The organism is Cognatishimia activa (assembly GCF_001458335.1).
Taxonomy (GTDB): domain Bacteria; phylum Pseudomonadota; class Alphaproteobacteria; order Rhodobacterales; family Rhodobacteraceae; genus Cognatishimia; species Cognatishimia activa.
Genome location: NZ_CYTO01000009.1, coordinates 222,697 through 278,500, shown reverse-complemented (window position 1 = coordinate 278,500; position 55,804 = coordinate 222,697). Strand labels below are relative to the sequence as shown.

The 55,804-nt window shown below is 54.7% G+C and carries 54 protein-coding genes, 4 tRNA genes and 1 pseudogene (2 of these 59 running past the window's edge); 33 read left to right on the top strand and 26 right to left on the bottom strand.

All coding sequences use genetic code 11. The features are described 5' to 3' along the window. The 5 genes in view from TA5113_RS05835 to ruvC are tightly spaced (at most 47 nt apart) and all read right to left on the bottom strand, a layout consistent with a single transcriptional unit that may run on beyond the window. A protein-coding gene (locus TA5113_RS05835) for a hypothetical protein (protein ID WP_058315414.1) crosses the window boundary here: on the bottom strand, positions 1-176 show its beginning. The gene continues 463 nt to the left of window position 1, outside the view; 176 of the gene's 639 nt are visible here — the first part of the coding sequence; the start codon lies at positions 174-176; its stop codon lies beyond the left edge, outside the window. After that, on the bottom strand, positions 157-489 hold the full coding sequence (locus TA5113_RS05830; protein ID WP_058315800.1) for a pyrophosphohydrolase domain-containing protein: 333 nt from the start codon (positions 487-489) through the stop codon (positions 157-159). The genes TA5113_RS05835 and TA5113_RS05830 overlap by 20 nt, the downstream gene beginning before the upstream one ends. A gap of 47 nt (positions 490-536) precedes the next feature. Then, complete coding sequence (gene ruvB, locus TA5113_RS05825) at positions 537-1,565, bottom strand: Holliday junction branch migration DNA helicase RuvB (RefSeq protein ID WP_058315413.1); 1,029 nt, start codon at positions 1,563-1,565, stop codon at positions 537-539. Between the two features lie 3 nt (positions 1,566-1,568). Then, positions 1,569-2,255 carry a Holliday junction branch migration protein RuvA gene (gene ruvA, locus TA5113_RS05820; RefSeq protein ID WP_058315412.1) on the bottom strand — a complete coding sequence of 229 codons (687 nt, stop codon included), beginning with the start codon at positions 2,253-2,255 and terminating at the stop codon, positions 1,569-1,571. Continuing rightward, positions 2,252-2,758 carry a crossover junction endodeoxyribonuclease RuvC gene (gene ruvC / locus TA5113_RS05815; RefSeq protein ID WP_058315411.1) on the bottom strand — a complete coding sequence of 169 codons (507 nt, stop codon included), beginning with the start codon at positions 2,756-2,758 and terminating at the stop codon, positions 2,252-2,254. Before ruvC ends, ruvA begins: the two co-directional genes overlap by 4 nt. A 301-nt stretch (positions 2,759-3,059) precedes the next feature. On the opposite strand from ruvC, the gene TA5113_RS05810 reads away from it, so the two are divergent. Beyond that, positions 3,060-3,251, top strand: coding sequence for a DUF1127 domain-containing protein (locus tag TA5113_RS05810; RefSeq protein ID WP_058315410.1), 192 nt, complete (start codon positions 3,060-3,062; stop codon positions 3,249-3,251). Positions 3,252-3,332: 81 nt separating this feature from the next. Here TA5113_RS05810 and TA5113_RS05805 read toward each other — a convergent pair whose 3' ends face one another. The 4 genes and pseudogenes from TA5113_RS05805 to TA5113_RS05785 all read right to left on the bottom strand — a co-directional run bounded on the left by TA5113_RS05805 (position 3,333) and on the right by TA5113_RS05785 (position 8,370). Continuing rightward, positions 3,333-3,680: a hypothetical protein gene (locus tag TA5113_RS05805; protein WP_058315409.1), complete on the bottom strand. Its 348-nt coding sequence runs from the start codon at positions 3,678-3,680 to the stop codon at positions 3,333-3,335. Positions 3,681-3,884: 204 nt separating this feature from the next. Next, the gene (locus TA5113_RS05795) at positions 3,885-4,754 is read right to left on the bottom strand and encodes a 50S ribosomal protein L11 methyltransferase (RefSeq protein ID WP_058315407.1); all 870 of its coding nucleotides are present in this window, start codon (positions 4,752-4,754) and stop codon (positions 3,885-3,887) included. A gap of 77 nt (positions 4,755-4,831) precedes the next feature. Continuing rightward, positions 4,832-6,064, bottom strand: a complete 1,233-nt coding sequence (locus tag TA5113_RS05790; protein WP_058315406.1) for an MFS transporter — start codon at positions 6,062-6,064, stop codon at positions 4,832-4,834. 109 nt (positions 6,065-6,173) lie between these two features. Continuing rightward, positions 6,174-8,370 (bottom strand): annotated as a pseudogene (locus TA5113_RS05785) (primosomal protein N'). Between the two features lie 115 nt (positions 8,371-8,485). Between TA5113_RS05785 and fsa the strand changes: the two are divergent. The 6 genes from fsa (at position 8,486) to TA5113_RS05755 (ending at position 16,419) form a co-directional block, all read left to right on the top strand. Next, positions 8,486-9,139 (top strand): fructose-6-phosphate aldolase, encoded by a 654-nt coding sequence (gene fsa / locus TA5113_RS05780; RefSeq protein ID WP_058315404.1) that lies wholly within the window; start codon positions 8,486-8,488, stop codon positions 9,137-9,139. A gap of 166 nt (positions 9,140-9,305) precedes the next feature. Then, complete coding sequence (locus tag TA5113_RS05775) at positions 9,306-10,013, top strand: DUF484 family protein (protein WP_058315403.1); 708 nt, start codon at positions 9,306-9,308, stop codon at positions 10,011-10,013. Between the two features lie 7 nt (positions 10,014-10,020). After that, complete coding sequence (locus TA5113_RS05770) at positions 10,021-10,935, top strand: tyrosine recombinase XerC (protein ID WP_058315402.1); 915 nt, start codon at positions 10,021-10,023, stop codon at positions 10,933-10,935. 696 nt (positions 10,936-11,631) lie between these two features. Beyond that, positions 11,632-13,566: a PrkA family serine protein kinase gene (locus TA5113_RS05765; protein WP_058315401.1), complete on the top strand. Its 1,935-nt coding sequence runs from the start codon at positions 11,632-11,634 to the stop codon at positions 13,564-13,566. 10 nt (positions 13,567-13,576) lie between these two features. Continuing rightward, the gene (locus TA5113_RS05760) at positions 13,577-14,896 is read left to right on the top strand and encodes a YeaH/YhbH family protein (RefSeq protein ID WP_058315400.1); all 1,320 of its coding nucleotides are present in this window, start codon (positions 13,577-13,579) and stop codon (positions 14,894-14,896) included. Then, entirely contained in the window at positions 14,893-16,419 is a 1,527-nt protein-coding gene (locus tag TA5113_RS05755; RefSeq protein ID WP_058315399.1) for a SpoVR family protein, read from the top strand. The genes TA5113_RS05760 and TA5113_RS05755 overlap by 4 nt, the downstream gene beginning before the upstream one ends. Positions 16,420-16,589: 170 nt before the next feature. Here TA5113_RS05755 and TA5113_RS05750 read toward each other — a convergent pair whose 3' ends face one another. Continuing rightward, positions 16,590-19,244, bottom strand: a complete 2,655-nt coding sequence (locus TA5113_RS05750) for an ATP-dependent helicase (protein WP_058315398.1) — start codon at positions 19,242-19,244, stop codon at positions 16,590-16,592. A gap of 246 nt (positions 19,245-19,490) precedes the next feature. On the opposite strand from TA5113_RS05750, the gene TA5113_RS05745 reads away from it, so the two are divergent. The 3 genes from TA5113_RS05745 to TA5113_RS05735 all read left to right on the top strand — a co-directional run bounded on the left by TA5113_RS05745 (position 19,491) and on the right by TA5113_RS05735 (position 25,515). Continuing rightward, positions 19,491-21,284 carry a sensor domain-containing diguanylate cyclase gene (locus TA5113_RS05745; RefSeq protein ID WP_082625921.1) on the top strand — a complete coding sequence of 598 codons (1,794 nt, stop codon included), beginning with the start codon at positions 19,491-19,493 and terminating at the stop codon, positions 21,282-21,284. Between the two features lie 306 nt (positions 21,285-21,590). Then, positions 21,591-25,028, top strand: coding sequence for a pyruvate carboxylase (locus tag TA5113_RS05740; protein WP_058315397.1), 3,438 nt, complete (start codon positions 21,591-21,593; stop codon positions 25,026-25,028). A gap of 100 nt (positions 25,029-25,128) precedes the next feature. Further along, the gene (locus tag TA5113_RS05735) at positions 25,129-25,515 is read left to right on the top strand and encodes an MAPEG family protein (protein ID WP_058315396.1); all 387 of its coding nucleotides are present in this window, start codon (positions 25,129-25,131) and stop codon (positions 25,513-25,515) included. On the opposite strand, the gene TA5113_RS05730 is transcribed toward TA5113_RS05735, so the two are convergent. Beyond that, positions 25,512-25,787, bottom strand: coding sequence for a hypothetical protein (locus tag TA5113_RS05730; protein WP_058315395.1), 276 nt, complete (start codon positions 25,785-25,787; stop codon positions 25,512-25,514). The genes TA5113_RS05735 and TA5113_RS05730 overlap by 4 nt on opposite strands. Positions 25,788-25,918: 131 nt before the next feature. On the opposite strand from TA5113_RS05730, the gene TA5113_RS05725 reads away from it, so the two are divergent. From TA5113_RS05725 to hisH, 4 genes are all read left to right on the top strand, one after another. Beyond that, positions 25,919-25,993 (top strand) — tRNA-Gly (locus tag TA5113_RS05725). Between the two features lie 37 nt (positions 25,994-26,030). After that, positions 26,031-26,105 (top strand) — tRNA-Gly (locus TA5113_RS05720). A gap of 110 nt (positions 26,106-26,215) precedes the next feature. Continuing rightward, on the top strand, positions 26,216-26,803 hold the full coding sequence (hisB, locus tag TA5113_RS05715) for an imidazoleglycerol-phosphate dehydratase HisB (protein WP_058315394.1): 588 nt from the start codon (positions 26,216-26,218) through the stop codon (positions 26,801-26,803). Further along, the gene (hisH, locus tag TA5113_RS05710) at positions 26,803-27,441 is read left to right on the top strand and encodes an imidazole glycerol phosphate synthase subunit HisH (RefSeq protein ID WP_058315393.1); all 639 of its coding nucleotides are present in this window, start codon (positions 26,803-26,805) and stop codon (positions 27,439-27,441) included. Before hisB ends, hisH begins: the two co-directional genes overlap by 1 nt. Before the next feature lie 15 nt (positions 27,442-27,456). Here the strand turns inward: hisH and TA5113_RS05705 are convergent, their stop codons facing one another. Beyond that, entirely contained in the window at positions 27,457-28,191 is a 735-nt protein-coding gene (locus tag TA5113_RS05705) for an AraC family transcriptional regulator (RefSeq protein ID WP_058315392.1), read from the bottom strand. Positions 28,192-28,280: 89 nt separating this feature from the next. Here TA5113_RS05705 and TA5113_RS05700 point away from each other — a divergent pair, with 89 nt between their 5' ends. Further along, positions 28,281-28,817 carry a peroxiredoxin-like family protein gene (locus tag TA5113_RS05700; protein WP_058315391.1) on the top strand — a complete coding sequence of 179 codons (537 nt, stop codon included), beginning with the start codon at positions 28,281-28,283 and terminating at the stop codon, positions 28,815-28,817. A gap of 73 nt (positions 28,818-28,890) precedes the next feature. Continuing rightward, positions 28,891-29,142, top strand: coding sequence for a WGR domain-containing protein (locus TA5113_RS05695; protein WP_058315390.1), 252 nt, complete (start codon positions 28,891-28,893; stop codon positions 29,140-29,142). Positions 29,143-29,145: 3 nt separating this feature from the next. Here TA5113_RS05695 and TA5113_RS05690 read toward each other — a convergent pair whose 3' ends face one another. Then, positions 29,146-29,553 (bottom strand): DUF2147 domain-containing protein, encoded by a 408-nt coding sequence (locus TA5113_RS05690; protein ID WP_058315389.1) that lies wholly within the window; start codon positions 29,551-29,553, stop codon positions 29,146-29,148. A 135-nt stretch (positions 29,554-29,688) separates the two neighbouring features. Here TA5113_RS05690 and hisA point away from each other — a divergent pair, with 135 nt between their 5' ends. Next, positions 29,689-30,411 carry a 1-(5-phosphoribosyl)-5-[(5-phosphoribosylamino)methylideneamino]imidazole-4-carboxamide isomerase gene (hisA, locus tag TA5113_RS05685; protein ID WP_058315388.1) on the top strand — a complete coding sequence of 241 codons (723 nt, stop codon included), beginning with the start codon at positions 29,689-29,691 and terminating at the stop codon, positions 30,409-30,411. A 9-nt stretch (positions 30,412-30,420) separates the two neighbouring features. Here the strand turns inward: hisA and TA5113_RS05680 are convergent, their stop codons facing one another. Further along, positions 30,421-30,807, bottom strand: coding sequence for a hypothetical protein (locus TA5113_RS05680; RefSeq protein WP_058315387.1), 387 nt, complete (start codon positions 30,805-30,807; stop codon positions 30,421-30,423). Between the two features lie 170 nt (positions 30,808-30,977). Here TA5113_RS05680 and TA5113_RS05675 point away from each other — a divergent pair, with 170 nt between their 5' ends. From TA5113_RS05675 to TA5113_RS05665, 3 genes are all read left to right on the top strand, one after another. Then, positions 30,978-31,460, top strand: a complete 483-nt coding sequence (locus TA5113_RS05675) for a DUF2867 domain-containing protein (RefSeq protein ID WP_058315386.1) — start codon at positions 30,978-30,980, stop codon at positions 31,458-31,460. Between the two features lie 111 nt (positions 31,461-31,571). Beyond that, entirely contained in the window at positions 31,572-32,369 is a 798-nt protein-coding gene (gene hisF, locus TA5113_RS05670; RefSeq protein WP_058315385.1) for an imidazole glycerol phosphate synthase subunit HisF, read from the top strand. A 9-nt stretch (positions 32,370-32,378) separates the two neighbouring features. After that, entirely contained in the window at positions 32,379-32,696 is a 318-nt protein-coding gene (locus TA5113_RS05665; protein ID WP_058315384.1) for a phosphoribosyl-ATP diphosphatase, read from the top strand. On the opposite strand, the gene TA5113_RS05660 is transcribed toward TA5113_RS05665, so the two are convergent. The 4 genes from TA5113_RS05660 to rlmB all read right to left on the bottom strand — a co-directional run bounded on the left by TA5113_RS05660 (position 32,693) and on the right by rlmB (position 35,076). After that, positions 32,693-33,121, bottom strand: coding sequence for a CoA-binding protein (locus TA5113_RS05660; RefSeq protein WP_058315383.1), 429 nt, complete (start codon positions 33,119-33,121; stop codon positions 32,693-32,695). The genes TA5113_RS05665 and TA5113_RS05660 overlap by 4 nt on opposite strands. A 232-nt stretch (positions 33,122-33,353) precedes the next feature. Next, a complete protein-coding gene (locus tag TA5113_RS05655; RefSeq protein WP_058315382.1) occupies positions 33,354-33,812 on the bottom strand; it encodes a YHS domain-containing (seleno)protein in 459 nt (152 codons plus the stop codon). A gap of 95 nt (positions 33,813-33,907) precedes the next feature. After that, positions 33,908-34,204, bottom strand: coding sequence for a hypothetical protein (locus TA5113_RS05650; RefSeq protein ID WP_058315381.1), 297 nt, complete (start codon positions 34,202-34,204; stop codon positions 33,908-33,910). Between the two features lie 65 nt (positions 34,205-34,269). After that, complete coding sequence (gene rlmB, locus TA5113_RS05645; RefSeq protein ID WP_058315380.1) at positions 34,270-35,076, bottom strand: 23S rRNA (guanosine(2251)-2'-O)-methyltransferase RlmB; 807 nt, start codon at positions 35,074-35,076, stop codon at positions 34,270-34,272. Between the two features lie 133 nt (positions 35,077-35,209). Here rlmB and TA5113_RS16915 point away from each other — a divergent pair. Then, positions 35,210-35,293 (top strand) — tRNA-Tyr (locus TA5113_RS16915). A gap of 100 nt (positions 35,294-35,393) precedes the next feature. Here TA5113_RS16915 and TA5113_RS05640 read toward each other — a convergent pair. The 3 genes from TA5113_RS05640 to TA5113_RS05630 form a co-directional block, all read right to left on the bottom strand. Next, the gene (locus TA5113_RS05640) at positions 35,394-36,713 is read right to left on the bottom strand and encodes a capsular biosynthesis protein (RefSeq protein WP_058315379.1); all 1,320 of its coding nucleotides are present in this window, start codon (positions 36,711-36,713) and stop codon (positions 35,394-35,396) included. Further along, positions 36,706-38,163 carry a GumC family protein gene (locus TA5113_RS05635; RefSeq protein ID WP_131726428.1) on the bottom strand — a complete coding sequence of 486 codons (1,458 nt, stop codon included), beginning with the start codon at positions 38,161-38,163 and terminating at the stop codon, positions 36,706-36,708. The genes TA5113_RS05640 and TA5113_RS05635 overlap by 8 nt, the downstream gene beginning before the upstream one ends. A gap of 122 nt (positions 38,164-38,285) precedes the next feature. Beyond that, on the bottom strand, positions 38,286-38,900 hold the full coding sequence (locus tag TA5113_RS05630) for a response regulator transcription factor (RefSeq protein WP_058315377.1): 615 nt from the start codon (positions 38,898-38,900) through the stop codon (positions 38,286-38,288). A 249-nt stretch (positions 38,901-39,149) separates the two neighbouring features. On the opposite strand from TA5113_RS05630, the gene TA5113_RS05625 reads away from it, so the two are divergent. The 3 genes from TA5113_RS05625 (at position 39,150) to TA5113_RS05615 (ending at position 43,701) form a co-directional block, all read left to right on the top strand. Beyond that, positions 39,150-40,526: a WecB/TagA/CpsF family glycosyltransferase gene (locus TA5113_RS05625; protein WP_058315376.1), complete on the top strand. Its 1,377-nt coding sequence runs from the start codon at positions 39,150-39,152 to the stop codon at positions 40,524-40,526. Positions 40,527-40,639: 113 nt separating this feature from the next. Beyond that, positions 40,640-41,152: a putative pterin-binding protein gene (locus TA5113_RS05620; protein WP_058315375.1), complete on the top strand. Its 513-nt coding sequence runs from the start codon at positions 40,640-40,642 to the stop codon at positions 41,150-41,152. Positions 41,153-41,238: 86 nt separating this feature from the next. Next, positions 41,239-43,701: a hybrid sensor histidine kinase/response regulator gene (locus tag TA5113_RS05615; protein WP_058315374.1), complete on the top strand. Its 2,463-nt coding sequence runs from the start codon at positions 41,239-41,241 to the stop codon at positions 43,699-43,701. Here the strand turns inward: TA5113_RS05615 and TA5113_RS05610 are convergent. After that, complete coding sequence (locus TA5113_RS05610; RefSeq protein WP_082625920.1) at positions 43,698-44,918, bottom strand: polysaccharide biosynthesis/export family protein; 1,221 nt, start codon at positions 44,916-44,918, stop codon at positions 43,698-43,700. The two genes, TA5113_RS05615 and TA5113_RS05610, sit on opposite strands and share 4 nt — an antisense overlap. A 193-nt stretch (positions 44,919-45,111) precedes the next feature. On the opposite strand from TA5113_RS05610, the gene TA5113_RS05605 reads away from it, so the two are divergent. From TA5113_RS05605 to TA5113_RS05590, 4 genes are read left to right on the top strand one after another with little or no spacing between them, the layout of a single operon-like run. Further along, the gene (locus TA5113_RS05605; protein ID WP_058315373.1) at positions 45,112-46,347 is read left to right on the top strand and encodes an oligosaccharide flippase family protein; all 1,236 of its coding nucleotides are present in this window, start codon (positions 45,112-45,114) and stop codon (positions 46,345-46,347) included. Then, positions 46,348-47,262, top strand: coding sequence for a glycosyltransferase family 2 protein (locus TA5113_RS05600; protein WP_058315372.1), 915 nt, complete (start codon positions 46,348-46,350; stop codon positions 47,260-47,262). A 14-nt stretch (positions 47,263-47,276) separates the two neighbouring features. Continuing rightward, positions 47,277-48,248, top strand: coding sequence for a glycosyltransferase family 2 protein (locus TA5113_RS05595; RefSeq protein ID WP_058315371.1), 972 nt, complete (start codon positions 47,277-47,279; stop codon positions 48,246-48,248). A 17-nt stretch (positions 48,249-48,265) separates the two neighbouring features. Then, positions 48,266-49,267 (top strand): glycosyltransferase family 4 protein, encoded by a 1,002-nt coding sequence (locus TA5113_RS05590; protein ID WP_058315370.1) that lies wholly within the window; start codon positions 48,266-48,268, stop codon positions 49,265-49,267. 21 nt (positions 49,268-49,288) lie between these two features. Here the strand turns inward: TA5113_RS05590 and TA5113_RS05585 are convergent. Together TA5113_RS05585 and TA5113_RS05580 are read right to left on the bottom strand one after the other, a co-directional pair. After that, positions 49,289-49,365 (bottom strand) — tRNA-Arg (locus TA5113_RS05585). Positions 49,366-49,419: 54 nt separating this feature from the next. Further along, the gene (locus TA5113_RS05580; RefSeq protein ID WP_058315369.1) at positions 49,420-49,731 is read right to left on the bottom strand and encodes an ETC complex I subunit; all 312 of its coding nucleotides are present in this window, start codon (positions 49,729-49,731) and stop codon (positions 49,420-49,422) included. 198 nt (positions 49,732-49,929) lie between these two features. On the opposite strand from TA5113_RS05580, the gene uvrB reads away from it, so the two are divergent. Together uvrB and TA5113_RS05570 are read left to right on the top strand one after the other, a co-directional pair. Then, the gene (uvrB, locus tag TA5113_RS05575) at positions 49,930-52,122 is read left to right on the top strand and encodes an excinuclease ABC subunit UvrB (RefSeq protein WP_058315368.1); all 2,193 of its coding nucleotides are present in this window, start codon (positions 49,930-49,932) and stop codon (positions 52,120-52,122) included. A gap of 356 nt (positions 52,123-52,478) precedes the next feature. Then, positions 52,479-52,742: a hypothetical protein gene (locus tag TA5113_RS05570; protein WP_058315367.1), complete on the top strand. Its 264-nt coding sequence runs from the start codon at positions 52,479-52,481 to the stop codon at positions 52,740-52,742. Here TA5113_RS05570 and TA5113_RS05565 read toward each other — a convergent pair whose 3' ends face one another. Beyond that, positions 52,743-53,150, bottom strand: a complete 408-nt coding sequence (locus tag TA5113_RS05565; RefSeq protein WP_058315366.1) for a universal stress protein — start codon at positions 53,148-53,150, stop codon at positions 52,743-52,745. Positions 53,151-53,296: 146 nt separating this feature from the next. Between TA5113_RS05565 and TA5113_RS05560 the strand changes: the two genes are divergently transcribed. From TA5113_RS05560 to TA5113_RS05550, 3 genes are all read left to right on the top strand, one after another. Then, on the top strand, positions 53,297-53,959 hold the full coding sequence (locus TA5113_RS05560) for a hypothetical protein (RefSeq protein WP_131726427.1): 663 nt from the start codon (positions 53,297-53,299) through the stop codon (positions 53,957-53,959). Between the two features lie 150 nt (positions 53,960-54,109). Then, the gene (locus tag TA5113_RS05555) at positions 54,110-54,430 is read left to right on the top strand and encodes a hypothetical protein (protein WP_058315364.1); all 321 of its coding nucleotides are present in this window, start codon (positions 54,110-54,112) and stop codon (positions 54,428-54,430) included. Positions 54,431-54,509: 79 nt separating this feature from the next. Further along, positions 54,510-55,475 carry a LysR family transcriptional regulator gene (locus tag TA5113_RS05550; RefSeq protein ID WP_058315363.1) on the top strand — a complete coding sequence of 322 codons (966 nt, stop codon included), beginning with the start codon at positions 54,510-54,512 and terminating at the stop codon, positions 55,473-55,475. A gap of 49 nt (positions 55,476-55,524) precedes the next feature. Here TA5113_RS05550 and TA5113_RS05545 read toward each other — a convergent pair whose 3' ends face one another. Further along, positions 55,525-55,804, bottom strand: the 3' portion of a protein-coding gene (locus tag TA5113_RS05545) for a low molecular weight protein-tyrosine-phosphatase (protein ID WP_058315362.1). Its footprint extends 152 nt past the window's final position; only the last 280 of its 432 coding nucleotides appear in the window; its start codon lies beyond the right edge, outside the window; it ends in the stop codon at positions 55,525-55,527.

Here is a 55,804-nt window from a genome sequence, read left to right as displayed (position 1 = left end):
ATCTGATGCCCTGCCAAGGTCACCACCGCCTCGATCGCGCCCTTCACAGTGCTCAAAGTGACGTCATCCACCCCAAAGACAATCGGTGCAATGGGTCTGCCCCAACGGGCAAAAGCGTATTTCCCATCGCTGCGGGTGAAAAAGGCTTCAATGGCTTCAGGTGTCGTGACGCTCATGGCTTGCTTCCAGATATTGGCCCCATTTCCGGCGGAACGCCGTTTCAAGGTCAATGCCCTGCCAATCGGCAAACAGCAAGAGGAAGCCAAACAAATCAGCCATTTCATCTGCCAGCGCCTCATGACCCACTTCACCACGCCCGCGCCCACTGGTTTTCAAAAAGGCAGATGACACTTCACCCAGTTCTTCTGTGAGCTTACCCAAATACCAAGCCGCGTCGCGGTTCACGTCAAAGTTCTGGGCATAGATGTCAGAGACACGCCTCGCCATGATCTGAAGCTCGCGCAAATCCAACCGCTCGGTCTTTTCCATGACGCCCTCAGCTTCTTCTTTGCCCAAATACTCAAAATTCCAGCGCGTTACTCAAACAAGTCGGTCTGAGATTTGCCCGGCTCCGGTGCCACAAGCCCCAGATGTTTCCACGCCTTGCGCGCCAACATGCGTCCACGCGGGGTGCGCTGAATAAGCCCCTGCTGCAGCAAAAACGGCTCAATCACCTCTTCAATCGCATCTCGGCTCTCGCTTAGTGCCGCAGAGATCGTCTCCACCCCAACGGGGCCACCACCATAATTTTCCGCAATGAAGGTCAAATAGCGCCGGTCCGCCCCATCTAAACCAAGGTTGTCCACGCCAAGCCGGGTCAAAGACCCATCCGCGAGCGATTTGGTGATCACCCCATCCCCTTCCACAAGGGCAAAATCAACCACTCGGCGCAGCAAACGCCCGGCAATCCGCGGGGTGCCACGAGAGCGCCGCGCGATCTCGCGTGCGCCGCCTTCTTCCTGCTGCACCCCCAGCTTGCGCGCGTTGCGCGTCACAATCTCGTTGAGTTCATCCTCGGTGTAAAATTGCAGGCGGGTCGGAATACCGAAGCGATCCCGCAATGGCGTCGTCAGCAGTCCCAAGCGGGTCGTCGCCCCGACCAGCGTGAAGGGCTGCAACTCGATCCGCACTGTCCGCGCGGCGGGACCTTCGCCAATCACCAGATCCAATTCGAAATCCTCCATCGCTGGATAGAGCACTTCTTCCACCACAGGATTGAGGCGGTGGATCTCGTCAATGAACAGCACGTCACGCGCCTCAAGGTTTGTGAGGATTGCCGCCAAATCCCCCGCTTTGGCCAAAACCGGCCCAGAGGTCATTCGGAAATTGACGCCAAGCTCGCGCGCCATGATCTGTGCGAGGGTTGTTTTGCCCAAGCCTGGAGGACCATGAAACAAGGTATGGTCCATGGCCTCGCCACGCTGTTTAGCGCTTTCAATGAAAACCTTCAGGTTGGCGCGGGCTTCCGCCTGACCGATGAATTCCCCCAAACCTTGGGGGCGCAAGGCGCGATCAGCATCTTCCGGGCGAGGTTCCGGGCGCAATGTGGGATCGGGTGCTTCCATGCCTTATCCTTTGGGTGCGAGTAAACGCAGCGCTGCGCGGATTAATCCGGCGGTATCAAGTTCGGGATCAGCACCGGATGCTTCTGCAACGGCGGCAGCGGCATCGCCCGGCCCATAGCCTAGGTTTGATAAAGCAGACAGTGCTTCTGCCTGCGCCGCTGCTCCAGCGCCACCTGCAGCAGGCGCTTTGGGTGCGGGCGCCGGCGATGCAACAGGTTCCTCAAGCACATCAGCGGATGCCGGCGCTTCGCCATGGGCCTCTGCCAATGATCCACCCAGCGCCATGACGGCCGGGGCTTTGTCTTTTAGCTCATGCACCACGCGTTGCGCCGTTTTGGGACCAATGCCTTTGGCCGCTTTAATGGCGCTGATGTCACCCAGTGCAATCGCTCGACCAACCCCTTCTGGGCCTAATGTCCCAAGGATCGCCAAAGACGCCTTTGCACCAATGCCCTGCACGGAGATCAACAACCGATGCCACTCTTTCTCAAGCAAGGTGGTGAAGCCAAACAGCTGCAAGATATCTTCGCGCACCAGCATTTCCGTGAACAAAGCGGCCACTTCACCATTGCCCGGCAACTCCATCAAGGTGCGCTCAGAGCAGTAGACGATATAACCCACGCCTCGCACATCAATCAGCACGTGATCTGTGGTGCGATACTCAATTCGGCCAGTAATTTTGCCAATCATGCGCTTGCTTTCTTTAGGGCCGCTTCCCAGCTGCCGCTGGCCCGAGCGTAGTGGGCGTGACACATGGCAATGGCCAAGGCATCTGCCGCGTCCGCGCTGGCAATCTTAACGCCGGGCAATTGCAACTTCACCATATGTTCAACCTGATGTTTTTCCGCATGGCCGACGCCCACAATGGTTTTCTTGACTTTATTGGGAGCATATTCGCCAATCGTCAGCCCGGCTTGTGCTGGCACCAAAAGAGCGATGCCGCGCGCTTGTCCCAGTTTCAAAGTGGCGACACCATCTTTGTTCACAAAGGTCTGTTCAATCGCGGCATGATCGGGTTCGTGTCGATGGATGACGTCGGTCAGCTGTTCATGCAATGACAATAGCCGCGCGGCGAGGTCTTTGCCCTCTGAGTGACACGTGCCGTTGGCCACATGGCTCATCCGGCTGCCCGCAACATCGATGATCCCCCATCCCATGTTGCGCAAACCCGGGTCGATTCCCAATACGCGCATGACTGCTCCTGCCTTTTTGGCCTTTTCAGAAGACCTAGCACAAAACAAGAACGTCCGCCAAGCATCTTCGTGAGATAGTCGACTGCCTCAAAGCTTTTACCCCGCAAGGCGCTTTAGCTGCCGCTGCATTGATTTCGCCTCCAACGGGGCCAAAAGGCCGTTTTCTGAGCGCTGTGCACATTTATGAGGCATGCAAAAAACGCAGAGCGGGGATGATTTCTTGTCGATTGTCGCGACTCATCCATCAGTCTAAATGCGCCTTAAGCACAACGACCATAACTCAAACAGAAGGATTATCGATATGGCCGCTTTCGTAACCGCACGGACTGAAAACGTTTCTAATGGTCAGTTCGGTCTGATCCTAGCCCACACATGGGGCCGTGTTGCTGCATGGAATGCCGCACGTAAAACACGCAAAGTTCTGTCCGAACTGACAGACCGCGAGCTGGAAGACATCGGTCTGATCCGCCGCGACATCCACTCCATTACCTAAGTCCCTCCTTAGGAAGACGAAAAGGCCGCGGCAGTTACAAACTGCCGCGGCTTTTTCTTTTTAAGCAATACCGTTTGGGGCTCAAAGATAGTCCCGAAGATGCGTCGCCACGAGGTTTGACACCGGATCCGGCGTTAGCGTCCAAACGCCAACCTGCGCGACAGATGAATCGCTCGCGCGCAATTCGTCCACCTTGGCTGCGTAAGTTGCTTCCCCCATTTGAGCCATCATCGCGCCTTTCAGCCCGAAGAACCCAACAACCAGGATCATAATACCAGTGTAAGGAATACCGCGTTTTTCACGGTAACCGCGCACAATCACATACCCATCATTGTCGATGAAGGCAGAGCGGGAGCGCTTAAGATCTTTCTTACGCTGTGCGTTCAGACGACGCAGGCGCAGGGAAAATTCGTCACGTGGATCAGCCATAGCAGCACACTTCGTTTGGCCCCCACCAAACAAGGCTACATTCCCTCCAAATTGTGGCAAAACTTGGGCAAGCAAGGCCAATTTTCACAAAACGGCCCGATTCAAACCCCTTTGCAGGCCCAATTCAGCGCAAAGGGTGTGAAAAAGGCCACACATTGGTGGCCTGAATTCAGTGAAAAACTGTGGAACGCGGACGAATCGCGCCTATGAGCGTTGCAGTGTTAGCGTGGTCCACTCGCCGATTTCCTCACGTGTGTGCACCAAAAAGCCATTTTCTTGGTAAGCTGCCACCACTTCATCCGCTTGTTCGTTCAAGATGCCGGACAAGATCGCATATCCTTTAGTAGCGATGTTCTCGCCCATTTCAGGCGCAAGGCCCACCAAGGGGGCCTTTAGGATATTTGCAAAGACCAAATCATAAGGCGCTTTGGCCTTTAGATCTGCATGGCTAAAGCCTGCGGCTTCCAAACAGATCACGCGTCCCTCAAGGTCATTGGCTTTCACATTTGCAATGGCCACATCCACGGCGACTTCATCAATGTCGCTTGCCAACACGGGGTTCGGCCAAATACGCGCCGCCGCCATCCCCAGCACCGCAGTGCCGCATCCAATGTCAGCAACGTTTTGCCCGACAAAACCTTCACCGGCCAAACGGTCCAGCGCCTTGAGGCAACCCAAGGTGGTTCCGTGATGCCCTGTGCCGAAAGCCATCGCCGCCTCAATCAAAAGCGGTTCGCAATCCTCTGGCACCTGGTCGGCGTCATGGCTGCCATATACAAAGAAGCGCCCGGCTTCGACCGGAACCAGCTCACGCTTTACATGCGCAACCCAATCGGTTTCAGGCAGTTCCGACACCGCGAAGGGCTTAATGTCAAAAGCGGCTTCCAGCAGAGCGAGCGCAGCAGCGTCAGGCTCTTCCGTGAAATACGCCCCCACTTCCCACAGCCCAGAGTCATCTTCGATCTCAAAGACCCCTACACCGGTTGGTTCCGGATCAAGCATTTCCATCGCTTCACCAAGACGTTCGGCCTGGTCTTTGCCTTCCAGAGTGGTCAGGGCGGTAAATGTTGGCATGTCTCTTGATCCTTCTAAGGCTTGCAAGCGGCCTACGGGCGTGGCTCGCCAAGGTCAAGGGCAAGGTCAAGAGCCGCTTATTCAGCCGGCACCGGCCCAATGCCTTTCAGCCGCGTCTCAAACCCTTTTTGAGGGTGGCGTGGAATGAGTAAGGCCAGTCCAAAAGACGTGGCCGCCATACAGGCCGCAAGAGCGAACACTGCACCGGGCGAGTAGAGCCACAACAAACCAAGCAGCACAGGCAGGAACACCGCAGCAATATGATTGATGGTGAAGGACACGGCCGCTGTCGGCGCAATATCCTCAGGGTCAGCGATCTTTTGAATATAGGTCTTTAGAGCGAGCGCCATGGAGAACAGCAAGTGATCCACGACATAAAGCGCCATGGCCAGCATGACTCCCCAGCCAAAATAGTAGATGCCTCCATAGGCCAAGAAGACAATCACAAGGCCAAGATATTCCACAAGAAGTGTCCGCTGCTCACCGAAACGCGCGACCAAGCCACCAATGAAAGGCGCAAAGATCATGTTGGCGATGAGATTGACCAAGTAAAGTCCGGTCAGCTCGTGCACATCAAAGCCGAATTTTTCGACCATCATGAAGCCTGCAAACACAACAAAGATCTGCCGACGCGCACCGGCCATAAATTGCAGCGCGTAGTAGAGCCAATAGCGCTTTTTCAGCACCATCTTTTTGACTTGTGGAGTCGGGCTTTCAAATTGCGGGTAAGCAAAAAGGGCGACCAGAGCGATGACCGCTGTCAGGCCGCCGGATAGCATAAAGACTGTGTTATAGCTAAGCCCCAGCCGCTCCCAAGTGGTTATGATCGCCAGATAGATCACAAGCGTTGCCGCGGACCCCGTTGCCGTCAGCCAACCCAGCACTTTGGGCGCGCGTTTTTTATCCAACCATTGCAACTGCAGGCTTTGGTTCACTGTCTCATAGTAGTGAAAACCGATCGAACTGAGCAGCGTCACGACCAAAATGCCGCCTAGGGTCGGGAATTGCGCCGTGACAGCGGTCGCCACCCCAAGCAGAACCAGCGACAACACTCCGAGTACCTGTTCGCGAATGATGATGATCAGAAAGATCACCGCAAAGGCCATAAAGCCCGGAATCTCGCGCACCGTATGCAACAGACCAATATCGGCACCGTCAAAACGCGCGACCTCAATGACGAAGTTGTTCAGCAAAGCCAGCCATGTTGAAAAAGCCAGTGGCATGGCCGCGGCCATCACAAACAGCAATACAATCGGCTGTCGCCAACGGGGCAAATGCCCGGTTTCATCAAGACGGACTTTATCAAACATAGCTTTCCTCTACGCTTGATGGCCTCATGAGGCGAGCGAAATCATACATGCAGGCTTGCACATGGGGATGCGCAGAAATGCGTTTGGTCTGGCAGCGATCTTAATGGGATCAGTAAAAGGATTGCGGATCGATATCGACGGAGAGACGGATGTCGCCCTTTAGTTTGAATTGGCCAACCCACTTGGCAACTGCCGACTGTAGAGGCGCTGCCTTGTCTGCCTTCACCAAAAGGCGCACACGATGTCGACCTCGTATCCGTGCGATGGGAGCCGGAGCCGGACCAAAGACCTGTGCTCCAATCTGGCGAAGCGCTTGGTCGTTGCGCGCCAATGCATTGCCGAGATCAAACACCTCGGCGACGTCGGTCGATGACAGGATGATCCCCGCCATACGGCCATAGGGCGGCACCCCGGCATGGCGACGTTCAGAGGCCTCTGCCTGCCAAAAGGCTTCTTCGTCACCTGCAAGGATCGCCCGGATCACCGGATGCTCGGGCTGATGAGACTGCAGCATCGCAACGCCTTTGCGTTCCGAGCGCCCAGCGCGGCCAGCAACCTGACGGATCAATTGAAACGTGCGCTCCGCTGCACGGAGGTCGGAGCCTTGAAGGCCAAGATCCGCATCGATCACGCCAACAAGGGTCAACAGCGGGAAGTTGTGTCCCTTTGCCACCAACTGCGTGCCGATGATCACATCCGCCCCGCCCTCCGCAATGGTCTTAATGCCTTCTTTCAAGGCGCGCGCCGATCCGAACAGGTCAGAGGACAACACCGCAAGCCGTGCCTCTGGAAAGGCTTCTTTTGCTTCCTCAGCCAAACGCTCTACCCCCGGCCCCACCGCGGCGAGCTTACCTTCCACACCACAGCTTGGGCAGGCTTCAGGCATCGGGGCGCTTTCCCCGCACTGATGGCACAGCAAGCGCTTGAGAAAACGATGCTCGACCATGCGCGCATCGCATTGCTCACAGGCGATTTGATGACCACAAGCCCGGCAGATCGTCACCGGCGCATAGCCACGGCGGTTGATGAACAAAAGCGATTGCTCACCTTTCTCGATCCGCGCCGTGACTTCAGCCCGCAATGTCGGAGATATCCAAGTGCCCGAAGGCATATCTTCAACCCGCATATCAATCGCGCGCATGTCAGGCATCACCGCAGGGCCATAGCGCGACGTCAGCTCAATGCGCTTATATTTCCCTGCATCCGGCATTGGCCCAGCTTTCCAGACTAGGTGTCGCGGAAGCCAGAACCACACTCGCCCCCACACAACTCGCTCGCAGAACCGCCATGTCCCGCGCATTATAAAGGACACCATCATCCTGCTTATAGGATGTGTCATGTTCTTCATCGACGACGATTAGGCCGAGGTTCTGAAACGGCAGAAACAAAGCCGAACGCGCGCCAATCACGATCTGGGCGCCGCCTTGCCCCACCATTTTCCAGATCCGCCGCCGCTCGGTCATGGTGACGCCCGAGTGCCATTCGGCGGGTTTCGCGCCAAACCGCGCCTCGACACGGCCAAAAAACTCAGCGGTGAGGGCAATCTCGGGCAACAGCACCAAGGCTTGACGACCAATGCGCAGACACTCGGCAATGGCTTCAAGATAGACCTCTGTTTTACCAGAGCCAGTCACACCACGCAGCAAGGTGGTATTATAGTCTTGCGACCGAATATCGGCCGTCAGCTGCGCCGCCGCCGTAGCCTGATCCTCGGTTAAGTCTTTTGCGTCATAATCCGGATCCATCCGGTGAAACGGCACATCTCGCGGTGCGTTTTCTTCATTCACCGCCCCGAGCTTCACAAGCCCTTTGACCACAGAAGAGGTCACCCCCGCCATGTCTGAGAGTTCTTTGAGCGTGAAAGACAGCCCTCCATAGTCGCGAAGCGTCTCTAGCACTCGCTTGCGCGCATCGGTTTGCCGGTCGGGTTCACTGTCCCCCAACCGGTAGACTTTGCGCATAGAAGGTGGATCAGACAGTCCCGGCGCGCGGGTTGCCAATCGCAACATACTGGGCATTGAAGTCAAAGTGTATTGGGACGCCCGCTCCAAAAAACTGCGCATCTCTTCGCGCATTGGCGCCACGTCCAACACACGAATGACCGAACGCACCTTAGAGATATCCCAATCTCCACGGCCTTTGCCCCAGACAACACCAATCACTTTGCGCGGGCCAAGGGGCACTTCCACAAAGGCTCCAGCCCAACACCCACCTTCCGGTGCTTTATAATCAAGCACCCGATCCAGCGGTTGCGTGGTCAGCACTCCCACCAGAGTGCCTGCATCAAAGAAGTCGGGTTCGCCCAAATTTACCTCAATTACCGTTAGCGCTCACACTTTCTTCCCGTTAGGGGTTTCGGCGCGTACCCTAATGAGGTAAACGACCCCCGACTTTAGGCCAACCCATCAAAGGACTTGTTCCATGAAATTCTTCGTTGATACCGCTGAAATCGACGCCATTGCCGAGCTGAATGATCTGGGCATGGTGGACGGTGTGACCACTAACCCTTCCCTTATCAAAAAATCTGGCCGTGACATCATCGAAGTCACCAAAGAAATCTGTGACTTGGTTGATGGCCCTGTTTCTGCAGAAGTGACCGCGACAGATGCGGATACAATGATTGCAGAAGGCCGCAAGCTGCTTGAAATCGCCGACAATATCGCCGTGAAAGTGCCTCTGACTTGGGACGGCCTCAAAGCCTGTAAAACCCTCTCCGATGGCGGCGCGATGGTGAACGTGACGCTTTGCTTCTCTGCAAACCAGGCGCTGCTCGCTGCAAAAGCCGGTGCAACTTTCATCTCTCCGTTCATCGGCCGCTTGGACGACATCAACCTCGATGGCATGGATCTGATCGAAGACATCCGTACGATCTATGACAACTATGGTTTCAACACCCAGATCCTTGCAGCGTCTATTCGCTCTGTGAACCACATCCTGGACAGCGCACGTATCGGTGCAGATGTCATCACAGCGCCTCCGGGCGTAATCAAAAACATGATCAACCACCCGCTGACTGACAAAGGCCTAGATGCCTTCCTCAAAGACATCGCCGCAGCGGATATCAAAATCCTCTAATAGGCTTCTTCTTTGTTAAAATACTCTGGGGTGAAAGCGCGCCAGCGCTGAGGGGCAAAGCCCCTCCCCCAACCCAAATCGCGGTTAACCGCACATTTCCCAAAAAAATGCAGCACTCGCCAAAAGCTTCTGATATGGTCCTGCCAAAAGAAGTATTGGCACGAGCATGACCAAGACAGCACATATCGAAGACACGTTGCGCGAAAAGATCATTTCCGCGCCTGAAATGATTCTGGATGACAATGATCTCATGAACGCGCTGATTGCCGCGAATGAGAAATCCATGGGCGGCAATATTGTCGACCTGCGTGGTATCGCCATGGAACGTCTGGAAGCGCGCCTGGATCGTCTGGAAGACACCCACCGCAGCGTGATTGCTGCGGCTTACGAAAACCTCGCGGGCACCAATCAAGTCCACCGCGCGATCCTTCGCATGATGGACCCGCTGGAATTTGAAACCTTCCTGAAAGATCTCGACGGCGAGGTCGCTGAAATCCTGCGTGTTGATGCGGTGCGTCTGGTTCTGGAGACTGAGCAAAAAGACAATGACCCAAGTGTCCGCAAACTTGGCGATGTGCTGTCTGTCGCGGAACCCGGGTTTATAGAGACCTACCTCACCAATGGCCGCAATGTCCCATCGCGCCCTGTCACTTTGCGCCAGATTGATGGGACGACCCATGAAATCTTCGGCGACAAAGCAAGTTTCGTACGCTCCGAAGCCTGCCTGCGCTTGGACTTGGGCGCTGGTCGTCTGCCCGGCATGCTGTTGATGGGGGCCGAAGACCCACATCACTTCTCGCCTCAACAGGGCTCTGACCTGCTTGCATTCTTTGGTGGCGTGTTTGAGCGCGCCATGCGGCGTTGGTTGTCGTGATCGGGGGATGATCTCCCCTGCTTCCATCGAGGCCCGGGACAGCTGGCTTGAGGCACAAAAGGCTCTGAAAGGAGCCTCTGAAAACACGCTTAGCGCTTATTTTACAGACGTTTCCGAGTTCCTCGCCTTTATGACGGAATATAAAGGCGAGCAGCAGGGACTTGGCCCGCTCGCCCGACTGACCGTACGCGACATGCGGGCGTGGATGGCGCAAATGCGGTCCGGCGACTTATCGGCGCGCTCCTTGGCGCGCAAATTGTCCGCCGTGAAAAGCTTCTTTCGTTGGCTAGCAGAAAGAGAAGGCTTTGACCCCACTGCGGTCCTGTCGACTCGCGCGCCGAAATTCCAAAAGAAACTGCCGCGCCCACTTGCACCTGACGCTGCGCAAGCGGTGATCGAGACGGTCGAAATCCAATCCAAAGATGCCTGGGTCGGAGCGCGGGACACTGCGGTCATCACATTGCTTTATGGATGTGGCTTGCGGATTTCCGAAGCCTTGGGGCTGAACCGCAACGAAGCGCCGCTGCCTGAAGTGATGCGCATCATCGGTAAGGGCGGAAAGGAACGCATCGTTCCCGTGCTGCCGGCGGCGCGTGAGGCCGTGGATGAATACCTGCGCCAATGCCCCTACCCGCTGGAACAGGATGGCCCGCTATTTATCGGCGTGCGCGGCAAGCGTTTGAGCGCCCGGCAAATACAATCGGTTATGCAGAACGTGAGGCTTCAACTGGGGCTACCGCCGACCGCGACGCCTCACGCCATGCGCCATAGTTTTGCGACCCATCTTTTGGAAGCGAGTGGCGATCTACGATCTATTCAGGAGTTGCTTGGTCATGCTTCGCTGTCCACAACCCAAGCCTACACAGCCGTGGACACTGCCCGTTTGATGGATGTCTATAACCGAACTCATCCAAAGGCATAAAGCGAATCTCTTCGCGTTTCCTGAATCTTACCTAACGGCAACTGCCCTTCCGAGCGGTCGTTTTTTTGGCGATCCCAAGGCGCTTTTCCCACACGATCTGTTTCAATTCGCTACAGTGATCAAAATATCAGCACTGCATCATTGAGCACCAAAATGCTTTGAAATGTCTTCGAGGCAGCGGAGCACATTTGCTTTCGTTTTAGCATGGCATTTAGCGCTAAAGGGTTCCGAAGCACGTGGGCAAAAACGCAAATAAAAACAGGCCAAACGTGCCAAAACCAGCCAACTCAGATTTTCACAGTGTTACAAACTTTTGAACGCTCCGTTCGGCACCGTTAACCAAATCTTCCGTCTTTTGATTAACCGTGAATTGGAACACGATTTATTGATGCGCTCTGGCAAATCACAAGATCTAGCCCAGATTAATATGGAAAGTTCAGGATTTTTGGTGTACCCTGAAGGTATAAACAAAGACCGAAAACCCCTTTGGGTTCAATGGCTTCCGGGCGTTCCGGTGGCATAAATCGGTCAGGCCAAGTGGCAACATCGAGCGATTTCTGAACACTCTCGCAGTCTGCGGTTGCCACCATCGTTGCCTTTGACGTTCGGCAAATAAAGACCTGTGCGGACTGCGCTTTCACTTTGACCCGAGGAGGATACCGGGCTCGATTTTTGTCACCAAAGGGGACCATACACATGAAGGATATCGTCGAATTATTTGCGGAACAGTATTCGGGCGCGAGCGCCGAAGAAATGTCACTGCAGGACTACCTGCTAGGGTGTCGCGATGATCCGGGGATGTATGCCAATGTGGCAGAGCGGATGCTGACGGCCATCGGGGATGAGGAACTGGTGGACACCTCAAAAGATGCCCGCCTTGGACCGATCTTTCAAAACCGGACAATCAAGCAATATGCGGCCTTCAAAGACTTCTATGGGATGGAAGACACAATCGAGCGCATCGTGGGTTATTTCCGCTATGCGGCTCAGGGCTTGGAAGAACGCAAACAAATCCTTTACCTCCTCGGCCCAGTTGGCGGCGGCAAGTCATCTCTGGCTGAACGCCTGAAACGACTGGTCGAAGAGCAACCGGTATATGTGCTCAAGGCTGGCGACACGCTCTCCCCCATATTTGAAAGCCCACTGGGTTTGTTTGATCCGCTCAAAATGGGCGATGTGCTGCAAGACGAATACGGGATCGCCAAACACCGGCTGCCCGGGCTGATGTCCCCATGGGCTGTGCGCCGGCTGGATGAATTCGGCGGCGACATTTCTAAATTCTCGGTTCAGAAGGTGTACCCATCTCGCCTACGCCGTGTCTGCGTCGCGAAGGTTGAACCGGGTGATGAGAACAACCAAGACATCTCGACCCTAGTGGGTAAGGTCGACATTCGAATGCTGGAACATTTCAGCCAGGACAATCCTGACGCTTACAGCTTCTCTGGCGGTTTAAACCGCGCAAGCCAAGGCATTCTTGAATTTGTCGAGATGTTCAAAGCTCCCATCAAGATGCTTCACCCGCTGCTGACAGCGACGCAAGAGGGCAACTATATGGGCACTGAGAGCTTCGGGGCGATCCCGTTTAGTGGCCTGATCCTTGCTCATTCCAATGAAAGCGAATGGCAGCAGTTCAAAAATAACAAAAACAACGAGGCCTTCATTGACCGCGTCAGCATTGTGAAAGTGCCGTATTGCTTACGCGTTTCTGATGAGGCTCAGATCTATCACAAGCTGCTAGAGAACTCTGAACTCAAGGATGCGCCATGCGCGCCAGAGACGCTGAAGATCCTCTCTCGCTTTGCGGTTCTCAGCCGCTTGAAGCCGCATGAGAACTCAAACCTTTACAGTAAGATGCGGGTTTATGACGGGGAAAGCCTGAAAGACACCGATCCAAAGGCAAAAACGGTTCAGGAATATCAGGACACTGCTGGTGTGGACGAAGGGATGAATGGCATTTCCACACGGTTTGCCTTCAAAGTTTTGTCGAACGTTTTCAACTACGACACCCAAGAAGTCGCCGCCGACCCCGTGCATCTGATGTATATTCTGGAGCAGATGATTAAGCGGGAGCAGTTCCCACAGGAAACCGAGGCGCAATATCTGGAGTTCATCAAAACCGAACTCGCGCCGCGCTATGAGGAATTCATCGGCAATGAGATCCAGAAGGCTTACTTAGAAAGCTACACGGAATACGGCCAGAACGTCTTTGATCGCTATATCTCTTACGCGGACGCGTGGATTGAAGAGCAAGACTATAAAGATCCTGACACGGGTCAGCTTTATAACCGTGAAATTCTGGACGCGGAGCTGTCTAAGATCGAAAAACCAGTCGGCATTGCGAACCCAAAAGATTTCCGCAATGAGGTTGTGAAATTTGCGCTGCGCCACCGTGCGAACACGGGGCAGAACCCGCCATGGAATTCTTATGAGAAACTGCGCGATGTGATTGAAAAGCACATGTTCAGCCAGGTCGAAGAGCTTCTGCCGGTGATCAGCTTTGGCAGCAAGAAAGACAGCGACACGGAAAGCAAACACATGGAATTTGTCCAGCGGATGAAGACCCATGGCTATACCGAGCGGCAGGTCCGCCGCTTGGTGGAATGGTACATGCGCGTCAACAAAGCGGGGTGATCGCGAACAGATGCATCATTTCATCGACAGACGCGCCAACCCTAAAGGCAAGAGCCTCGGAAACCGGCAACGGTTTCTGAGACGGGCGCGCGAGAACATCAAAAAAATGGTCGATAAATCCGTTCGGGACAAATCCGTGACGGGGGCCGATCAGGGGTCCGAGGAAAAGGTGACGATCCCAGCAAAAGGCATCAAAGAACCGTTCTTTGCGAATTCGCCAAAAGGTGGGTTTCGCCAGCATGTCCTGCCCGGAAACAAAGACTTTGTCGTTGGGGACACCATCCCGCGCCCGAAAGGTGGCGCGGGAGAAGGCGGCAAAAAGGGTGCGGAAGATGGAGAAGGCGAGGATGGCTTTTCCTTCACCCTCACCAAAGACGAGTATCTTGAGATCCTGTTTGAAGGGTTGGAACTGCCTGATCTCGTCAAAAAGAACACCGTTGAGACAGAAACCGTTGGCACCCGACGCGCTGGCCTTACGACGGCTGGGACACCGAATAACCTGAACCTCGTGCGGACCATGCGGAACTCGCTTGGGCGAAGGATTGCGCTGCAGAGGCCTTCAACGGCGGCGTTTAAGGCTCTTGAAGAAGAGCTTAAGAACCTTGAAAGCATCGAAGATGAATCCGAGGATCACAGTGCCCGGATCGTCGAGTTGCGGGAAAAGCTGGCGATCTTGGACCGGCGCCGCAAACTCGTGGGTTACATCGACCCGATTGATCTGCGTTATGACACGACCGTACCGGAAAAGATCAGAAACTCCCGCGCTGTGGTGTTTTGTTTGATGGATGTTTCAGGCTCCATGCAGGAACGAGAAAAAGACCTCGCGAAACGGTTCTTCATGTTGCTGCATCTGTTCCTCGAACGCGCTTATGAACACACCGAAATCGTGTTCATTAGACATACCCACCAAGCACAAGAGGTGGATGAAGAGACGTTCTTCTACGCCAAAGAAACCGGCGGCACCATTGTCAGCACGGCGCTTACCGAAATGCAGAAGATCATTGAAGACAGGTATCCGACGGACGAGTGGAATATCTATGGCGCACAGGCCTCAGATGGCGAGAACTTCGGCAATGACAGCGTGAAATGCAAAGACTTGCTGTTTGATGCTCTGATGCCCGTTTGTCAGTACTACGCCTATGTGGAGATCGTCGGCGAAGGGGACGACAAGCTGCTCAACAATAGCGAAGAAGGGGCTGATCTTTGGCAAAACCTGCGCGAAGTGGATCACGCCTTCCCGCAATTCCAAATGCGCCGGGTGGCCGAGCCGGGTCACATCTATCCAATCTTCCGCGATCTCTTTGCCGCAAATAAGGAGAATGCCGCATGAGCAACCTCTTGTTTGATGGTCCGGAATGGACGTTTGAGTTGCTCGGCAAGGCCCATGACGCGATTGAGGAAATTGCGATAGAGGAATTGGGGTTAGACGTTTACCCAAATCAGATCGAGATCATCAGTTCGGAACAGATGCTCGACGCTTATAGCGCCGTGGGCATGCCGCTGATGTATCAGCATTGGTCCTACGGCAAACGGTTCGCTCGCGATGAGGCACTTTACCGGACTGGTCGTCAGGGTTTGGCCTATGAGATCGTGATCAACTCCAACCCCTGCATCAGCTACAATATGGAAGAAAACACCATGGCGATGCAGACCCTGGTGATGGCGCATGCCGCGTTCGGGCATAACCATTTCTTCAAAAACAACTATCTCTTCCAACAATGGACCGACGCAGCGGGCATTCATGACTATCTGGCCTTTGCCAAGAATTTCGTCGCCAACTGCGAAGAGCGCTATGGCATCGATGCGGTCGAGGAAATCCTAGACGCGGCCCATGCCCTGCAAAGCCAAGGTGTGTTTCGCTACGGGCGCCCTCCCCGTCCTAGCAAAGAAGAGTTGCAGGCGATGCAGCGGCAGAGGGATGGCTATGAGAGCCAGCAGAGTGTTTTGGAGCTTTGGGCGGACAATACGCTTGGGAAAGATCGCCTAGAAGGCTCTGAGGAAGATGGTGCGTTGTCAGAGCGGCGCGGAAAGATGAACTTGCCGCAAGAGAACCTGCTTTATTTCTTGGAGAAGCACAGTCCGGTTTTAACAAGCTGGCAGCGAGAGCTTTTGCGTATCGTGCGCTACATCGCCCAATACATGTATCCACAAAAGCAAACCAAAGTGATGAACGAGGGCTGCGCGACCTTCACGCATTATTACATTATCAATCGGTTGCTGGAAAAAGACCTGATCTCTGAAGGCGCTTACATGGAGATGATGCACAGCCATACAAATGTGGTGTTGCAGCCCGAATATGATGATCCGAGATATGGCGGGCTGAACCCATACGCGCTGGGATTTGCCATGATGCAGGACATCCGGCGCATCTGTGAGGAGCCGACGGACGAGGACCGAGAATGGTTCCCTGACATCGCTGGCAACCCTGATTGGAAAGGCGTGATGAAAGACGCTTGGGCCAATTATCGCGATGAGAGTTTTATCCTGCAGTTCCTGTCGCCAAACTTGATCCGCAAGTTCAAACTATTCATGCTGTCTGATGACGCCAAACAGGCCAACCTGGTGGTGAGCAATATTCACAATCGCCAAGGCTATCGGAACATCCGTTCTGCATTGGCGCGGTCTTACGACTTGGCGTATTTGGAACCAGACATCCAAGTAGATGACGCGGATCTGTCAGGGGATCGCGAACTTAAACTGACCCATGCGGTGCGCGATGGGATCACTTTGGACCCAGCCAATCGCGATGAGGTGCTAAAGCATCTGCGCAGGCTTTGGGGCTATGATGTGAGCCTGACCGCGCGAAACACCGAAACCGGGGCTCGGATATCGCATGTTTCGACCGCGGCTTGAGAAGGGTGAGGGCTTTGCCGCTTTGGTTAAATTTGGGGGCTTTGCCCCCGGTCGAACAGAGTTCGCCCTCCCCCAGAGTATTTTTGCAAAGGTGAATGAGAGGACGTGCCGCTTGGGGACAGGCGGCACGCGAGAAAGGATACCCTAAACCTAAGGAGGCGCGATGGCGGCTAGAACGGGATATCAGTTGAAGCAGTTACGAATTTGGCCACGACCTTTTTTTCACCGGCCTTGTCAAATTCAATCACAAGCTTATCGCCTTCGATCTCCATGATCTCACCATAACCAAATTTCTGGTGGAAGACGCGATCGCCCACGGAATGGCTTGAGACCGCTTCAAGATCGATAATCGTATGTTTGCTTTCCTTCGGTTGGCTTAGGCCCCGTTGCCCTGCGCGATCTTGCATGCGTTTCCAGCCGGGCGAGTTATAGGTATTGGCCGATTGCACACGGTCTTGGATGCCGCTGCCGAAATCTCCGGTAGCGCCTGAATGACCACCGCCATAGATGCCCGGTGCGGTTAGCACCTCCACGTCTTCCTCAGACAGTTCATCAATGAAGCGACTTGGCATTTGCGATTGCCATTGGCCAAAAACGCGGCGGTTGCCTGCAAAGCTGATGGTGCAGACTTCCTCGGCGCGGGTGATGCCCACATAGGCCAAGCGCCGCTCTTCCTCGAGGCCTTTTAGACCGCTTTCATCCATCGACCGTTGTGACGGGAACAGCCCGTCTTCCCATCCCGGCAAGAAAACCACCGGGAACTCTAGGCCTTTAGCGGCGTGCAGTGTCATGATGGAGATTTTGGCGTCCGCATCATCGTTGTCGTTGTCCATGACAAGGCTGACATGTTCCAAGAAGCCCTGAAGGTTGTCGAAATTCGCGAGCTGCCCGACGAGCTCTTTGAGGTTTTCCAGTCGCCCCGGCGCTTCGGGGGTTTTGTCATTCTGCCACATGGAGGTGTAGCCGGATTCATCCAGGATGATCTCGGCCAGTTCCGTGTGGGGCATATTATCGCCAGCAGGCGCAAAGCGCATCGCCGATTGGGTGGTGCCATCATCAATGACCTCATCGTCATTGAGTGGGATTTCCACCTCGCGCTGCACCCCAAGGCCGCGCCAGCGGTCAATATTGTCCACCAGAATGCGCAGTTCTTTTGCGCCTTTGCCGCCGATGCCTTTGTTGTCCAAGAGAATGCGCGCGCCTTCCACGAGCGAGACGCCATTTTCCCGCGCTGCCGCTTGGATCTTTTGCACCGCCACGTTGCCGAGGCCGCGTTTGGGGGTGTTGACGATTCGCTCAAACGCCAGGTCATCCTCGGGGCTGGTCACCACGCGGAAATAGGCCATGGCATCGCGGATCTCCATGCGCTCATAAAAGCGCGGGCCGCCGATGACGCGGTACGGCAGGCCAATGGTGAGGAACCGATCCTCAAAAGCGCGCATTTGGTGGGAGGCGCGCACGAGGATGGCCATGTCTTCTAGATCGAACTTCTGGAAACAAACCTCAACTGAACGACCTTCTTCCTTACGGGTTGCGAGTTCCCAAAGAAGATCTTCGTTCTCGACATTCTCTTTAAAAACTTCACTTTCTTTTAACGCATCAACCAATTGAGCCCGGCTATTGTATCCTCTTTGTAGATTTAAATCGTGAAGACGATCTACCTCCTCAACCATTTGTTCCGAGCGAGCGTTTTCTCGCCGCTTGGCTTCCGGCGCGCTTCCACTCAGAAGACCATCGACTTTCTCGCCGATCCAACGCGCTTCCTCGTCGCCGTCCCAATGTCCAATTAGCTTAACTTGCTCGCCTCGTTGAGCAGCTGTCCAAAGGGTTTTCCCAAGCCGGTTTTCATTGCCGGAGATGACCGCAGAGGCCGCCGCCAGAATGTGTGGCGTGGAGCGGTAGTTTTGTTCGAGCCGCACCACGTGTGCCCCCGGGAAGTCTTTTTCAAACTTCAGGATGTTGCCGACTTCTGCACCGCGCCAGCCATAGATGGATTGGTCATCATCGCCCACACAGCAGATGTTTTGGTGTTCTTTGGCGAGCAGCCGCAGCCACAGATATTGGGCGACGTTGGTATCTTGGTATTCGTCCACCAGCACGTAGCGGAACCAGCGCTGGTATTGCTCAAGCACATCCGGATTGTTTTGGAAAATCACCACCACATGTAAAAGCAGGTCGCCAAAATCGACGGCATTCAGCTCTCGCAAACGGGTTTGGTATTGCGCGTAAAGCTCGCCGCCTTTGTTGTTGAACGCGCCCGCATCCGCAGATGGCAAACGATCTGGCGTGAGTGCCTTGTTCTTCCAACCATCAATTAGGGATGCGAGTTGGCGTGGTGGCCAGCGTTTTTCATCAATATTCGCCGCTTGGATGAGCTGTTTAAGCAACCGGATCTGATCATCGGTGTCCAAGATCGTAAAGTTGGACTTCAGCCCGACGAGCTCCGCATGGCGGCGCAAAAGTTTCACACAGACCGAGTGGAACGTACCAAGCCATGGCATGCCTTCAATGGTCTGACCCAGCGTGCGCCCGACCCGATCCTTCATTTCGCGGGCCGCTTTGTTGGTAAAGGTCACTGCCAAAATTTCATTTGGTCGTGCCCGGCCGGTGTTGAGCAAATGCACAATACGCGAAGTCAGAGCCTTGGTTTTCCCGGTCCCGGCTCCTGCCAGCATCAAAACGGGGCCATCCAACTTCTCGACCGCTTCCCGCTGCGCTGGGTTCAGTTCGTCCAGATACGGCGTCGGCCGCGCGGCCATGGCGCGGGAGGCAAGGGACTGTTGGGACGCGCCTTCAAAGGCGTCAGATTCATCAAAGCTGCTCATGGGCGAACTCTACAAGGTACCGCGCTATAGGAAAAGCCATGTTCTGGTCTTGTTCGCAACTGTTCGCCGGTGTTTCTGCGTTACAGCGGAGGCAGTTTCTAGAGGATTTGAAACGAATTCACCGCAGAGTGTTCGAGATTATTAACGATTCATCAACCCAATCCCTGCGATACCGCAGTCCGGGGTACGGATGAGGTAATTGCGATGGGCGAGGTGATTGAACCAAGCGTAAACAAAAAAGTAAGCATGCTTTGGCCTGTTCTGGCGGTCTTGACGATCGCAGCAGCCATTTCTGGAGCAGCTTACTTGCCAACCCCTGTCGTCGATTATTTCTTGAAGCAAGACATCTTAGACCGGTCAGAGCTTTGGCAAAGGCGCATCACGCTTCACCTCAGAGACACGGAAGCAACGTTTCGAAATGGTACCACAAGCCCCGAAGAGAACGACTTTCTGAGCCTTCTGCCCGAGGCCTCAGACGTCTATCGCTTCAAGCTGTTTACAGCTGATGGGCGCGTGTTTTGGTCTACCCGCTCGTCAGATTTGGGCACCATCAACGAAAAAGACTATTTCACTTCCATCGTTTCCGACGGCGAAATCTATTACAAACATGAACCCAAGCCAGCGTCTGAAATTGACGGGCTGCTGCTTCACTCGCACAACACGGCGCCTGACGCGATTCATGAAATCGCAGAAGTTTACGTGCCGATGATGCAAAATGGTGAATTTATTGGGGCGATCGAGTTTTATACCGATATCACAAAGGTCAGAACTCTTTTCATACAACGCGTCCACACCGCTTTGATCGCGCTAAGCGCGTTGGCGATTATTGTGGTGTTGCTTATTGGCGGTTTGATTGTCCGATCCAATCGCGCGCGGCTTAATGCGCTCAATTCGAAATCAAAAAGCGAACGGGCGCTGATGGACCAGCAGTTGCACCTCGCGCAGGAAGTCAAATTGCTCGGAGAGTTGAATGAATGGCTCCAGTCCAGCCGCTCGTTGGACGAGCTTTTTGAGATGTTCACAAAATTCATGGCCTATATGCTGCCGGATTGCGCAGGCTCAATCTATGTCTATTCCAACTCGCGCGATGTTCTGGATGGGGTCAGCGCGTGGAATGGTGGCGAGTTAAAGCGCCACATTCACCCAGATGGGTGCTGGGGGCTTCGCCGTGGCCGCACATATACATATGGCGTGCACGAGGTGGATTTTGTTTGTGAACATGTCGATGAGGAAGACGGCGAACCTTATTTTTGTTTCCCGATTTTGGCCCATGGAGAAACCGTTGGGCTCATGCACCTGAAAAAGGTGGCGCATGCTGATAAGGAAGAGTTCCTGGAGTCTCGTAAACTTGCGCAAATGTGTGCCGAACAGATCTCCATGGCGATTGCCAACGTTCGGATGCGTGATCAACTGCAAGAACAATCCATTCGAGACCCCTTAACCGGACTGTTCAATCGCCGACACATGATCGACCGCCTGCGTCATTTCCTCATGACATCTAGCGACAAACAACAAAATACACATCTGGTCTACCTCGACCTTGATCATTTCAAACGCTTCAATGACACCCATGGCCACGATGCAGGTGACTACGTTTTGCGTGCGGTCGGTGAAATCTTAGATGAAAGTTGTACCGACGATGAGATCGCCTGCCGTATGGGCGGGGAAGAGTTCGTTGTGTTATGGCCTCGTTTGACAAATGAAGAGCTTCAAGAACGCATTACGGTGCTCTGCTCAAAAATTTCAGGTCTTGCCTTGACCTATCAAAGCCAGCCTTTGCCAAAAATCACTGCGTCGATTGGGGTCGCGACGGCCCCGCAACACGGTGAACTGCCGCAGGAGCTTTTACGTGCAGCGGATGAAGCGATGTATCAGGCCAAGCACAACGGTCGCGATCAGGTGATCTATTACAGAACCGATCAAAACCCGCCGCTCGCCGAGCAATCTCAACCCATTGTCACCTCTTCCACGAGCGACCATGAGGAACGCAATCTGAAATCAGCTTCGAAACGTGGCACAACCGAGATCGCTGCAGAATAAAAAGATTGGGCAGCTCTCCCGACCCAACATTCGAAATTGGCTCAATTAGCCGACCAATTAGTCGGTCGGATTTTCTGTAATGCGGCATTTAGGTCACTATACCTGACCTACATTCATGTTTGCGCAAACATTTTAGCGCTAAACGCAGCAGAAATTCCCGTTTTTGCCGGATTAAGGGTAGCAAACCGGCCAAATTTCCCGACCAATCCCTGCTATATACGCAGTCCTTGGTATTGATTCAGCGAGAAGCGACGGTCTAGCCAAGGCAGAATTAACGCGCTCAGAAAGACGAAAGGCCCTCCGCTGATGGCAGACTTCAAGAAGATTTTGATAGCAAACCGTGGCGAAATCGCGATCCGTGTGATGCGCGCCGCCAACGAGATGGGCAAGCAAACCGTGGCTGTGTACGCGGAAGAGGACAAGCTCAGCCTGCACCGCTTTAAGGCGGATGAGGCCTATCGGATCGGCGAAGGCATGGGCCCGGTTGCGGCTTACCTAAGCATAGATGAGATCATCCGCGTCGCACGCGAAAGTGGCGCAGACGCGATCCACCCGGGCTATGGTTTGCTGTCTGAGAACCCAGAGTTCGTGGATGCATGTGCAGCAAACGGCATCACTTTTATCGGTCCTAAAGCAGAAACCATGCGCGCGCTGGGTGACAAAGCCTCTGCCCGTCGCGTGGCGATTGAGGCTGGCGTGCCGGTCATCCCGGCAACCGACGTTCTCGGCGACGACATGGACGCCATTAAGAAAGAAGCCGCAGAGGTTGGCTACCCACTGATGCTGAAAGCATCTTGGGGCGGCGGCGGCCGCGGCATGCGCCCAATCATGGGTGAAGAAGAAGTCGAAGAAAAAGTATTGGAAGGCCGCCGCGAAGCAGAAGCTGCCTTTGGCAACGGCGAAGGGTATCTGGAAAAGATGATTACCCGCGCACGCCACGTGGAAGTGCAAATCCTGGGCGATAAACATGGCGGCATGTACCACCTGTTTGAGCGTGACTGCTCTGTTCAGCGTCGCAACCAGAAAGTGGTTGAGCGGGCCCCTGCCCCTTACTTGTCTGAAGAACAGCGCGCGGAAATCTGTGAGCTGGGCTACAAGATTTGTAAGCACGTGAACTATGAATGCGCCGGTACTGTTGAATTCCTGATGGATATGAACACCGGCAAGTTCTACTTCATCGAAGTGAACCCTCGGGTGCAAGTTGAGCACACCGTGACTGAAGAAGTCACTGGCATCGACATCGTTCAGTCCCAAATCCTGATCGCAGAAGGCAAAACCATTGCCGAGGCGACCGGTAAAGCAGACCAGAAAGACATTCGCCTGAACGGCCATGCGCTGCAGACCCGTGTGACGACTGAGGACCCGCTGAACAACTTCATCCCGGACTATGGCCGTTTGACCGCGTACCGCTCTGCAACCGGTATGGGCATTCGTTTGGATGGCGGCACCGCATATGCAGGCGGCGTGATCACGCGTTACTATGACTCGCTTTTGACCAAGGTAACCGCATGGGCACCAACGCCAGAAAAAGCGATCCACCGGATGGACCGTGCGCTGCGCGAGTTCCGTATTCGCGGCGTGTCCACCAATATCGCCTTTGTGGAAAACCTGCTGAAGCACCCAACCTTCTTGGACTACTCCTACACCACGAAGTTCATTGACGAGACACCAGAGCTTTTCAACTTCGAGAAGCGGCGCGACCGCGGCACCAAGGTTCTGACGTATATTGCTGACATCACCGTGAACGGCCACCCAGAGACCGAAGGCCGCGCAACACCGGCAGAAGATCTAAAATTGCCAGTGCCGCCGGCGAAGAAAGCGGATCCTGCATACGGAACCCGTAACCTATTGGAACAAAAGGGTCCTAAGGCGGTTGCGGATTGGATGAAGCAGCAGAAACAACTGCTTTTGACAGACACAACCATGCGTGATGCGCACCAGTCACTGCTGGCGACTCGCATGCGGTCCATAGACATGGTGCGCGTTGCGCCGACCTATGCCGCAAACATGCCACAGCTCTTCTCTATGGAGTGCTGGGGCGGCGCGACATTTGATGTGGCCTATCGCTTCTTGCAGGAATGCCCATGGCAGCGCCTGCGTGACCTGCGTGCTGCCATGCCAAACCTGATGACGCAGATGTTGCTGCGCGCTTCTAACGGTGTGGGTTACACCAACTACCCTGACAATGTGGTTCAGGCCTTTGTGGCTGAAGCCGCCAAAGGCATCGACGTGTTCCGCGTGTTTGACAGCTTGAACTGGGTTGAAAACATGCGCGTCGCGATGGATGCGGTACAGGAAGCAGGCAAAGTCTGTGAAGGCACTGTTTGTTACACCGGTGACATTCTGGATCCAAACCGCGCCAAATATGACGTGAAATACTACGTCGATATGGCAAAAGAGCTGGAAGCCGCTGGTGCCCATGTTCTGGGTCTGAAAGACATGGCGGGTCTGCTGAAACCAGCCTCCGCGAAATTGCTGATCCGTGCCTTGAAAGAAGAGGTTGGCTTGCCGATCCACTTCCACACACACGACACTTCAGGCATTTCCGGCGCGACTGTACTGGCCGCAGCTGAAGCAGGTGTGGATGCGGTTGACGCGGCCATGGACGCCTTCTCTGGCAGCACATCGCAGCCATGCATGGGGTCTATCGTAGAAGCTCTGCGCAACACTGATCGCGATACCGGCATCGACATCGAGTCCGTCCGCGAAATCAGCGAATACTGGGAAGGTGTCCGGGCGCAATATGTGGCGTTTGAAAGCGGCACACCTGCACCGGCGTCCGAGGTCTACTTGCACGAAATGCCAGGTGGTCAGTTCACCAACCTGAAAGCGCAAGCGCGGTCCTTGGGTCTGGAAGAGCGTTGGCACGAGGTCGCGCAGACCTATGCGGATGTGAACCAGATGTTTGGCGACATCGTAAAAGTGACACCATCTTCCAAAGTTGTGGGCGACATGGCGCTGATGATGGTGAGCCAAGGCCTGAGCCGCGATGACGTGGAAAACCCAGACAAAGACGTGGCCTTCCCTGACTCTGTTGTCGACATGATGAGCGGCAACTTGGGTCAACCTGCGGGCGGCTTCCCAGACGGCATCGTGGACAAGGTGTTGAAAGGTGAAAAGCCAAACACAGATCGTCCCGGCGCGCATTTGGAACCGATTGATCTTGAAGCAACCCGTGCGGATCTATCAGGCCAGCTCGAAGGCTATAAGGTCGATGACGAAGATCTGAACGGTTACCTGATGTATCCAAAAGTCTTCTTGGATTACATGGGTCGCCACCGGCAGTATGGTCCGGTCCGTGCTCTGCCAACAAAGACCTTCTTCTACGGTATGGAAGCCGGTGAAGAGGTCTCTGCCGAGATTGATCCGGGTAAAACACTGGAGATTTTGCTGCAAGCGATCGGTGAAACCGATGAGAACGGCGAAGTGAAAGTGTTCTTTGAACTCAACGGTCAGCCACGTGTGATCCGCGTGCCTAACCGTCTGGTCAAAGCGTCAACCGCTTCGCGACCAAAAGCCGAAGTGGGCAACGCAAACCACATTGGCGCACCAATGCCTGGTGTTGTGGCGTCTGTTGGCGCGGTTGTGGGCCAAGAGGTCAAAGAAGGCGACCTGCTGCTGACGATTGAGGCGATGAAGATGGAAACAGGCATCCACGCGGAACGTGATGCGGTTGTCAAAGCCGTGCACGTTACCCCAGGTGGTCAGATCGACGCCAAGGACCTGTTGGTCGAGCTGGAGTAACAGCCTCACGATAACGTTAAGGAAGCCCCGCAAAATGCGGGGCTTTTTTGTTGGATAATTAATTCCCAAGCCCTAGCTTTCATCGAAAGCGGAGGGTTTTATGGGCACCATCACAGCAATCTACGCAAGCGTTCTGGCTTTGCTTTACATCTGGCTATCAACCCGCGTGATCGGGTATCGCCGCGGCAACCGCATCTCGCTAGGCGACAATAACGATCCGGAACTGCGCCAGCGCATCCGCGCCCATTCCAACTGCGCGGAATATGTTCCCATCGGCGTGATCCTTTTGCTTCTGTTAGAACTGCAGGGCCTACCAGCCCTCGCCGTACATGCCTCAGGATTGTGCTTATTGATCGGGCGCGCGGCCCATGCCATTGGGCTGCAACCGCACCCGATGAATTTCGGCCTGCGCACTATTGGGATGGTTCTGACACTGACCCAAGTTGTGGGCACCGCGTTTGTCCTGCTGGCCGTTGCGCTGTTTTAACGGCGACGCTTGTTAACGCTGCTATCCGCGTTCTGAGTTGAGATCGCCTGCAAAGTCACGGGCTCATTCGAGAAGTTTGAAACCGTCAGTTCCAAAGCCAACTGAGCGCCGATCGTAGACACGTCGGTCACGTCAGACACAATGCGCGCCAAATGGGTGCCATCATGGGCCATCGCCGCTATTGGGGCCACGGTCATCGCCATCGGGAATGCAAGAGGTTTGAAGCCTTTCTTGCGCGATCCACGGGGATAATGGTCGTTTGCTGTCTTCATGGGAGCTAAAACGCACCGCCCGAAATTTTCCTTCGCGCTTTCTTTGCTTGGGCAGCATTTTTTTGACAAACAAGCACTTTTCCTCTTGCGGCGAACAGAGAGAGTTTATATTTCACGCCTCACTCAACGGTGCGGGCGTAGCTCAGGGGTAGAGCATAACCTTGCCAAGGTTAGGGTCGGGCGTTCGAATCGCCTCGCCCGCTCCATCGGTTCCGATAGACAGATCAGAGACATTTTGAGAGTGCGGGCGTAGCTCAGGGGTAGAGCATAACCTTGCCAAGGTTAGGGTCGGGCGTTCGAATCGCCTCGCCCGCTCCAAAATGTTTCCGGCGCGAATTCAACACAGTTGTAACGATTTAAGTTTCTTCGCCTTTTCCTCGCCTATTTGCCCCCCTATAAGAGCCGCGAAAGATCAAAAGGATAGACCCATGCGCACAGGCAGCGTCAGCCGCAAGACTGCGGAAACTGAGATCAGCGTCGAGATTAACCTCGATGGCACAGGGAGCTACGACAACCAGACCGGTGTCGGGTTCTTTGACCATATGCTGGATCAACTGTCGCGCCACTCGCTGATCGATTTCAAGATCCGCGCCAAGGGTGACTATCACATTGATGACCACCACACGGTCGAGGACACAGGTATCGCTCTGGGTCAGGCGCTGGTTCAGGCGCTTGGGGATAAGCGCGGGATCAATCGCTATGGCGAGTGCCACCTGCCAATGGATGATGCCCAAGTGCGGGCGGCGCTGGATCTGTCGGCACGCCCCTTTTTGGTGTGGAATGTGGACATTCCGACCCAGAAGATCGGTGCGTTTGACACCGAGTTGGTGCGTGAATTCTTCACAGCGTTCAGCACGCATGGCGGCATCACGTTGCACATCGATCAGCTGCACGGCGTTAACAGCCACCACATTGTGGAGGCGGCGTTCAAAGCCGTGGCGCGCGCGTTGCGCACCGCCGTGGAGACCGATCCACGCAAGGCGACCGACATCCCGTCCACCAAAGGCGCGCTTTAATGCTGACTGCCATTATTGACTATGAAAGCGGCAATCTGCACTCCGCAGAGAAGGCCTTTCAACGCATGGCCGCCGAAGTCGATGCGGGCGACGTGGTTGTGACCTCTGACGCAGACGTGGTGGCCAAAGCGGATCGTTTGGTTCTGCCCGGTGACGGTGCTTTCCCGGCCTGTGCGGCAGAGCTGCGCGGGCATAAAGGCATCTATGACGCCATGGTTGAGGCGGTCGAAGAAAAGGGCCGCCCTTTCCTTGGCATCTGTGTTGGCATGCAGCTGATGGCGACCATGGGTCGTGAATATGAAGACACCAAGGGCCTCGATTGGGTTGGCGGTGAGGTCGTGAAGATCGAACCGCGTGATGCATCCCTAAAGGTTCCGCATATGGGTTGGAACGATCTGGTGATCGATCAGCCTCACGCCATTCTGGATGGGGTCGAAAACGGCCAGCACGTTTATTTTGTGCACAGCTACCATTTTCAGGTGGCTAACCCAGCGGAGCGTATCGCCCATGTGGATTACGCTGGCGATATCACCGCGATTATTGGGCGCGACACGATGATTGGCATGCAATTCCACCCGGAAAAGAGCCAGCATGTAGGTCTGCGTATGATAGGCAACTTCTTGAAATGGGCGCCTTAAAGCCCATTTCCTAGCCTAAACCACAGCGAGCGACTTCCGCGCAGAAATGGGCGTTTCACCATAAGCCTTGCGATAGGCCCGCGTGAACGCTTCCGGCGATCCATAGGCATAGCGCCGCGACACCGCGTCCACGCGATCGCCCTTCTCAAGATCCTGCCGCGCGAGTGTCAGCCGCCAACGACGCAGGTAACCCATCGGGGTTTCCCCCACTTGCGCCGCAAAGAGCTCGTTAAAGCGCGACAAAGACAGCCCCGCTTCTTCCGCCAAATCCTGATTGGACCACCCCTGTCCTGGATGATCATGCATGGCCACAATAGCGCGACTCAATCGATCATCGGCCAAACCCGCAATTAGGCCGGGTTTGGTGGAGCCATTGTCAATTTGATCCCGCAATATTCGCACCAAGAGCACATCACCCAAACGGTTGAGAACCCAATCCCCAGCGCAGCGCGGCTGGCTGTGTTCCTGCATGATCACTTGCACCAGCGCCTGCGTTTCTGAATTGGCGGTCAGATCAAAACGCACTTCTTCAGGCAAAGCCTGCTGAAATGGATTGCGATTGCCGGTCCAATCGACTTGTGCATACCAGAGCTCGCGTCCCGTCGGCTTATGCGTGCCGCGCTGCTTGGAATAGAAGAACACCTCTTCGGGCGCAGCCTGAGTCCCGAGGATCACCAAATCAGCGTTTGCGGGACTTGCCGCACGGACGTTGCGGTGAAATCTGTTCATAAGCGTGGTGATGCGATCCATTTTTCGGCCTATTGGTCAGGTAAACTGGAATTACCTGACATATTTTTCTGAAATAGTGCAAGAGAAAGCAACACTACCGGAGAAAAACCATGCTATTGCCCCGCCAAAAAACCCCTAACCTGACGCTGCCACTTGTGGGTGGCGGTACATTTGACCTCAGCGCAGAAGGGTCCGAGCGCGGTACTGTCGTCTGCTTTTATCGTGGTCTTCATTGCCCAATCTGCGCGACATACCTGACAGAGCTGCAAAAGTTGAAGGATGACTTTGCAGAACGCGGTGTTGGTGTTGTGGCCGTGAGTTCCGACGGCGAAGAACGCGCTGCGGCGATGGCGGAAAAGATCGGCGAAAATGGCCTGCGGTTTGCTTACGACCTTCCGCTGCAGGAAGCGCGCGATTGGGGGCTTTATATCTCGACATCCCGCGGCAAGACCTCAATCGGTATCGAAGAACCTGCCCTTTTCAGCGAGCCGGGCCTCTTCATGGTGACCCCGGAACAGACACTGTTCTATGCATCTGTTCAAACCATGCCGTTTGTACGCCCGCATTTCCGAGAACTGCTCGGTGCGCTCGATTTTGCGATCGCCAATAACTACCCGGCGCGTGGCGAGTATACCGGCCCGGTCTAAGCGCGCTGGACAGCGCAGAGCACGCGGGGCATATGGGGCCAGCTAAAAGTTAACGCCTCTGAAAGTCACCCGCGTGCACGTCCGCCTTGAAAAATTCAACCACACACGCAAGCAAAAGCGCTATTACGCCCTGCGTCTGAACAAGACGCTATTTGGTGAATGGTGCTTGGTGCGCGAATGGGGTGTGATTGGCGGCGCCGCGCAGGAAAAACGGGATTACTTGCCTGAAGGCGCTGCGGCAAAAGAAGAGCTTGAACGCCTTAAGGCGGCCAAGCTCAAAGGGGGATACGCTGTGATCCCCGTGCAGTTGGGTATGTTTGGCTAAGCCCTAGTTCACCCGAGACCAAGTCTGCCCACGGCAGATTGCGCCACCGGCAACACAGCCTTTCACGGTCAGCTTATTGCCGGACAATGACATCTTGGACTTATAGGTTTTGTCCTTGTCTGCCGCCCAGATTTTACCACCAGAATAGGAGCCATCGCCTGCTGCTTTCATGTCCCAGATCATCTTTTTGCCGAGATGCTCATAGTCGCCCAACGCTGCACCGGACGCCTCAAACGCTTTGGCAATCGTGCCGCAAATGGATGCGCCACAGGGCGCGACATTCACATGCAGGTAGCCGCCGGTGTCACCCGGTTCGGTCTTCCATGTGCCGCTGGCTGCATCCGCTATTGCAAAGGTCGCCGCAACGCTCATGGCGCCAGCCATTACTGTGCTCAGAATTGCTCGTTTCATCGATTTTCCTCCCTATTGGCCGATAGCCTGACGCAGCAAATGGTCTTCAATCAAGAATGACTTGGGGTAAGCTTGCCATTTGCCTCCACGCATGCATAAGAGCCTGCAACAGCCTTCATACCTAAGGAACAGCCCATGATCCTCTACCCAGCCATTGACCTAAAAGACGGCCAGGCCGTGCGTTTGCTGCATGGGGATATGGACAAGACCACAGTGTTTAATGACAACCCGGCGGCGCAGGCGCTGGAGTTCGTTAAGGCGGGCTGTGATTGGCTGCATCTGGTTGATCTGAATGGCGCTTTTGCTGGTGAGCCGGTGAATGCGGCACCGGTGGAAGAAATCCTGAAACAGACCAAAGTGCCAGCGCAACTGGGCGGCGGTATCCGCGATATGGCCACCATTGAACGTTGGATCGACAAAGGCCTCGCACGGGTGATTTTGGGTACAGTAGCGGTGGAAAATCCGGATTTGGTGCGCGAAGCGGCCAAAGAATTCCCAGGCAAAGTGGCGGTCGGTATCGATGCGCGCAACGGTAAGGTTGCCACCAAAGGCTGGGCAGAGGAAACCGATGTGATGGTCACCGACCTCGCGAAATCCTTTGAAGACGCGGGCGTTGCTGCGATCATCTACACCGACATCATGCGCGACGGAGCCATGAAAGGCCCGAACGTTCAAGCCACTGCAGATCTGGCAAATGCCGTATCTATCCCTGTGATCGCGTCCGGTGGTGTCTCTTCCATCGCCGATCTGGAAGCGCTGAAAACCTGCGGTGCGCCTTTGAATGGCGCCATTTCTGGCCGTGCGCTTTATGATGGCGCCATTGATCTGGCTGAGGCGTTGGCGGTGCTTAAGTCCTAAAGTCCAAATTCAGCGGCCGTAACTCGCGACCGCTTTGTCAAAGGCACGCGTCTCAACGAGCGCTTTGGCCACATCCAAAGGCACCCCTCTGGCAATCATACGCTGGAAAATCACTCTTGCAGGCGCACCGCCCGCCTGCACTTTCGCAGGCAGCGCGGCATCTTTGGCCGTGAGATAGGCATTGCTGTTCTCACGGGTCGACATCTCGAACTCCCAGCTTTCATAGCCGGGGCAGTCCACCAAAATGTCGGAAAAGGCCGCGTCCTTTTGAACCTGTGTGACCTTATAGGCGAGCTCAAAAAGACGGCACTCCATCGCGTCGCTTTTGGAATTTGCCGAAGCGTTTGACGTGGCCGCAACAATGGCAACGCTGCCGAAAAGCAGAGAACGAAACATAACAAAACCCCCAGTAAAATATGGAGTTTTGATACCTCATCGACGGTTTCGATCAACCGCCAGAATGTGACCATTTTGGGGCATTTCGCCTGTGACAAACCCGCACGGTTGCTTGTATGAAAAAACACTATCCCCATAGTTTAGGGGAACGTCACAACAAGGATTTGCGCATGTCTCCTAAGGTCTCGAAAATCCCCCTCCCCGAAATCAGTACACTGCATGATCGTATACAGCCCGGCGACTTTGTGGACTGTTACGCCACCCCAGCCAATACCTCGCCCCGCAAGGCGGCAGAAATCATTGTCGATTTCCCGAGCTGGGCGCAGGCACTGGTCAAGCTTCGCGGGATTGTCACTGCGCCATTTGGCTTGGACCAAGACGGCCCTAACGCGAAAGACAAATTGGGGTCCTTCCCAGTGGAGAGCGAAACAGACACCGAGCTCATCGCTGGATTTGATGACAAACATCTGGAATTCCGAGTTTCGGTGATCTGCCAAGACCAGCAGCTCTCGTTGGCGACATGGGTTCATCCGCACAATATCGGTGGCCGCCTTTACCTAGCGACGATTATGCCGTTTCATATTCTGATCGCACGCAATGCGGTAGCGCGCGCAGCTAAAGCGGCAGCCGGTTCAGCTTTATCGCCTGCCTAAGCCTAAGACCCATTCATTCACCTTTGCAAAAATACTCTGGGGTGAATTGGCGCATCGCCAAGAGGGGCAAAGCCCCTTTCCCCCTCTGCCAAATCACGCCATAAGGGCCGCATGTTAAAAACGCGCCTTATTCCCTGTCTCGATGTTGCCGATGGCCGTGTGGTCAAAGGCGTGAATTTTGTTGGTCTGCGCGACGCAGGTGATCCGGTCGAAGCCGCTCGGGCTTATGATGCGGCAGGAGCGGACGAGATTTGTTTCTTGGACATTCACGCAACCCATGAAAACCGAGGCACCATGTTTGATATGGTGCGCCGCACGGCAGAGCAGTGTTTTGTCCCTCTGACCGTTGGCGGCGGTGTGCGTAGCAAAGACGATGTGCGTGCGCTACTTTTGTCGGGTGCTGACAAGGTCAGCTTCAACTCCGCTGCCGTGGCCCGGCCAGACGTGATTGCAGAATCGGCGGATCAATTTGGCAGCCAGTGCATCGTTTGCGCGATTGATGCAAAAACCGTGGGCCATGACGAGAATGGCGAACCAAACAAATGGGGCATCTTTACACATGGCGGCCGTAAAGAAGCGCTTGATGCGGGCGGCAACCCAATTGATGCGGTGGAATTCGCAAAACTCGTTGCTTCCAAAGGCGCTGGCGAAATTCTTCTCACCAGCATGGACCGCGACGGCACGAAGTCGGGATTCAACCTCCCGCTGACCAAGGCGATTTCTGATGCGGTGGATATTCCCGTGATCGCCTCGGGCGGTGTCGGCAATTTGGATCACCTTGTCGAAGGTGTCACCAAGGGTGGCGCATCTGCTGTATTAGCTGCGTCGATCTTTCACTTTGGTGAATACACCGTGCAGGAAGCCAAAGAACACATGATTGCCAATGGCATTCCCATGCGGTTGCAGTAAGGTCACGTCATGAACACGCTTAACGATCTTGCCCAAACCATATCGGAACGCGCCAAAGCTGACCCGGATAGCAGCTGGACCGCCAAACTCCTTGCCAAAGGCCCGGAGAAATGCGCCGAGAAATTTGGCGAAGAAGCGGTTGAGGCCATTATTGAAGCCATCAAGGATGACCGCGACGGGCTAATCAGCGAAAGCGCAGACGTGCTGTTTCACCTGCTTGTCATGCTACAATCGCGCGGTGTGACGCTGGATGAAGTGCTGGCCGAGCTTGACCGCCGCCAAGGCACCAGTGGGATTGCTGAAAAGGCCAGCCGGCCTAAATCCTAACTCAAACGTCCCAGTCGCGGGATTTCGATTTTCGGGCAGCGATTCATGATCACGGTCAGACCCGCCGCTTCGGCCATTTGACGCGCCTCCTCGTTGAAAACACCCAGCTGTGTCCAAAAGGTCTGCAGGCCATCCAGATTGGCAAGCGCATCTTCTAGGACCTCCATCACCGCATCAGAACGGCGGAAGACATCCACCATGTCCACTGGTTCATCGATATCTGCCAGTGACGCGCGGATGGTCGTGCCAAACATTTCTTTACCCGCATGACCGGGATTCACCGGGATCACGCGGTAGCCTTGTTCAAAGAGAAACGCGGCCACGTAGTGGCTGGGCCTTGCCGGGTTCATGGAAAACCCCACAACAGCGATGGTTTTGGTTCGCTCAAACACCTCGTTGACGGTGGCATCATCTGGTTCTGTCATATGCACACTCTTTCGTTTCATTGGGCAAATGACCAGCCCCAAGAACCTCATTAACACAAACAAAAAAGCGCCCGGACTAGACCGGGCGCAGTGCGGAACGAGGGACAGTGAAGAGAGGGCAAGAGTTCCGATCTTGCCCTTCCTTATTACAGATATGACGTATTCATCGTCATTCCAGAGCTTGTAAGATAATTGTGAACGTTTCTTTAAAACTTCTTCGAACGCTCTGAGTTTATGCGTTCAAAACGCTTGGCCAGTTGGCGTCACCCTTGGCGATATTGCCAGGCACGTCCTTCAGCCAACGACGACGCACGGATTTATTAAAGTTCAAATAAAGCTTTCCGTCATGGACGGTCCATGCATCTGGATCGGTCTTAGCGGTGTAGCCGCTTGCCACAGCATAGGCGCAATAGCCACCATACTGAGGCGCATAAGCCTCTGGATTCGCGTTGAAATCAGCAAGGTTCTCGGCATTCGCAAAGCGCCACTCCGCGCCTTTCCACATGGTTTTGAAGGTTTCTGACCCTCTAACATGTGTCTCTTCTTTGAAATAAGCGACCGGATCATAACCATTGATCGCGACGCCATCGGTGGCAAAGACTTCAGGTGTTTTGGCAAGCGCAGGTGATGCAAGAGCGACAACTGCAGGGCTCGCGGCGGCGGTCAGCAAAAAAGTGCGGCGGTTCAGCATAGGGGTCTCCATTCAAAATCTGACCCGATACTATGCGATAATGTTGAGCACCCTAGGGGCACTGACAGCTTTGTGAGCGCCCGTCAGCAAATGTTTCAATCGAAAATATCGAGAATATCGTCGAAATCATCGAAGAGCTCTGACAGAAAGCCCTTCTTCTTTTTCTTGTATTTCTCCTTTTTTTTCGGGGACTTCTTATAGGATCGAGGCTGCTCGTAATGTTGCTTTTTCTCGACTTTTTGGGTCTGAGCGGGGCTTCTGAGCGGCATCTGTTTGATTTCATGCAGAGGCGCTCCACAAGAGGAACAAGCCAATTCATGTTGCACATCGCCGCTTAGTTTAAAAACCGCGCGGGTTCCGCAATAACAGCATGTCGCGATTTTTGGTCCCATGTGTGCCCTGCCCTTTTGCCCTTAGTTGCAAAAGATATCGCGCCCAACAGGGCCGGTTTCAAGTCTTAGGTTTTCGGCTTGGCCGCATAAAGCGCGACGGCTGCGGCGTTTGAGACATTCAAAGAGCCAAACCCACCTACGAAATCGATTTTCACCAGTTGATCCACGGTCTCTTTGGTCTTTTGGCGCAGGCCCGGCCCTTCTGCGCCCAAGACGAGCGCAACGGGACGGTCATATCGGCCTTCAAGGGCCTGTTCGATGCTTTCATCTGCCTCACCATCAAGGCCAAGCACAATATATCCCATGCCCTGAAGCTCGACGATTGTGTCCGCAAGGTTGCGCATGCGCAGATATGGCTGACGCTCTAAAGCACCAGAAGCCGTTTTGGCCAAGGCGCCGGTTTCAGGGGCTGAGTGATGGCGCGTGCCAATCACCGCTTGGGCCCCGAATACCTCTGCAGAGCGTAGAATCGCGCCGACATTGTGGGGATCCGTCACCCGGTCCAGCAACACAAGACGCGGTGGGCGGTCATCAGAGCCGATCGCGCGGTCTGTCAAACTGCCCCAGTTTAATGGCTTCACTTCAAGCGCAGCCCCTTGGTGCACGGATTGTGGATCAATCGGCGCTTTGAATTTGCGCGGATCTACCATTTCAGGTGTCATTCCAGATTCGGCAATCGCTTCTGCCAACTTATCAGAAGCGTTTTTTGTCACCATGAGCCGCAGTTTTTCCCGCGCCGGGTTCATCAAGGCGTCCCGCACGGCGTGAAGGCCAAACAACCAGACTGTTTCGGCGGCAGCAGCCTTTTTCGCCTGCTCTTTTTCAACAACCCACTTGGGCTTCTTGCCAGGCTTATTTGTGGGCTTCGTCATGGTTTTTTGCCTTCCAAAATCAGGAGCGGTACCAATGCAGTGAACTTGCTTCATCTGCAAGAGATTTTCTTGTTGACGCCCCCTGATACGGCCTGTAATCAGCCCCTCACGTTCAGCAGCGATGCTGGCAAGTGGGCGACAGGCCGCAAGGTGTGGCAGGGGACTGTAACTCCCTCGAGGCGACTCACGCCTGGTTCGATTCCAGGGTCGCCCACCATTTTACACAATCCCTTCAAAGGGTTGATGTAACGAAAAACGGCTCCTTCGGGAGCCGTTTTTGTTTTCAGAGGTTTGTTGATTGAATGCCTGCCACCGGCTTAAGCAGGTTTGGCTTTAATCCGTTTTGGCTCAACAAAACTCTTGGGGTCAGCTGCAATTTCTCGGGCGTGAACACCAAGGATCATAAGGCCCGGCCAAAGCAAATAGGCCTCGATTTCAATGTTTTCCCCAAATGACAACATGACGATCACCAACAGAATTCCCAACGGCAACCGTCCCCTTGGACGCAGTGCTGCGTCTGAAAGTGCGAGCAGCAGTTGATAAAGCAGCGGAATCAGTAGGGCCAGAAACCCGGTCACACCTTTTACAAACAACAGCCCATACCATGTGTGGTGGGTTCCAATGGGCATATATTCCACAATATGACTGCCCGGTTCAGGGCGACCATGGCCAAACCACACCGCTTCTTCGCGCCAACGTTCGCCCGCGATGCGCTGCAGTGTTGAACGCACCCGTGTGCTATCGGCGCGGGCGTTTTTGAAGGCAGAGATCCCTGCCCCCACGGAGTCAAACAACCTTTCCGCAGTGACGGCGAGGCTCGCCGTGAGCAAAGCGAGTGTCATCACAGCCCATTGTTTTCCAAGCAACGGCAAAAGCCTTGGAGGCATGGTGCAAAAGATCAATCCCACCAGCCCCATACGAGATTTGGACGCCAGAACCATAAGGACGCCCGCCGCAAGACCAGCCCAGCGCCAACGGCGGTCTTTTTCTTCAAGCGCAAAGAGCACCATGCACACGCCCAAAAGCGCCGCGAATGGGGACCACGGGGCGTAGAACTGCCAGCGGGGGGTCATGCTCGCTGGATCATAGGTGAAGAGGTAGAGCCCAAAATATTCTGGACCCGGCCCGCCGACTGCTTTGAGCGGCGACACAAAAATGCGTTCAGGCAGACCGATATAAGGGGCGACCAACAAAAGCGGCGCCAGGCACAGCGTCCACAATCCAATCACACACTGCCCGCGCACAAGGATTTCGCGGCGTATCGGCAGCACCGCCCCTGCCAAAGGAAACAAGGCCATCAATGCCCAGCCCTTGGCCCAGCCTATCGTCGACTTAATGGTTGCCGTAAGCCCGTATCCCCAATTTGCATGACCGACCCACAGGATGGGCAACATGGCCCCCATGCCGATCAACCAGATCCAGACCGCTGGCGGGATCGGATTGGGCTGTAGGTCTCGCCGCATGGCTGGACCTAGGTAAAGCGCCAGCACCGCCAACCCTCCTAAGAGCCAAGCAATGACGGGACCAACAACGTACAGCGCGCCCACTGCGTAGAAAGGCCAGGTCCGCGCCATTGTCTTATAAACAAAAGCCTCCGCTGGGTTTTGAGGCTTGAGGCCGACGGTGCCATCAAACATGAGTTGGGCCTTCGCGCAGGCCAATCGCCCAACGGATAATGCTCTTGCGAACCCAACCTAACGACAGCGCCATCAGCACGAGGAACGTTGCCCCAAAGCCCGCCAGCAGCGCCATCTTTTTGCGCGATGCAGTGCCTTCTTCGGGCAGTGATGGGTTCTCTAGCACCTGTACCAGTGGGTACGAGGCAAACACGTCTGTCTTGGAGGATTGAGCGCGCGCTATTGCGGAGGCAAAAACCGCTTCGGCTACTTGGAAGTCGCGTTGCAAGTCCTCTAGTTTTGAGGCGGCCAAGGCGGCGCGTTCAAGCCGGTTTTTCTCCTGCATGTAGCGGCGGTTCAGTTCAAGGTATTGCGCTTCAAGTCCTGCGCGTTCGGCTTCATTGCGCAACAACTCTGCAAGCAATGATGTGCGGTCCCCAAACTGAGACACATTCAATTTTTCGGCGACATCGCGCGGCAAGCCGGTCACAGCCATTGCCGCATCGACCGTGGCCTCAAATGCACGGGCATAATCGGTCTCTGCTTTCTGGCGCTCTGGGTGGCGTGCCCCATAAAGCGCGCCAACCTCGTTGCGCAGCGTGGCTTTGTCGGCCAAATCAGCCACCAGCGCGAGGTACCGCTGATCGGAATAAAGATCGAGCGCACGCGCAGCTTGCAGCGGAGTGAGACCGAGGGCTGCCTGCATTTGAGCCACGAACGCAACTTTTTCTTCGAGTTCAGCGCGCAGGCCAACCACTTCGGTTTGTCGATTGTCATTATCGGTGACCTGACGATCGAACTGATCTTTAGAGATAAAGCCCGTTTGAGTTTGCAGATTGTTCACCGCTTGACGGGTCGCCAGCACTGAATCGCGATATTCCTCAATGGCTTTGACAGCCCCCTCTTCTCGTTCTTCAAGATCGTCCGCGCGCAGAGCCTCAACCTCTGTGAAAAACGCGGTGAGGATCGCTTGGTTTCGATCCCGCGCCTCTTCCGGGGACACCCCAGTCATTTCGACATGGATAAGGCCCGTCTGGTCCACCAAGGTCACTTTGGGTCGCGGGAGGTATTGGCGTTCTGTCATCAAGGATGTTGCTGCCGCGTCCAAAATGCGGTCAGCGCGCAAGAGGCGTTTATAGGTTTGTGTCGGGCTTAGGGAATTGCTGGCAAAGGCCGAAGAGGCGAAACTGCTGGCTTGACCGATCCCTTCCATATTTACACTGGCGGATACGCCCGACCCGGGTAGGATGAGGGACATTGTCGATGTGTATTTGGGCGGCGCGGAACCGAGATAGCCCAGGATGGGCACCCAGATTAGGGCAATCCAGATTAAGCACACCCCTGTGTAACGCGTAATCCGTTTCAGCAAGTAACCCGGTTGTCCGGGTTTTCCCTTGGACAGCACTTTGTCCAGTCGGCTCAGGTATTCTGCATTCGATGAATAGGCCGGAAGATCGCTTTGCATTACCATTGGGGGCACTCGCACTGATTGTTGTTTCAGAGCCAGCCTAGGGCGTGTTGGTTTTCAATGGTCTGGGGGATTTGAGAGTATCGGGGGCAAATGAATGCCCCCTTGATCCGAATGGATAGGTCTTAGAAGACGCCTTGATCGCGTGCAATCAGCGCCGCTTGGGTGCGGTTTGCCACGCCGAGTTTTTTATAAAGCGTTTTCACGTGCAGCTTCACGGTTGGTTCGGACAAGTCCAGATCGCGCGCGATCTCTTTGTTGGACTTGCCTTCTGTCAGACCTTTCAAGACCTGCGTCTCTCGGTCCGTGAGGTTTTCCAGAAGCGGGTGATCATTTGCCTCTGGTTCTGCAGTCATGAAATCCAAAGGCGCGTATTGTTCGCCCATGGCCATAAACTTGATCGCGTTGACCAGAGATTTCGCCGGCAGGGTTTTGGGAACAAAACCTGTTGCCCCCATCTCCAACGCTTTTTCCGCAATGTCGCGGCTGGCCTCTCCGGACATAAGCGCGACCCGGTGCACACCGCTGCGGTCTGCGGCCACTTTTAGACCTTCAAGCCCGTTCATGCCTGGCATGTTGTAATCCAACAGCACCAGATCATACGTCCAATCCCCATCAATCAGCGCGACTGCTTCTGTCAGATCCGCCGCCGTGTGGGTCTCGATATTGTCTTCTTGATCCATGAAGGCCACCAACGCGTCGCGCAGCAGATCATGATCATCAGCAATTAAAATTCGCATCGTCGAACCCTCGCTCGATACCATTACTCAATAATTAAACATTGCAGACAACTGTGGCCGAAATGGGAAAATTTCGCGGGAAACATCAGGTGATAACTCTACCCAAAGGGATAGTCATTTTCCCAATGGCATGAAAACAAACAGCTTTTATTTCCATGCTTCTCCAATTTAGCCGCAATTTGCCCCGTTTGTGATCAAGAAAGCCGCGCCCTTCCCCGTCAATTTAGGGAAAAGCGAAGGGAGCAAGCCATGACCTATCAAGTAAATATCGATACATCGCCGATCCAGTCAAAGTCCGATCTTCCGATCTGCCGCGAAGTGCTCGGGCGGCGGATCGACAACCTATATACGCGCGAGGCGATCTCTCGAATCCTCGCGCCCGGACGTCGTCATGTGGCATTCCTGAATGCCCATTGCGCGAATGTTGCGTCACAAGATGACATGTATGCGGCGGCCCTAGAGCGAGCAGATATGGTCTTGTCTGATGGGATCGGCGTCGAGATGGCGGCTAAAATGCAAGGCAGCCGGATCCGGGAAAACCTAAATGGCACCGATTTTGTACCTAAACTTCTGATTGAGGCCGCCAAACGTGGCCAGAGTGTCTATCTTCTCGGAGGTAAACCGGGCACGGCTGACGCAGCAGCGATGGAGTTGCAGCGCCGGATACCTGGGTTGCAAGTCGCTGGAACGCGTGACGGCTATAACGGTGCAGAAGACAGGTCTGCGGTCAAAGCGATCAACCAGTCTGGTGCCAAAATACTCCTGGTGGCCATGGGCGTCCCTTTGCAAGAGCTTTGGATCGATCGTAACTTTGACGGGCTCAAAGCCAAGGTCTGTATTTCCGTTGGCGGGTTGTTCGACTTTCTTGCAGGCAATGTTTCCCGCGCTCCTGTTTGGGTGCGTCAGGCACGCGCAGAATGGGTTTGGCGCTTGATGATGGAGCCGCGCCGCATGGCAAAACGCTATCTTGTCGGCAACCTGACATTCCTAGCGCGGGCGGCGGTTTGGCCGTATTTGCAAAGTTCAGCGGAGCGCAAAACAAAGCGCGGCTTAGATATCGTGCTCAGCGCCGGTGCGCTGCTCGCGCTTGGGCCAGTGCTATTGGTCATCATGGCGTTGATCCGACTTGAAAGCAAAGGATCACCAATTTTCAAGCAGGTGCGGGTCGGAGAAAACGGACGGCGGTTCACATTGTACAAGCTGCGCTCCATGGCCATGGATTCAGAAGAAAAACGTGCGGCCCTTTTGGCGACGTCTGACCGCGATGGGGTTTGCTTTAAATCCAAAGCGGATCCACGTATCACCCGCATCGGCCGTTTTATCCGTCGTTACTCGTTGGATGAGCTACCGCAGATTTTCAATGTGCTTAAGGGGGATATGTCGATCGTTGGTCCACGCCCTGCTCTGCCAGAAGAAGTTGCAGCTTACCCCGAGAAAGCCAAAGGCCGCCTTGCTGTAAAACCTGGCCTGACCGGGATCTGGCAAGTCTCTGGGCGTGCGGATATCGGGTTTGATCAGATGATTGACATGGACTTGGCCTATGTCCGCTCTCGGACGCTGCTACTTGATGCGGTGCTGATTATGGCGACCTTCCGCGCCGTTCTGACCGGTCGCGGCGCATATTAAGAACGATCACTTTCGCAAACCAGCGGACCTATCCACTCGGATAGGTCGATACCCGCACGATATCGCGCACAACATCAAAGTTTGCGCCATTCTGAGGCTAGGAGGTCGGATCTATGTCCCGTTTTTTATGCATTTTTCTGGGAATTTGCGTTGTTGCTTTCAGCACCAGCGTCCCCGGACATGCAAAAGAAGTTGTCCAGGGACCGGAGCCGGTCCTCTTAGAGATCACTGATATCTCGAGCAGGGAGAAGGAGGTGACAATCTCATTGGATCTGCCCGCGCTTGATGGGATGGAGAACCAAGAGATTGTCACTTCGACCATCTGGACCAACGGCGTAAACCGTTTCGAAGGTGTCCGGTTGACCGAATTGTTGAAGAATCTTGATCTTTCTGGAAACAAAATTCGGGTCACCGCGATCAATGATTACGCCGTCGAGTTTGCATTGAACGAGCCATTAAATGACGATGCGATTGTTGCCTTTCGGATGAATGGCGAGCCCATGTCACGCCGCGGGAAAGGCCCGCTTTGGTTGCTGTACCCATTTGATCAATCTGCAAAATATCGCACAGAAACCATTTACGCGCGCTCAGTTTGGCAGCTTAATAGAATTGATGTGATTGAATAAAATCATTTAGTTGGTAGCGGCCTGTGACAAGACAGAACTTACGACCACTTTCGAATGAGAGCGCGAGACGGCGACGCGCGATTCTATTGCCCATCGCCGCATTGATCAGCTTGGGCATCATCTTCCTTCTGGCCTTCCGGGTCATGGATGATTTGCGAGAACTGCGTTCTGCGAAATCGGACACGGTCCAATGGACCTTATCACAGGTCGAGATTGAGTATTTGGATTTCAGCTTAAGCCTACGCGAAGCAATGGAGTCTGATGCGCCTGACTTAGCCAGTTTGAGAAGAGACTTTGACGTGTTCTTCAGCCGACACGATATTGTTGCCAATGGTCTGGTGTTTGAAGATGCGCGGCTGCAGGAGAACTTCAGCGCTGCAGAAAAGTCCATCGAAGCTTTCCTTCAGAAGTCCGCACCGCTGATTGACGCAGACGATGCCACGTTAGGTGCATCGCTGGACCAACTCTATGCTGATACGGTTGAAATTCGCCCCGTGGTCCGTGGGCTATATGTGTCTGGTTTGTCCCATTTTGCTGATGCTTCAGACCAATTGCGCGCGCATTTGTCGTCGACACTGCTAGAACTGTCTGCGGTCACCGGGATCTTGCTTCTCTCCATGGGCGCGCTGGTGATGTATACCCGCGCGGCAGACGCCAACAGCCGCCAGCGCGGCCATGATTTGGCCCGAGCGAACGCCCACATGGAAACGATCTTATCAACCTCACTGGATGGCGTGATCGTGTCTGATCATTCAGGGCTCATTTTGGACTACAACTCCGCCGCTGAGACAATCTTTGGGTTCAGCACAGAAGAAGCCATCGGAAGCTCGATCGGCGACCTCATCGTGCCACCGGAACTCCGTGACGCCCACAACGCCGGCATGAAACGCATGCAGGAAACCGGCCAGAAGAAACTTGTCGGCAAAGGCCGCATTCGCATTGAATCCTTACGCAAAGATGGATCGCGTTTCCCAGTAGAGTTGGCGCTGCAGTCGGGCCATGGTCCTGATGGCGATATTCTGATTGCGTTCCTGCGCGATATATCTGCGCAAGTTGAATCAGAAGAAGAGCTGACCGAAGCTAGGGACCAAGCGCTGGCTGGCGAGAAAGCCAAGGCAGAGTTTCTGACTGTCATGAGCCACGAAATCCGAACGCCCCTTAGCGGTTTGCTTGGAAACCTGTCTCTGATGGAAAACACGTCCATGAGCGGTGAGCAAAAACAATTCGCAAACAACATGACGATTTCGGGTCGCCAACTGCTCAAACACGTAAATTCCATTCTCGACATCGCACGCTTTGAAAGCGGTCGCCTGCCTATCCAAGAAGAAACGTTCCATCTGGGCGAGTTCTTCCAAGAGATCGTGGACAGCCAGAGCGGCGGCGCAGAACAGCACGGGACAGCAATGAGCTGGACCTGGATGGGGGCGCCGCTCACTTGGGTCAAAAATGACAAAGGTCATCTTGAGCAAATCCTGCTCAACTTGGTGGGGAATGCAGTGAAATTCACCGACAATGGCCGTGTCGACATTGAACTGGAACAGATTGGCCATCGCGGGGCGTCGCCCATGCTCGAAATCCGCGTCATCGACACTGGCCGAGGGATCGCCGAGGCCGATCTTGAGAGAATATTTGAAGAGTTTGAGACCACAAACCGCGCAGGCGGAGACACAGGCTCGACCGGTCTTGGCCTTGCGATTGCGCGGCGTTTGGCCACTCAGATGGGTGGTGAAATCGGCGTTGAAAGCACTTTGGGAGAAGGCAGCGTTTTCTGGCTGCGCTTGCCAATGCCGGAAGGGCACGAACCCAAAGAAGTCGCTTCTGACATTGATGAAACCGTGGCTGCACCCCTGCATTTGCTGCTGGTTGAAGACAATGAAATGAACGCATTTGTTGTGGAGAAGATGCTTCGCGCAGAAGGGCATTCCGTGGTGCTGGCCACCGACGGTTTCGAAGCCATCGATTGGGCTGAGAAGGCGGATTTTGATGGCATTCTCATGGATATCAACATGCCAAAGCTGGACGGCCTGGAAGCAACAAAGCGGATCCGCGCAAATGTGCGCCGCGCCCGCAAGACGCCTATTTTTGCATTTTCGGCCAATGTCTTACCCGAAGATACCAAGCGTTTCCGCGACAGCGGCATGGATGGTTTCATTGGAAAGCCTGTCCAGATTGAGGAGCTGCGCGCAGCGCTTTCCGCAATCGGCGCGACACCTGAGCGCGTTTCAGAAACAAAGCCGGAGGAGACAATGGAAACATCAGAAGCGAAGGCAATGTTCGGCGACAAATACGACACCTTCTTGACGCGGTTTGTTTCTGAAGGAGATGCGCTCGCGGCGTGGCTCAACACGCCGCCATTGGAGGATGAGGAATTGCGCCAGCGCTGTCACAAGATCGCGTCAACCGCAGGATTGTTTGGCGCAGTTCCCTACCAGAACGCGCTGCAACACGCAGAGACCTTGGTCAAAACCGGTGAAGAGGTTCCAGCGGCGGCGATCACTGACATCTTGGACACATGGGAACGCGCTAAAACGGGTCTTGCTGCAGCTTAGTTCAGGGTCGCTCCAAGCGTTACTGCACCCAATATCCGAGCCGCTTCCGCCACATTGGTCACCGCACTGTCGTAACAGGCAATCGCGTCACCCGGTAGGATGAATGGATCGTAATCATCCCTATCTGCACGGCGCAGCATGTCTTCAATGTCGCGTTCAATCACAACAGACACTTTTGTCACTGGGTTACGCGACAGCAGCATAGCGGACCGATGAGCGCTGCTGATGCGTGCGCCGCCAACACAGTTCGTGTCTACCACTGCTTGCATATAACGCGTGCCATACGGCATTTCACGCACCTCGCGGCCCACGGCAGAGGGCGCATTGCCGGTCGCGGGAACCGTCAGGTTGGACAAGAACATGGTCACACCCGGAGGGCTGATCGGGCTCGGGCGCATCAGGTCATCTTGGAAACACTGACGTGATGGCACATAGACCTGATCTCCGGTCAACAGCATCACATCAATACTATTGCGGCCTTCAAACACGCCGCGCAGATCGAGCTTATAAAGGCGTCCTTGACGACGCAGTTCGACTGCAGAGATATCGGCATCCGGGCGAATGCCACCAGCGGAACGCAGCGCAGCAGAAAGGTTTCGGGATTCTGTGGACGCGCCCAGCGCTTGGGCACGGTTTGGGTCCACCTCATCACCCCGTGTACCACCAAGGTTCATTTGATGGGGTTCAAACACCGCGCCAGATACACCGACATTCACCGATGCAAAATCCACCAAACGAACGGAAATAGGTGGCAGCACGTCATAGAGCTGAGCGTCAATCAGCGCCCCTGCCAACATGCTTTCCACATCTTGTACGGACCGGCCTTGAACGGGAACGGCTTTTAGGAATGGGAGCTTCAATGTGCCATCGCGAGACACGACATAGCGACCCGTCAGGGATTCATCGGCAGAAATGCGAACATCCAACAGATCATTGCGCGAGATCTTTTCGCCAAGAAGCGTGCGCACCCCGATGGATTTACCGCCAGTCTCACCGCCTCGAAGCGGCAAACACTTTTCAGCATTCATGGAAGCAGAGGTCAGGAACTTGTCATCACGCCGGGTCACCACGTTGCGGTATTGCGCCTGATACCCATCGCCCTGATCGGTCGGCTCAATGTTTTCAGGATCCACCACGGCAGCACAGCTCGCCAAAAGCAAGCCCAGACCCATCGCACGGATCGGCGTCTTAAAGTGGTTCAATCTGTTCAAGAACATTGCCCACATGCCTCAGTTTATTTTCTTTTTTTGGAAATAACGCACGAAACGCTCCATCCGGCAATCGTTTTCGGAGGGGTCCTATACCCGTTTGGGTAGAATTGTGACCTCTTGGCCTCGCTTTTGGCCTGACGGGACCGGGAATCGGAACGTTGCTTAGATCAAATTGGAGCCATCCCACAAGGAGCCCTCCATGCTGAGCCACTTTCGACATTCAAATGGTTTTCTCTCCCATCTGATGGCCTACGGAGCCTCGGAAGTGGCCAGCAAACTCTCTCGTATCTTCGTGGTGGTTATGGTGGCGCGCCATTTGGGCGCTGAACAAGTCGGCCTCGCCGCAGCAGCTTTGGCGGTTTGTGACATTATCAAAAGCCTCACAGAACATGGTATTGGCCAAAAAGTTATGGCTGCTGACGAGGCGGACCTGCCATCCATCACAGCCCGTGCGCACCGCCTGTTTTGGCAGGTGACCGCGATCCTGTTCCTTGGTCAGCTGGCCATTGGTGCCGGCTTTGCAGCTCTCGGCAATCCGATTGTAGGCGGGCTTGTGGCCCTCGCTTCTCTCGAATACCTGTTTATGCCCGGCGGATTGGTTCAAGCCGCTTTGGCGATGCGGGAAGGCAAGCTCACGCAAACGGCGAAAATCGCCGGCACGCAGATTGTCAGTGCGAACCTGCTGTCTGTCGCTTTGGTTTTTGTCTTCCCGTCCCCTCTTGTTCTGGTTCTACCGCGCGTTTTGACTGCGCCGATCTGGCTGATCGCCATGCGCCGTCTGCGCCCGTGGACCAGTGACCCAAGTGTCCCTCCAGCCCCAATCCACGGCTTCATCACCTTTGGCCTGCCTGTGCTTGGCACGTCCCTCGTCAACGCATTCCGTCTACATGCGGATAAATTGGTCATCGGTGCACTTCTCGGAGCCGAAGGATTGGGGAGTTATTTTATGGCCTTCAATGCGGGGCTGAGCATCGCGACCGCCTATGTTGCAGCCTTTGACAAAGTTGTCTTTCCACACCTCTGCAAAGGCATGAGTGCAGATCCCCGCAGCCTTGCCGCCATTGGTCTTTTCCTGATCACCCCCGTGGTGTTGGCCCAGTCTGTCTTTGCCCCAAGCTATGTCCCCATCCTGCTTGGCTCGGACTGGGCCTATATCTCCCCGGTGGTGTCGGTTCTGTGTTTGACCGCAATTCCCCTGACCCTTTGGTCCACCGCCGCGGCCAAGCTGCGCGTGACTGGCAACCCTGGTACCGAACTCGCCTACACCTTCACCGTGACCCTTGCCCTGCTTGCAACCGCGTTCTTCGTCGCGCCATGGGGGCTGATGGGTCTCGCGACCGCCCATCTTGCAATCGTGACTGTCCTTCTTGGCATCGGAGCGCTCTGCATCCTGTGGCCATCCTATCCAACCCCGCGCAATCAAGAGGTTCTTTAAATGACTGATTTTTCGATCATTATGCCGTGCTACAACGCCGAAGATACGCTTGGCCGCGCCATCACCTCTGTGCTCGCCCAAAGCCACACCAGCTGGGAGCTGATCTGCGTCAACGACGGCAGCCAAGATGACACCGCTGCGCGGCTTTCTGAATGGGAGCAAGCAGAACCCAATATCCGTGTCATCCACACCAAAAACCGTGGCCCTTCCGTCGCCAGAAATTTAGGCGCAGCGACGGCGGCAGGGAAGGTTCTGTGTTTCCTGGATGCGGATGACATTTGGGAACCCTACAAACTCGCGCAGCTCTTTGCGCTTTTCAAAGATCCGAAAATTGGTGGGGCGTTTGGTGAAATCAGCTTTTTCGAGACACCAGATCAAGAGATTACACGCTCAACCGTTCCCAATGGCCCCCTGACCATTCCCATGTTGATGGGTGAGAACCCTGTTTGCACCATGTCCAACTTTTCTTTGCGTGCGAAGCATTTCCACGACTGTGGCGGCTTGGCTGCCGGTCTGGTTCACAACGAAGACTTGGAATGGCTGATCCGGTTGGTGGGCATGGGCGTTGAAATTCACCCGATTGCCGACCGCCACGTCTGGTACCGCACCTCTCGTGGAGGGTTGTCTGCTGACCTGATCGCTATGGCCAAGTCCCGCCGCGTTGCGCTGCGCACGGCACTTTATTTTGGCCACAGACCAAAGGCTGCCCAGGAAGCCATCTATCTGCGTTACCTCGCACGCCGTGCCTTGCGCCTTCAAGATGGCGCTGAAACAGCCCGCCGCTTTGCTCTTAAAGGGCTAAAGCAGAACCCAGCGGCCTTCCTTTGGCCTCCAAGACGTGGCGTCGCCACGGCGGTTGCGGCGCTGGCCGCGCCAAACCTGCCCACCCAAATCAAACGCAGCTTGCTGTCTTAATCCGGAGATATCTCATGCCTTTAGCAACCATCGTTGTCCCCGCTTTTAATGTCTCTGCCACAATTGCTGAGACGCTGGATTCACTGCAATCTCAGACCCTAAAAGACATCGAGATTGTCATCATCGATGATGGCTCAACCGACGACACACGTGACGTCGTCGCGCCTTATCTCGCGGACAAACGCATTCGCTACGTGTCACAGGCCAACCGAGGTCTGGCGGGCGCGCGCAATCGCGGGATTGAGGAAGCACGCAGCGACATCATCGGGTTTTGCGACGCAGATGATCTGTGGCACCCGGACAAAATGCGCCGCCACGTGGCCCATTTTGATGCCAATCCACGGCTGGGACTAAGTTATTCGGGGTCCCTCATGATTGATAACGAGAGCAATTCGCTCGGCATCTCTCAGACCCCGCGCCTTAAGGGGGTGAATGCCGCGCATATCATGAAACGCAATCCTGTCGGCAATGGCTCTGCTGCTGTCATGCGCCGCGCCGCGTTGATGGATATCGCAAGCCACCCTCATGGCACAAACCGCGCTTATTACTTTGACGAAACATTCCGCCAATCTGAGGACATTGAATGCTGGCTTCGCTTTGCACTTATCACCGATTGGAAGATCGAAGGCATTCGCGGAAATCTGACCCATTACCGCGTGGCGCTAGACGGGTTGTCTGCAAATACAGAACGGCAACTGGCGAGCTGGGAAAGGGTTATCACCAAATTGCGCCCGCTGAATCCAGCCTTCTTTGAAGCCCATGAACCCGCCGCGCGCGCCTATCAATTGCGCTACCTCGCCCGGCGCGCAGTAAGCGGCAGCGATGGTGGCCAAGCGCTCTCCTATTTACGAGCCGCAAACCAATCTTCCTTAGAACCACTGCGATCCGAGCCACTCAAAACTGTGACCACCTATTTGGCGGCATACGCGCTCAAATACTTGAAACTGAATCCCCTCACCCTGCGCAACCGCGCAACCACGTCCTAATTTCAGGAGGAAAGACGATGAAACCAACAATCACCCATTTGCTTGATGATGCCACCTCCGGCGGCGTGACTCGTGTCATCGATTTTATGCAGAGCTCAGAGGCCTTGAACGCGAAGGTTGACCAAAACCTCCAGATGGTTCCTGCACGCGGGCGCTGGCCACAGTTTGAAGGGGATATGATTATCAGCCACCTCTCCGTGAACTGGCGTAACCTGCCCGCATTGATGGCACTGCGAGCGATGCACCCAAATGCAACGCTCGTGCATGTGGAACATAGTTACACCCAGCGCTTCACGGCCCTGAATGTGCCAAATAAAGATCGCTTCTACACCCTGCTGCGCACGGCCTATGCTTTGTTTGATCAAGTGGTGTGCGTGAGCCGATCCCAGGGCAGTTGGATGGCGACACGTGCCTTGGTGGACAGCACCAAACTGCGGATCATCCGATCTGCGGTGGATCTGACCGATTTCGCCAAGCTCCCGCCAGTCTCAGGCACCCCGCGTTGTTTTGGCCTTTTGGGCCGTTTGCATCAGCAAAAAGGGTTTGATCTCGCTATCGCTGCGTTCCGCCAGTTGAGCGACCCAAACCTGCGTTTGAAAATCTTTGGTATCGGCGAAGATCAAAAACTGCTGCGACGCATGGCAAAAGGCGACAGCCGCATTTCTTTTGAAGGCTTTAGCGCCAATCCATCTCAGGCGATGCAAAGCATTGATGCACTGCTGGTCCCATCTCGCTGGGAAGCCTATGGGCTTGTCGCGCAAGAGGCACTGGCGGCTGGGCGGCCTGTCTTAGTGGCACCGGTCGACGGTTTGACAGATCAAGTGCAAGACGGGGCAACCCAAATGACCGGTATTGGCGTTTCGGCATTGGCCAGCGACCTGGAGCGCATCGCCAATGGGACGGAGAAACCTGCAATCGCAAAGCAATCAGCGTTCGCGATGAATAGCAAAAACCGTTTTGAAACTGACTGGCTGCGCCTGTTTGACGAAGCATTCGCGATGGCGGACGCCGCAGCATAAGGTTTGCAAAGAAGGTTGAGGTGGCGATCCCTGAAGGACTCGAACCCTCAACCTGCTGATTAGAAGTCAGCTGCTCTATCCAGTTGAGCTAAGGGACCGCACTTGTGGTTGGTTTCTTACAGGCAAGCGTCGATGTCAACGCAGAGAAAACGCTAATGTGTCCACGGGCCCTTTCGGTCCGTGGCAAAGTTTTCTCCATAGCCGCCTGCACGAATATTGGGTTTGCGCTTATGCGGCTCGGTCACCGTCGCTTCAATCCCGTGTTCTTCAGCATATTCAATTGCCGCTTCCTTGGTAGGGAAACGTAACTTCACCTGGGATTGCGTGTCATCAGAGCCGGTCCAGCCCATCAATGGGTCAATGTCGCGCGCAGAGGTTTGTGCAAACTCCAAAACCCAAATTTTGGTTTTGGCTTGGCCGGACGTCATTGCGTTTCTGGCTGGCTGATAAATGCGAGCGTTCATTGAAGATCTCCTATGACATCAACGTTATGAAAAAAAACTTTGGCTGTCGCAAGCTTTACACGCATTTTTCAAGCCAATCGTGGCACCGCCGTCCTGCCAAAAATTGACAATAGCGGCATCACAAAGTGATATTTGCCACCCCCTCATCTTGCGCTTCCTGCCAATCGGTTCACATTAAGGGCCAGAGAGGGAATCCCTATGGATCAAGCGCAGCCAGATCAGATCATGCCAATGATGCAAACCGTGCCCCACCGGCGGGAAAAGCTGGAAGGTGGCAAGCGGTTCACCATGCATACGGAATTTGCGCCTGCTGGGGACCAGCCGACTGCGATTGCAGAGCTGACCGGCGGCATCAAAGAAGGCGAGCGGGATCAAGTTCTACTTGGCGCGACGGGCACCGGTAAAACATTCACCATGGCGAAAGTCATCGAAGAAACCCAACGCCCGGCGATCATTTTAGCCCCCAACAAAACGCTGGCTGCCCAGCTTTATGGCGAATTCAAAGGGTTCTTCCCAGAGAACTCAGTCGAGTATTTCGTCTCTTTCTATGATTACTACCAGCCCGAGGCCTACGTGCCGCGGTCGGACACCTACATCGAAAAAGAAAGCCAGATTAACGAACAGATCGACCGCATGCGCCACTCGGCCACGCGAGCGCTTCTTGAACGCGACGACGTGATTATCGTGGCTTCGGTCAGCTGTATTTACGGTATCGGCTCGGTGGAAACCTACTCCGCCATGACCCAAGACCTGCATGTGGGCAAAGACTATGATCAGCGCCAAGTGATGGCGGATCTGGTGGCCCAACAATACCGGCGCAACGATCAGGCGTTTCAGCGTGGGTCATTCCGGGTGCGTGGCGATAGCCTCGAGATCTTCCCCGCCCACCTTGAAGATCGCGCATGGCGGCTGTCTTTCTTTGGGGAAGAACTTGAGAGCATTACTGAATTTGACCCTCTGACCGGGGAAAAGACCGATGATTTCGAAAAAATCCGGGTCTATGCGAATTCTCACTACGTGACGCCGAAGCCAACGTTGAACCAAGCCATTGTGAGCATCAAGAAAGAGCTGAAACTTCGGCTCGATCAACTGGTCAACGAAGGCAAACTGCTTGAGGCGCAACGGCTTGAGCAACGCACGAATTTCGATCTGGAAATGCTGGAAGCGCAAGGGTTCTGTAACGGAATCGAGAACTACTCCCGTTACCTGACGGGCCGCGCTCCGGGCGAGCCGCCCCCCACCCTGTTTGAGTTCATCCCTGACAACGCCATTGTCTTTGCCGATGAAAGCCACGTCTCTGTTCCACAGATTGGCGGCATGTATCGCGGTGACCACCGCCGCAAGTTCACTTTGGCGGAACACGGCTTCCGCCTGCCCTCGTGCATGGACAACCGCCCGCTCAAGTTTGAAGAATGGGACGCAATGCGGCCCCAATCGGTCTTTGTCTCAGCCACACCAGCAGCGTGGGAGATGGAGCAATCCGGCGGTGTCTTTACCGAGCAGGTGATCCGCCCAACTGGTCTGTTGGACCCAGAGGTGGAAATCCGCCCCGTGGATATGCAGGTCGACGATCTGCTGGATGAGATCCGCAAAGTCACCGCAGATGGGTTCCGCACCTTGGTGACGACCCTTACCAAACGCATGGCCGAGGACCTGACCGAATACCTGCACGAACAGGGTATCAAGGTCCGCTATATGCACAGCGATATTGATACCCTGGAGCGGATCGAAATTTTGCGAGATCTGCGGCTTGGGGCGTTTGACGTGCTGATCGGGATCAACCTTTTGCGCGAGGGCTTAGACATTCCTGAATGTGGCCTTGTTGCTATTCTGGATGCAGACAAAGAAGGCTTCCTGCGTTCCGAAACCTCTCTTGTACAGACAATCGGCCGTGCCGCGCGGAACGCCGATGGCCGCGTGATTATGTACGCAGACAAGATCACCGGCAGCATGGATCGCGCGCTGAAAGAGACCAATCGCCGCCGCGAAAAACAGATTGCCTACAACGAAGAGCACGGCATCACCCCTGCGACGGTGAAGAAGAATGTCGAGGATGTTCTTGCAGGCCTTTATCAAGGCGACACGGATATGTCGCGCGTCACCGCGACCATCGAAAAGCCCATGCATGGGGCCAACTTGGAAGCGCATCTTAATGGGCTTAAGGATGACATGCGTAAGGCTGCAGAGAACTTGGAGTTTGAAGAAGCGGCACGTTTGCGCGATGAAATTAAACGCCTTGAGGCCGTGGATCTCGCGATTGCGGATGATCCGTTGGCGCGCCAATCAGCGATTGATGCTGCAGCTGAAAGCGCCGTGAAATCAAAAGGGCGGTCTACGGCAGGACGGCCCGGCCAACGGGGCGGCAATGTGCGTCGGCGCAAATCGCGTTAAATTTCAACTGTAACTCTTTGGAAAACAGTCTTATACGCTCGATCGAGATCGATTGAGCGCCCGTGTCCTTGTCAAAACTTGGGTTCGAATGGCCTTAGATATCCACTTAGCGTTGGTTACCCAAAGTGGCTAACAAGCTGAGTTTTCCACAGAAACTGAACATAAAATTTCACAAAACGCACATTTTGGGGATAAAGGCCGAGAACGATACACAGCGCCTGTTTCGTCGTTGAATTAGGCGATTCTGAACGTTTCCGGTGGCTGGCCCGTGATTTCTCGCAATTAGCCTATATGTTAAGAAAGAGTTTATTACCTCAGGCAGCGACCTGACACCTTGAATTGGAATATCCGTGTCGATGCATTTGACCATTCGTCTGCTGATCGCGTTCCAACTGCTCGCTTGGGTGGTCTATATGGTTGTTGCCTATATGGCGCCGGACGAAGAGCTTCCTGACCAGTCCCTCGAAGGCTTTTTGTTCCTTTGTGGCGTTGCCATCATATTGTGCTTTTTTCCTGCTCTGCGGATGGCACGAAGCTACGCCGCGCAACCGTTTGCCTTGGTTCTGTCCTGCCTCCCGATCATTGCTGTCGGGACGGTCACAGTTGTGAGGTGGCTATGACTAGCGCGCCACATGCACCGCACAACTGACATGGCGGATCACCTGCGCTGCTGTTGTGCCTAAATTGAATTCATGCGTCCCCGGCTTGTGTGCGGACATGATGACGCAATCAATTCCGCGATCTTTGATCCAAGCCAAGATGACATTGCTCGGTCGTCCTTCGCACACGACGCTACGCGCATTTGGAAGATCCCGAGCCATCGTGCTGAGAGACGCCTCAATAGAGGCGCGGGCTTCGTCTTTGTAACCGGCCGGAAAATAGGAACTCGCATAGTCTGGCACCGGGCTCATCACGTGGATCAAGGTCACGACCGCGTCCGGATCCGCGAGCGTTGCAGCCGCTGTTAGAACCGCTTCCACCACTTGGTCTTCGTCAAACGACAACGGTACTAGAACATTCTTGTACATCACGCCTCCCCTTTGCCGACATTTGGGATCGTTCGAACCTATCGCCCTAATCCTGCTACAACCAAGCATTTTTTGCTGAAGTGTTTTTCGACAAATTAAGCTTTTGTTTACCAAGATATCCGATGCTGCGTTGGTGAGGAGAGCCAATGCGGACGATCTGGATCATCATAATGACAATGATGTCCTGCGCGGCCCAAGCTGGCCCCTGGTTGCGTTCGGGAGGGGAAGGATTTCTGGCCGTAGACAGCATTGGATCCGTTGGGCGCGACCAGGGTAACCTGCGGTATTACTCAGGGATCTATGCCGAATATGGATTAAACGATCAGGTCACCCTGGGGTTACATGCGGGTCAGGAACTATACGGCGATGCGCAGGCGACCATATTCGCGCGCTTTCCGATCCATCTAGATCAGGATGAATGGGCATTTGCCTATGATATTGGGCTTGGGGTGGACCTAAAAAGGGAGGCCCCTAAAAAAGCTCTGCGTCTTGGGATGTCCGTCGGTCGCTCTATGCAAATCCGCCAAACAAATGGGTGGTGGAGCATCGAAGCGCAGATCCGTCTGCGCGCGCAAACGGGGCGTGATCTTAAAATGGAAACGACAGTTGGGGTCAAAGATAAGAAAGAACGGCTCTATATTTTGCAGGGGTTCGCGCAGAAAACCGCTGGCAGCGATTGGACCTATGAATTGCAGCCAACGGTCGTTATCCCTCTCTTTCGAAACGCAAAATTGCAGGTGGGGTTAAGCGCCAGCACCGAGGGTGAAGGTCGGTACGGGGCGCGGATCTCTACCTGGCGGCGCTTCTGAACCATCCTTAATCACAACTGATTGAGACCCACTTTGATATTGATGAGAATTAAGGCATACTAGCCAACAACAAAGTCACGGGCGCAAAGTTCGGACGCATTTGAGGCAAATCCTGCGGCACATGCCGAAGGTTACTTAAAGAGGCAAACCATGAGACACCTAATCGGTGGCGCCCTATTGGCGATGATGATCCTTCCTTTTGATGTTTCTCCGGCGGACGCAGGCCCGATTTCTTCCGCCTGTCGCAAATCTGACCGCGAAGCGGCAACGCGCAGAATGTGCAACTGCCTGCAAAGCGTCGCAAACGGAGAGCTGTCACGCTCTGACCAAAAGTTGGCGGCAAGTTTTTTCAAAGACCCTCACAAGGCTCAGGAAATTCGTCAATCAGACCGGCGCAGCCACGAAAAGTTCTGGCTCCGCTACAAAGACTATGGTCAAACCGCCGCCGCGCTTTGCAGCCAACATAGTTAAAGGCCGGGCCTAAAACATTTTCAATTGACCGATTTCCCGTCTAGTTTCACAAAAGGTAAATCTAGCGGGAGACGATTTTATGCTGACCAAAGGGGTCACTCTGCGTGGATTAGAGGTTTTTGATGCCTTGGCAGGCAGCGGCTCTGTTGCGCAAGCGGCGGAACTGACAGGCCTAAGCCAACCTGCTGTAAGCCAGCAAATCCGCAACCTTGAAGCAGCCCTTGGGACGGCGCTGGTGGATCACGGCAAGCGTCCGATGCAATTGACCCCTGCAGGGCGATCTTTTTTGGGTCGCACGCAAGCGGTTCTGTCTGAGCTTAGACTGGCGCAATCCGAGCTGACGGTCATGGACCTCTCCCATATCAGCACCATGTCGATTGGCATCATTGATGACTTTGACAATGAGCTAACTCCGCGTTTGGTATCGACTTTGGCCGAAAGCCTAAGCAAGTGCCGATTTAAGATGATCACAGCAAGCAGTAACGCGATCGCAGAAATGATGCGCGATCGTCGCTTGCATCTCGGCATAACGGCAACGTCAGGCGAAGCCATTGACTATGCTACAGAATACCCCCTCGCGCGGGACCCTTTTGTTCTTGTTGCGCCGTCCAAAATCGCGCCTCAAGGTGCGGATGTCAATGAAGTGATGCAACGGCTGCCCTTCGTCCGTTATGAGCGAGAGCAGCTCATCTCTCGCCAGATCGATGCCCATCTGGCGCGTTTAAAACTGACCTTCCCAGAACGGTTTGAAATCGGAAGCCATCTGGCGCTAATGGCCTGCGTTTCGCGCGGTATTGGCTGGACCATCACCACACCGCTTGGCTTCATGCGCGCTGTGAGGTTCCACGACCAGATCACCGCGCATCCCCTCCCCTTTGCGCATTTTTCCCGGCAAATCTCACTCTTGGCGAGCCCGGATTTCGCAGAGAACGTCCCAAGCGATCTTGCCGCGTCTTTCCGCACCATGTTGCAGGACAAAATCATCACACCGACCTTGCGCAGCCAGCCCTTTTTGGAAGGAGAGTTTAAGGTCCTGAAAGGGTAGTGTTAGACCGCGAATCTGCGCGCGCTAACTTCCAAAAACCTGAAACTGCTCAGCCGATCTCGGCGCGCAAACCCTTTGAACACTGTTCAATCAGATCAAGCGCCCCATCAAAATCACGGGTGTAATAGGGGTCCGGCACCTCGGTCATCCCGCTTTCGGGCGCGTAATCGGTAAAACACTTCACCGGTGTCGTGTTCCCGTTTGGACGCAAATCTTCGATATCAGCCAAATTGGACGCGTCCATACCGATGATCAGATCGAAGCGGTCAAAATCAGCAGCCGTAAACTGCCGCGCACGCAGGTCGCTCAAGTCATAACCCCGCGCTTTT

What these genes read in the sequence shown, in the direction of transcription:
- TA5113_RS05830 (WP_058315800.1), bottom strand. Translation starts at nt 489, where the DNA reads ATGGAAAAGACCGAGCGGTTGGATTTGCGCGAGCTTCAGATCATGGCG.
- ruvB (WP_058315413.1), bottom strand. Translation starts at nt 1,565, where the DNA reads ATGGAAGCACCCGATCCCACATTGCGCCCGGAACCTCGCCCGGAAGAT.
- ruvA (WP_058315412.1), bottom strand. Translation starts at nt 2,255, where the DNA reads ATGATTGGCAAAATTACTGGCCGAATTGAGTATCGCACCACAGATCAC.
- ruvC (WP_058315411.1), bottom strand. Translation starts at nt 2,758, where the DNA reads ATGCGCGTATTGGGAATCGACCCGGGTTTGCGCAACATGGGATGGGGG.
- TA5113_RS05810 (WP_058315410.1), top strand. Translation starts at nt 3,060, where the DNA reads ATGGCCGCTTTCGTAACCGCACGGACTGAAAACGTTTCTAATGGTCAG.
- TA5113_RS05805 (WP_058315409.1), bottom strand. Translation starts at nt 3,680, where the DNA reads ATGGCTGATCCACGTGACGAATTTTCCCTGCGCCTGCGTCGTCTGAAC.
- TA5113_RS05795 (WP_058315407.1), bottom strand. Translation starts at nt 4,754, where the DNA reads ATGCCAACATTTACCGCCCTGACCACTCTGGAAGGCAAAGACCAGGCC.
- TA5113_RS05790 (WP_058315406.1), bottom strand. Translation starts at nt 6,064, where the DNA reads ATGTTTGATAAAGTCCGTCTTGATGAAACCGGGCATTTGCCCCGTTGG.
- fsa (WP_058315404.1), top strand. Translation starts at nt 8,486, where the DNA reads ATGAAATTCTTCGTTGATACCGCTGAAATCGACGCCATTGCCGAGCTG.
- TA5113_RS05775 (WP_058315403.1), top strand. Translation starts at nt 9,306, where the DNA reads ATGACCAAGACAGCACATATCGAAGACACGTTGCGCGAAAAGATCATT.
- TA5113_RS05770 (WP_058315402.1), top strand. Translation starts at nt 10,021, where the DNA reads ATGATCTCCCCTGCTTCCATCGAGGCCCGGGACAGCTGGCTTGAGGCA.
- TA5113_RS05765 (WP_058315401.1), top strand. Translation starts at nt 11,632, where the DNA reads ATGAAGGATATCGTCGAATTATTTGCGGAACAGTATTCGGGCGCGAGC.
- TA5113_RS05760 (WP_058315400.1), top strand. Translation starts at nt 13,577, where the DNA reads ATGCATCATTTCATCGACAGACGCGCCAACCCTAAAGGCAAGAGCCTC.
- TA5113_RS05755 (WP_058315399.1), top strand. Translation starts at nt 14,893, where the DNA reads ATGAGCAACCTCTTGTTTGATGGTCCGGAATGGACGTTTGAGTTGCTC.
- TA5113_RS05750 (WP_058315398.1), bottom strand. Translation starts at nt 19,244, where the DNA reads ATGAGCAGCTTTGATGAATCTGACGCCTTTGAAGGCGCGTCCCAACAG.
- TA5113_RS05745 (WP_082625921.1), top strand. Translation starts at nt 19,491, where the DNA reads ATGCTTTGGCCTGTTCTGGCGGTCTTGACGATCGCAGCAGCCATTTCT.
- TA5113_RS05740 (WP_058315397.1), top strand. Translation starts at nt 21,591, where the DNA reads ATGGCAGACTTCAAGAAGATTTTGATAGCAAACCGTGGCGAAATCGCG.
- TA5113_RS05735 (WP_058315396.1), top strand. Translation starts at nt 25,129, where the DNA reads ATGGGCACCATCACAGCAATCTACGCAAGCGTTCTGGCTTTGCTTTAC.
- TA5113_RS05730 (WP_058315395.1), bottom strand. Translation starts at nt 25,787, where the DNA reads ATGAAGACAGCAAACGACCATTATCCCCGTGGATCGCGCAAGAAAGGC.
- hisB (WP_058315394.1), top strand. Translation starts at nt 26,216, where the DNA reads ATGCGCACAGGCAGCGTCAGCCGCAAGACTGCGGAAACTGAGATCAGC.
- hisH (WP_058315393.1), top strand. Translation starts at nt 26,803, where the DNA reads ATGCTGACTGCCATTATTGACTATGAAAGCGGCAATCTGCACTCCGCA.
- TA5113_RS05705 (WP_058315392.1), bottom strand. Translation starts at nt 28,191, where the DNA reads ATGGATCGCATCACCACGCTTATGAACAGATTTCACCGCAACGTCCGT.
- TA5113_RS05700 (WP_058315391.1), top strand. Translation starts at nt 28,281, where the DNA reads ATGCTATTGCCCCGCCAAAAAACCCCTAACCTGACGCTGCCACTTGTG.
- TA5113_RS05690 (WP_058315389.1), bottom strand. Translation starts at nt 29,553, where the DNA reads ATGAAACGAGCAATTCTGAGCACAGTAATGGCTGGCGCCATGAGCGTT.
- hisA (WP_058315388.1), top strand. Translation starts at nt 29,689, where the DNA reads ATGATCCTCTACCCAGCCATTGACCTAAAAGACGGCCAGGCCGTGCGT.
- TA5113_RS05680 (WP_058315387.1), bottom strand. Translation starts at nt 30,807, where the DNA reads ATGTTTCGTTCTCTGCTTTTCGGCAGCGTTGCCATTGTTGCGGCCACG.
- TA5113_RS05675 (WP_058315386.1), top strand. Translation starts at nt 30,978, where the DNA reads ATGTCTCCTAAGGTCTCGAAAATCCCCCTCCCCGAAATCAGTACACTG.
- hisF (WP_058315385.1), top strand. Translation starts at nt 31,572, where the DNA reads ATGTTAAAAACGCGCCTTATTCCCTGTCTCGATGTTGCCGATGGCCGT.
- TA5113_RS05665 (WP_058315384.1), top strand. Translation starts at nt 32,379, where the DNA reads ATGAACACGCTTAACGATCTTGCCCAAACCATATCGGAACGCGCCAAA.
- TA5113_RS05660 (WP_058315383.1), bottom strand. Translation starts at nt 33,121, where the DNA reads ATGACAGAACCAGATGATGCCACCGTCAACGAGGTGTTTGAGCGAACC.
- TA5113_RS05655 (WP_058315382.1), bottom strand. Translation starts at nt 33,812, where the DNA reads ATGCTGAACCGCCGCACTTTTTTGCTGACCGCCGCCGCGAGCCCTGCA.
- TA5113_RS05650 (WP_058315381.1), bottom strand. Translation starts at nt 34,204, where the DNA reads ATGGGACCAAAAATCGCGACATGCTGTTATTGCGGAACCCGCGCGGTT.
- rlmB (WP_058315380.1), bottom strand. Translation starts at nt 35,076, where the DNA reads ATGACGAAGCCCACAAATAAGCCTGGCAAGAAGCCCAAGTGGGTTGTT.
- TA5113_RS05640 (WP_058315379.1), bottom strand. Translation starts at nt 36,713, where the DNA reads ATGTTTGATGGCACCGTCGGCCTCAAGCCTCAAAACCCAGCGGAGGCT.
- TA5113_RS05635 (WP_131726428.1), bottom strand. Translation starts at nt 38,163, where the DNA reads ATGGTAATGCAAAGCGATCTTCCGGCCTATTCATCGAATGCAGAATAC.
- TA5113_RS05630 (WP_058315377.1), bottom strand. Translation starts at nt 38,900, where the DNA reads ATGCGAATTTTAATTGCTGATGATCATGATCTGCTGCGCGACGCGTTG.
- TA5113_RS05625 (WP_058315376.1), top strand. Translation starts at nt 39,150, where the DNA reads ATGACCTATCAAGTAAATATCGATACATCGCCGATCCAGTCAAAGTCC.
- TA5113_RS05620 (WP_058315375.1), top strand. Translation starts at nt 40,640, where the DNA reads ATGTCCCGTTTTTTATGCATTTTTCTGGGAATTTGCGTTGTTGCTTTC.
- TA5113_RS05610 (WP_082625920.1), bottom strand. Translation starts at nt 44,918, where the DNA reads ATGTTCTTGAACAGATTGAACCACTTTAAGACGCCGATCCGTGCGATG.
- TA5113_RS05605 (WP_058315373.1), top strand. Translation starts at nt 45,112, where the DNA reads ATGCTGAGCCACTTTCGACATTCAAATGGTTTTCTCTCCCATCTGATG.
- TA5113_RS05600 (WP_058315372.1), top strand. Translation starts at nt 46,348, where the DNA reads ATGACTGATTTTTCGATCATTATGCCGTGCTACAACGCCGAAGATACG.
- TA5113_RS05595 (WP_058315371.1), top strand. Translation starts at nt 47,277, where the DNA reads ATGCCTTTAGCAACCATCGTTGTCCCCGCTTTTAATGTCTCTGCCACA.
- TA5113_RS05590 (WP_058315370.1), top strand. Translation starts at nt 48,266, where the DNA reads ATGAAACCAACAATCACCCATTTGCTTGATGATGCCACCTCCGGCGGC.
- TA5113_RS05580 (WP_058315369.1), bottom strand. Translation starts at nt 49,731, where the DNA reads ATGAACGCTCGCATTTATCAGCCAGCCAGAAACGCAATGACGTCCGGC.
- uvrB (WP_058315368.1), top strand. Translation starts at nt 49,930, where the DNA reads ATGGATCAAGCGCAGCCAGATCAGATCATGCCAATGATGCAAACCGTG.
- TA5113_RS05570 (WP_058315367.1), top strand. Translation starts at nt 52,479, where the DNA reads ATGCATTTGACCATTCGTCTGCTGATCGCGTTCCAACTGCTCGCTTGG.
- TA5113_RS05565 (WP_058315366.1), bottom strand. Translation starts at nt 53,150, where the DNA reads ATGTACAAGAATGTTCTAGTACCGTTGTCGTTTGACGAAGACCAAGTG.
- TA5113_RS05560 (WP_131726427.1), top strand. Translation starts at nt 53,297, where the DNA reads ATGCGGACGATCTGGATCATCATAATGACAATGATGTCCTGCGCGGCC.
- TA5113_RS05555 (WP_058315364.1), top strand. Translation starts at nt 54,110, where the DNA reads ATGAGACACCTAATCGGTGGCGCCCTATTGGCGATGATGATCCTTCCT.
- TA5113_RS05550 (WP_058315363.1), top strand. Translation starts at nt 54,510, where the DNA reads ATGCTGACCAAAGGGGTCACTCTGCGTGGATTAGAGGTTTTTGATGCC.